Below are 41281 nucleotides of genomic sequence, written 5' to 3' on the forward strand. Positions count from 1 at the left end.
CGGGAAGACGCGGTGGGGGCGGCACTGGACATGGGAACGTGGCTCTGGGGCAGGGCGGGCGGCACAGGAGATGTGACGGTCGGCACGACGGAGGATTTCAGGGTTTCATATCCGTGGTTTCGGGGGTGTTTGTCCATGTTTTCATGCATGCCGATGTCCCCTGCCATGACATGACGGAGGGGCGCTGCATGCATGTCCGTCCATCGCCGTATCCGCTGCTTGGATTACCGGGACGAAGCCGCTATGTCAGGCACACTTGGATTTTTTGCACACTGAAAGAGAGCGCACATGACCGAGACCGTTCCCGATCGCCTGTCCGCCAATCCCTCCAGCCCGTTTTACAACGAGGCCCTGCTTGAACGCGGTATCGGCGTCCGCTTCAAGGGGATCGAGAAGAACAATGTCGAGGAATACTGCATCAGTGAAGGCTGGGTCCGCCTCGCCGTCGGCAAGAGCACGGATCGCCACGGCAACCCGATGACCATGCTGGTGCGCGGCCCGGTCGAGGTCTGGATCAAGGACTGAATTACCTCCCGCGAAGGCAGTCCTGCGCGGGCGATATCCGGGCGCTGCCCGGACCCGGCAGGGATCACGATCCCTGCACCCTGATTCGTTTAAAAGTAACGGTTTCCAAAGGTCCGCGACCTTTGGCGGGGTTTCAGGGGCAGCGCCCCTGAGCCTTATTCCTCGTCAATCGCCCGCTTGGGCAGCAGCGCCGGCACGAAGACCAGCGTCGCGACCAGCGTGCAGGCCAGCGACAGCAGCAGCAGGCGGCCCATGCTGGCCGTGCCCGGATGGTGCGATGCCGCCAGCGAACCGAACGCCGTGCCGGTCGTCAGGGCGGAGAACAGGACCGCGCGCGCCGTGGGACTCGACAGCGGCATCTTCACGCCCGCGCGCCAGTTCATGACGAAATAGATGTTGAACGACACGCCCACGCCCAGCAGCAGGGGAAGGGCGATGATGTTGGCGAAGTTCAACTGTTCCGGCACGAACACGATCAGGATGACCGTCATCAGCGCCGACAGCAGCAGCGGTGCCAGCACCAGCGCCGAATCCAGCAGGCGGCGCAGGGCGACCGACAGGATGATGCCGATCATCACGATCGCCGCACACGCGGCCATGACGAAGGCATGGACCATGGTCGCCGCACTTTCGACGATGTCGATGGCGCTACCCGCCGCCGTGGGCGCGACCTTCTTGATTTCGTCCACATAACGGTGCAGCGCGGTGTTGCCGGTCATCTGCTTGGTGGGATGCACCTCCACCAGTGCGCGGCCGTCAGGCAGCAGGTAATCGTTGGCAAGGATCGGCGGCACGTCGGAAATCGACACCGGCTTGGCCTGCAGCATGGTGCGCAGCATGTCCAACTGCATCGGCAGGAAATGGACCAGTGCCTCATTCGTGGCGAGGATCGTCTGGTCATCCGCATGCGACAGGCGCGCCAGCGTGGACTGGATCTGGCGCAGCGGGTCGTTGGCCGCCAGCTTGTCCAGCACGCCGCCAAGGTCGGCCGCCGTTTTCGCGGCGGCTTCACGCAGGGCGTTGGCGTCCGGTGCGGGCTTGGGGTTGGGGACGATCAGGGTCGGCAGCATGATGTTCGCCGCATCCTGGATCATCGGCAGCTTGGTATTCTGGTCGGACGGCACCAGCGATCCCAGCCACAGCGCATCATGCACCAGCGGCAGTTGCGACAGCTTGTCCGACATTGTGTGCGCCTGATCGAGGTTGGGCATCAGCACATCGACGGAGTAGGGCGAATATTGCGGCTCCGACATCAGCATGCCCAGCGTGACCATGCCCTCGGACTTGGGGTTCTTGGTATGCAGCGGGTCGGCATCGAACGTCAGCGTCGGGATCAGCCCGGCCCCCAGCAGGGCAAGGCAGGCGAACACGGCCAGGATCGGCTTGCGATGACGGCGGATGCTGATGTCGATCGGCTTGGCAAAGGCGAAGCCGACCGCGCCATGGCCCGCCGTGGGGCGGAAGATCCGCAGCAGTGCCGGCAGCAGCGTCAGCGTGCAGACAAAGGCGAAGATCATGCCAAAGCCCGCGATCAGGCCCAACTGCGCCACGCCGACAAAGGCGGTGGGCGTAAAGGCAAGGAACCCGGCGGAGGTCGCGGTTGCGGCAACCAGGATCTGGTGCCCGGTCTCATTGCCCGTGCGTTCCAGCGCATCATGCAGTGTGGGCACGACCCCGTTGGGCAGGGACTGCGCACGGAAACGCACGCAGAACTGGATGGCGAAATCCACCGCGATGCCGACGAACAGGATGGCGAACGCCACGGAAATCAGGTTCAGCTTCCCCACCGCCAGCGCTGCGAAGCCGGTGGTCAGCAGCAGGCCGGAGACCAGCGTGATGATGATCGGTGCGATCAGCCGCCACGTATGGACCGCAAGAACCAGCCACAGCGTCACCAGCACCAGCGAGCCGAGCAGGCCGGCCACCATGCCTTCGGCCACGGTCGCGAATTCCTCGTCCGCGATCTGGATGTCGCCGGTGATGTGGATGTGCGCCCGCCCGGATTTCACGAACGGCAGGTCGCGCGCGGCGTCGCGCATGGCGTCGGCGGCGGCCCCGCCGGGCTGGAACGAGTCGTAGTCAAGCTTGGGCTGCGTCACGACGAACTGGTACTTGCCGCCAAGGTCGGCAAGGTCACCGGCCAGCAGCCGTTCCCACGACATCGTCTCCGGATGGCCCTGCGCCGCATGGTCCAGCGTGGTGGCAAAGCCCGACAGCGCGGACTGGAACCCCTTGAGGTCGCCTTCGCCATGTTCGATGCCCAGCGCGATCATCGACAGCGCGCCAAACAGGCCGCGCCCCGACGGGTCGGCCGCAAGCTGCCCAAGGAAGGGCTGGGCTGTGATGGTGGTGTCCAGCACCCGCTCCAGTGCCTTGGGGTCAAGGAACATCAACCCGTTGCGCACGAGGTAGGGGTCGGTCTGTGGCGTGGTGACGTAATTGAAATGCGTGTGATCGCCCTTAAGCCGTGCGGCAAGGTCGATGGCCGTCTGCTGCGCCTCTTCCGGCAGGGCCGCGTCGATCACCGCGACCAGTTGGTCCTGTTTCTGCGGGAACAGGCGCCCCATCTCGTCCGAGCGCTGCTTCCACGGCAGGTCGGAGGAGAACATCGTCCCCGTATCCGTGGTGACGCCCAGCCGCGCATAGCTTGCATAAACTGCCCCCCCGACCAGAACGGCAAAGGCCAGGACCACCGCAATGGCCCGGTTGGAACAGAACGCGACAAGACGCCCAAGGGGTACCGACAGCATGACGAGTTATTCAGCCCTTCAGAAACCGTTGCCGATGCGTATTTCGTCCTGGCACCGGGTGGAAGAGCCTCGGTTTGGCCCATGAAGCACATGTGATGCAAGGCGGTTCTTTGTTACCATGGCCCCCATCCATGTCATCAACATGGCGCAGGCCAGCGCGCGACGGCGGCAGGGGGGCGTCATCGCGGCGTGGGAATGCGGGGCGCGGCGTTCATGACTGTTCCGGAATCTCCGTGCCGTGCGCGGGGTTTTTCGCGTCCTCCGGCACGATCCAGTGCAGTTCCATCCACTGCCATCCCACCAGCGACGGCAGGCCCCATGCGATCTCACGCAATCGTTTGATGAGCGACAGTGCGATGGCGACCTGTGGCGACACCCCGAACAGGCCGGCGATGATGATGTAGCCCCCCTCGGACACGCCAAGCGCTCCGGGCACGGCGAAGCCCGCGGATTTCGCCGCCTGCCCCACGCTTTCGATCACAAGGCACTGCCCCAGCGACAGCGGGTGGCCGACGCCATGCATGATGATGCTGACCTCGAACGTGCCAAGCGACCATCCCAGCAACTGCAGCGCGCCCGCGCGGAGCGAACTGGAGCGTGTCTTGTACAGCGTGATGATTTCATGGTGCAGGCCGCGGATGTCCTCCATCCCGCCCCAGCCAAGGTGGGCCGCGATGCGCATCAGCAGTCCCTCGATCAGGGACACCGCGCCGAGGTACTGGCTGCCGAAGAACACCGCGCCAAGCAGCAGGGCCGCGCCTGCGCTTTCCATCAGTTCGTCCGTCACGGCGGAGCGGTTGACGAGGCAGAACAGAACCCCGAGCCCGATGAGCGTGAACGTCACCTGGCTGAGCAGTTCGATCGTCAGGTCGCAGATGGTCGATGCCGCCGCCCGGCGCAGGCCCACCCCATGGCGGCGTGACAGCAGGCGCGCGGTAATGACCTCGCCGCCGACCTGCGCCACCGGAAGGAGGTTGTTGATCCCTTCGCGCGCGCAGCGCAGCGCAAGGAAATCGCCCAGCGGCAGGGGACGGCGGTGGCTTTCGGCCAGTATCTTCCACGCAAGGGCGGAGGCGCAGACCTGGGTTGCATGGAAGATGATGACGACCGCAATGCTCCATCCGCCCGTGGCGATCAGGGCAAGGATGTCATGCAGGCCGAAACGGGAGAGCATCCATACCGTCAGCCCGATCCCGAATGTTCCGGCGATGAAAGTGATCAGCCTCATCCGCCGTCCTCTTGTCGCGCGCCGTTGTCCATGTCGCGCGCGGGGCCACCGCGCGCGGGTGCGCTACAACCTTAACAGCCTCTTATTTTCTGTATCAATGCAAGACTTTCGACACAGGCGGCCACGGCCTCGCGTCCCTTGTTGTGGATGTCGTCGCGCGAACGCGCGATCGCCTGTTCATCGGTGTAGGTCGTTACCACCCCGAACGCGACCGGCACCTCGGTCGAAAGCGACGCCTGCATCAGGCCAATGGTGGCGCCAAGGCTGATGAACTCGAAATGCGCGGTCTCACCCTTGATGACGCAGCCAAGGCAGACCACCCCGTCGTAACGCCCGGTTTTCGCCAGCGTCTGCGCCAGCAGCGGCAGTTCATAGGCGCCGGGGGCATACATGACATCATCGTCGCGCATGGCGATGTCATGTTCACGCAGCCACGCCAGCGCGCCGTCACGCAGGCCATGGGTCACGTCTTCATTGAACCTGCTGACCACGATGGCCAGGCGCGGCGTCCGGGCGAAGGTCAGGTCCACGGTGGTGGAGGGGATGTTTGTACTCATCAACTGTTTCCTGAAGGGGGCCTCAGTCCGCGACCGGGGCGGTCGCGGGCAGGCAGAGCTTGTGGCCCATGCGGGTGCGCTTGGCATCCAGATAGGCGCGGTTGAACGGGTTGGGCGCGATGTCGAGGGCCATGCGCTTGCGCACGGTGAACCCGCGCTGCGTCAGGGCGCTGACCTTGTCGGGATTGTTGGTCATCAGGTCCAGCGCCCCGATTCCCAGCGCGCGCAGGATGTCGGCGGCGACGTTCCAGTCCCGCGCATCGGTGTCAAAGCCGAGGCGGTGATTGGCGTCCACGGTGTCGAGTCCCATGTCCTGCAGCGCATAGGCGCGGATCTTGTTCGCAAGCCCGATGCCGCGTCCCTCATGCCCCTGCAGGTAGACCAGCACGCCGGATTCCGCACGGTCGATCCGTTCCAGCGCCGCCTGAAGCTGCGCGCCGCAGTCGCAGCGCAGCGATCCCAGCGCATCGCCCGTGACACATTCGGAATGCAGCCGCACCAGCGGCACGGTCCCCTTTGCGTCGGGCTGGCCCTTGACCATCGCGACATGTTCCGTCCCGTCGGGCGCGCGGAAGGCGTGGATGATCATGTCCTCCCCGCCAAAGCGACTCGGCAGTCTCGCCTGCGCCACCTGCTCCACGCGCGGGAAGGGGGAGGCCGTCTCGCCCGGTGCGGCGCTCGCCTCGGCCCGGGCGCGCAGCCACGCCGCGAGTTCGGCGATGGAAAGGATCGGCAGTCCGTGCTTTGTGGCGAAGGGACGCAGGTCGTCCATGCGCGACATGGTGCCGTCGTCGTTCGTGATCTCGCAGATCACGGCGGCGGGGATCAGGCCTGCAAGGCGGGCGAGGTCGATCGAGGCCTCGGTATGGCCATCGCGTTCCAGCGTCCCGCCCGGCTTCGCGCGCAGCGGGAAGATATGCCCCGGCGAGACGAGGTCCGATGGCTGCGCATCCGGGGCCACGGCGGCAAGGATGGTGCGCGCGCGGTCGGCGGCCGAAATGCCGGTGGTCACGCCCTCGCGCGCCTCGATGGAGACGGTGAAGGCCGTGCCGCGCGGGCAGGTGTTGACCTGCGTCATCATCGGCAGGCCAAGCTGCGTCACGATGGCCGGGGCCAGCGGCATGCACACCAGGCCACGGGCATGGGTGATCATGAAATTGATCGCCTCCGGCGTGACAAGCTCGGCCGCCATCACCAGGTCGCCCTCGTTCTCGCGGTCCTCGTCATCGACAAGGATGACCATCCCGCCACGCCGGATCGTCGCGACCGCTTCTTCCAGCCGGGGGGGCATCAACGGTACTGGCATAATGACTCCACGTATTTTGCGATGACATCCACCTCCACGTTCACCTCCGCGCCGGGCGTCAGCGTGCCCAGCGTGGTGTGTTCCCACGTGTGGGGGATGATCATGAGTTCGATGCGGAATTCGTCAGGCCCGCCATCCTCGCCTGGGGCGCCGACGGCGTTGAGCGTCAGGCTGATGCCGTCAAGGGTGATCGACCCCTTGTCCACGAGGTAGCGGCGCAGGCGCGCGGGCACGGCAAAGGCGATGTGGCGGGCGTCCCCGTCCGGCGTGACCGACAGCAGGCGCGCGGTGGCGTCCACATGCCCCTGCACGATATGGCCCGACAGGCGTGTCGCAGGCGTGACCGCGCGTTCGAGGTTGACGCGCCGCCCCGGTGCGAGATGCCGCAGCGAGGTACAGTCCAGCGTTTCGGGACTGATGAAGAACGTGGCGTTGCCCGCCGGATCGAACGTCGTCACCGTCAGGCACACGCCATTGACCGCGATGCTTTCACCCAGCGACAGGTCCGCAATGCCGGTTGCCACCGCGACCTCCAGGTCGCGTTCGCCGCGCTGCGTCGTGGTGACGGTTCCCAGATGTTCTATGATCCCTGAAAACATGTCGCTCCTTTCGGGATATCCAGTTCGGGAAACAGGCATAGCGGCGTGTCATTGCCGTCGCGGATGGCGACGCCCATCGTCTCCGTCCCGTCAGGGTTCACCCCGATCGTCAGCCAGTCATCCCAGATGTCATGCATGCGCAGCGCCGACAGCAGGGTCGGCCCTGCCTCCACCAGCGCCCACATCGCCCCCGCCTGTCCCAGCAGGTCCGGCAGGTGCGTGATGTCGGTGCAGGTCCGCACGTCGAAGCCGCGTGCCTCGGCCTGCGCGATGTAGGCCGCATCCACCTGCCCGCGCGTGGTGCAGGCCACCAGCAGGCGCGCCCTGCGGCCCGGATGGTCGCTCACGCGCCGCACGTCGAGGCCGGGCCGGTCTGCCGCGATGGTGCCGGTGGCGGTCACCACGGCATCGGTCGCGCGGCGCAGGCGATGGGCGAGGTCGAGGGCCGCGGCGGAGGTAAAGGTCGTGCGGCCGACAGGGGGCACCATTGACCCATTGATGTCGAGCGCCTGCTTGACCGTGATCCATGCCCGTCCTGTGCGGGTCAGGCGGGCGAACGGGGCGATCAGGCCCCGGCACTGCCGCGCCAGTCCTGCGGCCTCCGGACCGCTCACATCGGACAGGAACCGCACGTCACATCCATGGTCACGCAGGTAATCCGCCCCACCGCCCGCGACATTGGGGTTCGGGTCCGCCGCCCCGATCCACACGGTGCGGATGGGGGTGCCCATGATGGCCTGCGAACACGGCCCGGTGCGGCCGGTGTGGTTGCAGGGTTCAAGGGTTACGACGATGGTATGGGCGCGTTCGATCAGGCCGAGTTCGCGGCACAGCGCGATGGCCCGGGCCTCCGCATGGGGGGTACCTGCACGATGGTGCGCGCCGGTGCACAGGATGGCGCCGGCAGCGTCCAGTATCGCACAGCCCACGGGCGGGTTGGGCGCCGTCGCGCCGACATGGCGTACGGCATCCGCCACCGCCGCGCGGAAGGCGTGTCCGATATGGGGGGGAAGTTCCTGCGCCCCAGTTCGTGTGCGTGCATGTCCGGCCGACATGTCCACGACGCTACTCTCCATCCACTATGCGGACGGACCCGGGGCGTACGACGCCTGCATGCCGCCCCCATGGCCGGGGACGGACATCCTGACATGCGTTCTCTATCATCCGGACTGTAACCGTCGGTCCCGGGGTCTCACCGGGTCTGCTGTCCCTGTCGGCCGATGCCGTCAGGCGCTCGCGGACTGATGGCGGGGCCGCAAGGCCCCGTCAAACACCGCCGGTGGGGAATTGCGCCCCGCCCCGAGAACGTCTGCGGACCGGTTCCCATGAACCGGCCCATCAACTGCGTTATAGTTTGGGAAGAATGACAGGCAATTGCAAGCCCCGTCCCCGATCACATTCGCCGAGAGGGGGGAAAGGTTCAGGGCTCTGCCCTGAAACCCGCCAAAGGGCATTGCCCTTTGGAAACCATAACCTGCTCAATGAATCTGGCTTCAGGGCCAAGGATTTTTTCGAATAAAAGTTTTTGGTGAAGCTTTTTTCAAAAAGCTTCAAGGAACGCCGCCTTTTCAAAGGCAGGACGACACCCGAAAACCCCTATTCCCCCGTCTCCGCCCGCTTGCGCGTCGGATGCCACAGGGAGGGCACCCGCCCGTGATGGCCGAAATTGACCAGGCGCGCTTCCTCCACCTCCAGATGGCCGAACAGGTGCGTGCGGATTGCCAGCACCGACAGCGACGCCCCCGCGAACGGGCCGATGGCATAGATCCAGAACGACGTCCACTGCCCCGAAAACACCGCCGGGGCAAAGCTGCGGGCAAGGTTGGAACTGTTGCCCGACAGCCATGCGGACACGGGGTTGAGCAGCAGGAAGAACAGGCCGCCCGCCCATGGCGTCAGTTCCTTGAAACGCGGATGGCCCGCCAGCCAGTAGAGCATGAGGATCAGCAGCGCCGTCAGCACCAGTTCCGTCACCAGCGGCCACAGGATGGGCACCTGCTGCGCGGGCACCGTCGCCGCGTATCCCGCCGCCGTCACCAGATGGCCCCAGAAGGGGAACAGTGTCGCGGCACAGGCCAGCAGCCATGTGCCAAGGCACGCGCCGATCACCTGCGCGATGATGTAGCCGCACAGGTCGATCCAGCCGAGTTTCCCCGCCAGCGCGAACGCCAGCGAGACCGACGGGTTCAGATGTGCGCCACTGACCTTGCCGAACGGGGTTATGGCCGCGACCGTGCCCGACAGGCCGAAGAACAGGCCGCACAGCGCGGTCTGGATGATGGGATGGGGGACAAGCCACGCCCCCACGATCCCCTGCGGCACCGTCAGCACCGCGACGGCGACAATGCCGCAGATCATCATGACCGCAGTCGCCACCATTTCGCAGCCATACAGTGTCCAGTGCAGGGGATGGTCGGGATGGGCGGCCCCGGACAGGGGGCGGTCCTCCTGCGTGGGGCGGTTCTTTCCGTGGGGAGCGGGGGATGATGAAGCAGGACTGATGTTCACGCCGCTTCCTTCCATGCAGTGACTGGCCCTTGCGCCGGAAAACTGGCGCGGACCCCTTGTCTACAGGAAGAAATGTTATGAAATATATATAATCATGCGAATATAAGATGCTGAATTCAATAATAATTAAATAACTGTTTTTCTTATTTTTATTGATGGACCAGCATCCCGCAAAGTGTATGCGACAAAAAACACGATCGTGACATGAAATACTTGTGTGCGCCCATATTGCCCGCGCCTTGCCTGTCGCTGTATCCGTCAGGGCTGTTGTCACACATGCGATGATGTTCTTTTAGCTGCTTTAGGGACTGCGTGCCGGACCGATGTGCTGTTGGCAGAAAATGCATGACCCTGTCCGCAACCGCGACGGGGAAGCCCCCCGCCGTGGGGCGGTGCGTGGCGCGGTCATGGCGCTGTCGGGGATTGTCGCGGCCTTTGCCGCCCTGCCGGCCCATGCCGACGACCTGAGCGAAATCCAGGCCATCCGTGAGGAGATGCGCAGGCTGGAGGCAAAGGTCGAACGGCTGGAGGCCCATCACGCCCATGCCCCGGGCAATGGCGGGCACGTGGTCGCAAGCCACGGCCTGCGGCAGAACAGCCTGTCGAGCAGTACGACGCCATCGCACCCCATCGACCCCCATGCCGTGCCCGACCTGCGGCACCTGTCGATCGGTGGTCCTGCCGTGTCCGCCGACAGCCAGACCGCGGCGGAGGAGGCGAACGAGGCGCTTCAGGACGCCAATGCGCAGCCGCAGCCACAACTGAACATGGATTCCTCCAGCCCGCTGTCGATCACCCAGACCGGCGTGGACAGCCTGCCGCCGGTCTTCCGCATTGGCGGCGTGTCGGTGCGTCTTGGCGGGTTCATCGACTTTTCCAACATCTATCGCAGCAAGAACCTGACCAGCGGCCCGGCCACAAGCTGGGGCAGCTTCCCCTACGCCAACAGTCCCAACGCCCATACCGGGGAATACCGTCCTTCGGCACAGTTGACGCGCCTCAGTGTGCTGCTGCAGGGGACGCCTACGGACCATCAGGTGCTTTCGGCCTATATCGAGACCGATTTCGGTGGCGCCGCCGGCACCGCCAACAGTTACCAGACCAACAGCTACACCCCGCGTATCCGCCAGGCCTACATGACCTACAGCGATACGAAATGGGGGTTCCATGTGCTGGCGGGGCAGGCGTGGAGCCTGACGACCGGATACACGCAGGGCCTCCTGTCGCGGCATGAGCAGTTGCCCCCCGTGGTGGACAACAACCAGATCCCCGGCATCGTCTTCACCCGCGTGCCCCAGATCCGCTTCATCAAGGATTTCGGCCGCAAATGGTGGGTCGGCCTGTCGTTCGAGGCCCCGCAGGTCGCCTTTGCGGAATCTGATGGCATGCTGGATGACGGCACGCTGCAGCCGGGCGTGGGCATGCGTGGCGGGACGGACATCCTGTACAACAATTCCGGCACCGGCATGCTCAACCCCGATGCCAAATACAGCATGGATGTCGCGCCCGACATCGTGCTGAAGGGTGCGCTCGATACCAAACTTGCCCATTACGAGGTCTATGGGCTGGCACGTTGGTTCAAGGCGCTGGAAAAGGCCTACAACACCAATTCGATCCGCGAGCGGATTTCCTTTGCCGGCGGTGTCGGCGGGGACATCACCGTCCATGCCATCCCCAAATACCTGCAGGTGACGGGCAACGTGCTGGCGGGCAGGGGGATCGGGCGCTATGGGCCGTCGATGATCTCCGACGCCACGTTCAAGGCCGACGGCACGCCCGCGCCCATTCCCGAACTGATCGGCAGCCTCGGGCTGATCGGGCATCCGACGAACAATGTGCTGCTCTATCTCTATGGCGGGATCGAGACGGCGGGCCGCAATACCTATCGTGGCCTCGACGGGCGGCAGTACGGCTATGGCGTGAGCGACCTCGACCTCGAATCGTGCGATATCGAGCAGATCACCTCCAGCACCTGCAACGCGCAGACCCGCACCATCGCCGACATGACGATCGGTGGATGGTGGCACATGCTGCAGGGCCGCTATGGCGCGGTGATGACCGGCGTGCAGTACACCTACGTCCACAAGATCGCATTCTCCGGCACGAACGGCGCGGGGCAGCGGATCGACCCGACCACCGGCGGCAACACGATCTACGTCACTTTCCGTTATCTGCCGTTTCAGTAAGCGGGGCATGCAGCGCGGTGAGGCAGTCCTCCACCTGATGGTTGAGGTGGATGTCATGCACCTTGCGCACGCCCGCGATCGCGCTGGCGCGCCAGCGCCGGGTCATGCCGGCATCGGCACAGATGCGCCCACCGCCCAGCACCGGCCCGTTGCCGGGGTCGAGGACCTGGAGCACCGCATGCGGATTATGCGCAAGCCCCCGTCGCAGCGCCGCCTGCAGGGCGCTGGCATGTGCGCTGTCGGTACTGGCGATCAGGTCGGGCACCAGTTCGATCCATCCGTCCCACCCGGCGGAGACGGCGCGGATCACATGCGGCCATGCCTGCTGCCGGTTCAGTTGCGCCACGCTTTCCCGTGCGCCGTTCTCGTGGATCTGCGTCGCAAGCCCCCGCGCGGTGAGCACGCGCGACGCCTCCACCGGGGCGCCGGGCGTCGCAGGGGTGCCGGCCGCAAGCGCGGTCAGCCCGATGGGCAGCGCAAGCAGCAGCCAGAACAGCACGAGGCGGGGGAGGGAGCGTATCCGCAAACTTTTTTCCCATGATGTTGTTGTTGAACCTGTAAGTGGCAAAAGACCGCGACTTCGTGGCAATCACGGGGCAGTGATGGGGAAAATCATGGGCACGGAGCGGTTGCGGGGGGCACGCCATATGCCTATAGCGTGCGGCAATATCCGCATTTCACCATTGTGCAGCGGGCACGGCCCGGCAGGCCGCGACATTTCCGGTTTTCCATCCGCCCTGCGTATGGGCATGTTCGTGATCCCGCCATATCCACCCACCAAGGAGAGACAAGACCGATGAGCGCCATTTCCACATCCGAGATCAGCCGCCTGCAGACCTGCCTGCGCCGCCTGCTCGGCTCCCCCGGCCTGACCGTCAACGCCCCGCCGCGTGCGGGCCTGTCGGTCGAACTTGCCGTCAATGGCGAGGTCGTGGGCACCATCCACCGTGACGAGGACGAGGGCGAAGTGTCCTACGCCGTGCACATGACGGTTCTGGAAGAAGACCTGCCGCCCGCGCGCTGAACCACGCCGCGCATTTCATGCGGGCCTGCGTGCCTGCGTTTTCCCCGGCCTGACCCGTAAGGATCAGTGCCGGGTGATGGCGGGGGGCTGGGCCTGCGTGGCGGAGGCTTCCATCAGTGGCTGCCGCGAGGTCGGCAGGTCGATGCGATGGATCTTCCACTGGAACGCATGGATGCGCATCTGCAGGCGCAGCGGCGTTTCGCGTTCATGGCCGGGCATGACGATGCTCGTCTCGAACAGGCCGGGCTTGACGAATCGCGCATGCACCCGCTGCACGAAGGCCAGCGGGGTGAAGGTCGCCGTCACCTGTCCCTGCGGGACAAGGTGGTCAACGATCTCGCCAAGGTTGTTTTCGGTCACGTTCGTGTCGATGGCGTTCGATACGGCGGTGGAGGCGAACGAGGCCCCGAATTCCGGCAGGTCGTCATCCGCCGGTTTTTCACCCAGCAGTTCACTGACCGCCTGTGTCTTGAGGCTGTCGCGCACGGAACCCCAGCGCAGCGTCTCCCCAAGGCCGTGCATGTCGTGGCTCTGGATGGCGGATGAAATCGACCACAGCGTGACGAAGGGCGAGGCGGCATACAGCGATGTCGCCGCGGCGAATGTCCCGGCACAGATCCAGCGCGCCTGCTGCCTGCGGAGTTCCGACAGCGCCGACGGGATTTTCATGCGGGAAAGAGAAGACATTGTTTTATATTCCCCCATGGTGGTTTCGCGGTCAGCCCGCACTATACTGGAAACATATCGGGCATGCATTGGTTTCATGAAATGACACCCATGACATCACGAAATTGTGATTTTATCAAGGGCTCCACGGGCCTTGAAACAACATCGGGCCGGGGGTGACGGATGGATTTTTCCGAAGACGAGATACAGCGCTACGCACGCCACATCCTCCTGCCGGAGGTCGGCGGCACGGGGCAGGAAACCCTGTTGAAATCCCGTGTCCTGATCATCGGGGCCGGGGGGCTTGGCTCCCCACTCGCGCTTTACCTTGCCGCCGCCGGCGTGGGGCGGATCGGTCTGGTGGATGACGATGTGGTGGACCTGTCGAACCTGCAGCGCCAGATCGCCCATGTCACGGCGCGGGTCGGCCATGCAAAAGTCGATTCGGCGGCGGAGGCGATGCGCGCGCTCAATCCCGGTGTCACGGTCGATTGTCATAACATCCGGCTGGGGCCGGACAATGTGCGCGAACTGGTGCGCGGATATGATATCGTGTGCGACGGGTGCGACAATTTCGCCACCCGCTACCTGCTGGCCGATGCGTGCGCGCTGGAACGCCGCACGCTGGTTTCCGCCGCGGTGCTGCGGTTCGAGGGGCAGCTTTCGACCTTCCGCCCGCATGACGGGGGGCCGTGCTATCGCTGCCTGTATCCGTCCGCCCCGCCCGTGGGGATGGTGCCGTCATGCGCGCAGGCCGGGGTGTTCGGTGCGGTGACCGGCGTGATGGGCACCCTGCAGGCGACGGAGGTGCTCAAGGAGCTCCTCGGCATCGGGGAGGGGCTGTCGGGACGCCTGCTGGTGTGGGATGCGCTGGCGATGCGGTTCCATACCATCCGCCTGTCGCGGGACCCGGACTGCCACCTGTGCGGGGACCATGCCACCATCCATGACCTTTCGGCCCATCACGGCGCGCCTGCCGGTGCGGCATGCGCGCATGACCCGGTGGCGGCATCGTGACGGCGGTGACACCCGGCGGCGGCGCGCCCGCGCCGGAGGATCTTGCGATCCTGCTGCTCGACGGGGGGTATGAACGGGCACATTATGCGCTGGTCCTTGCGGTGTCGGGGCTTGCGCTGGGGCGTTCGGTCGTGCTGTTCGCGGCGGGGGGCGGCGTGCAGGCGCTGGCGCGGGACTGGCGCGGATTGCGCGATGCGGGGCAGGATGCCCAGATGGCGGCACGCGGGGTCGCCACGTTCGAGACCCTGCGTGACGCGGTGGTGGAACTGGACTGCGACCTGCTGGCGTGCGAGGCGGGACTGAGGCTATGTGGTCTGCGGCACGAGGCGCTGCTGGCTTCGGTGCGTGTCGCGGGGGTGCCGACATTCCTGGATGCCGCCCGGGGGCGGCAGGTCATAACGTTATAAAAGGATCGAGGAACGCGATGGCGCAAGGCACGCGGCATGTTTGTGCACCGCATGTTTCCACCGCGCGGGCGGTGAACACTCTGGCGGCCTCCCGCTTCGGGATGCGGTCGCGTCACCTGTGGGGTGTCGCGCATGTCGCGGCCGTGCTGGTGCCCCTTCTGGGGGGCGGCATGACGTGGGGCGCGTATGCGGCGGCGACCGCGACAGCCTCCACCACGACGCAGGCGGACGCGCACCATGCCCATCATCATGGCGCGCACCATCACAAGGGAACGGCGGCGGAAAAGGAAAAGAAGGAGGCCCATGCCGGGCACAAGGCGGCCCACAGGCATGAGCATGCCGCCGCCGCGGCCACTGCCCCCCCTGCAGCGCCCGCACATCACCATCCCCACCCGGCGGCGGTCGCGGCCCCGGTTGCGGCGGGTGCTGCGGCAGCAGGTGCCGCCGCCGTCGCGTCCGGTGCCACCCCGCCCCCCGGCGCCGCCGGCATGGCCCCGGACAAGGGCAGCGTGACCGGCCTGCCACTGCCGCGCTTTGCCGCGTTCCGCGCGGACGAGGTCAACCTGCGCGCGGGACCGGGACAGCGTTATCCCATCGACTGGGTGTACCATCGTCGCGGCCTGCCGGTGAAGATCGAGCGTGAATTCGATGTCTGGCGTCTGGTGGAGGGCGCGGACGGGCAGAAAGGATGGGTGCATCAGGCAACCCTGGTGGGGACGCGCACGTTTGTCATACCGGGGCAGCCAGTCCAGGGTGATACGCAGCAGACCGGCCAGCCATCCGAAAAGGAAACGGATGTCATTGGCCGTGCCGACAGCCGCATCGTCGGGCACGTGGCTGACGCCGCGCAGGCGGCGGCCGTGCCCGGTGGCGTCATGCTGCGGGCGAAGGCCGATCCCACGTCCTCCATCGTCGCGGTGCTCAAGCCCGGAGTGGTGGGGACGCTGCGCCAGTGCCCGGCGGGTTCGGGCTGGTGCCAGGTCACGGTGAAGCAGTACTCCGGCTGGCTGGAACGCCAGGCGCTGTGGGGGCTGCTGCCGCAGGAAGTCATCGCGCCGTCCTGATTATGGTCGGGCGTGTGCGGTGACGGGGCATTCCCTGCTGCCTGCACGCCTGTCGGGCACGCATCGGGAATGTCGGTTCAGGCAAGGGCCGTGACGGGCGCATGTCGCGTCCGTCCGGCAAAGAGGATTCCCGATGGACCCTTTATTCGCGCATGACCAGCGACGCACCAAGATCGTGGCGACGCTGGGGCCGGCCACGTCCAGCTACGCTACCATACGTGCGCTGGCGGATGCCGGCGTCAATGTGTTCCGCCTCAATTTCTCCCATGGGCTGCACGCCGAACATGCGCAGCGCCATGCGACCATCCGCGCGGTGGAGGCTGAACTCCAGCGGCCGCTTGGCGTGCTGGCCGACCTGCAGGGGCCGAAGCTGCGGGTCGGCACCTTTGCCGAAGGCAGCGTCACCCTGCGGCCCGGCGCGATGTTCCGCCTCGACCTCGACGCCCGTCCCGGTGACGAGACGCGGGTCCACCTGCCGCATCCCGAAATCATCGAGGCCGCCGCGACCGGCAGCAGCCTGCTGCTTGATGACGGCAGGCTGCGGCTGGAGGTGTGCGAAAAGGGCGCGGATCACCTCCTGACGCAGGTGATGGTCGGCGGGCCGCTTTCGGACCGCAAGGGCGTCAACGTGCCCGATGTGGTCCTGCCGATTCCCGCCATTACCGAAAAGGACCGCGCGGACCTCGCCTTCGCCCTCGAACTGGGGGTGGAATATATCGGCCTGTCCTTTGTCCAACGCCCGGAGGACGTGCGCGAGGCGCGCGAACTGGTGGAGGGGCAGGCCTGGATCCTGACCAAGCTGGAAAAGCCGCAGGCCATGGAATGCGTGGATGAGGTCATAGCCCTGTCGGACGTGGTGATGGTGGCGCGCGGCGACCTTGGTGTCGAACTGCCGCCCGAACAGGTGCCGGTGGCGCAGAAGCAGATCATCCGCATCGCACGCCGCATGGGCCGTCCCGTCATCATCGCGACGCAGATGCTCGAAAGCATGGTCCACGCCCCGACCCCCACCCGGGCGGAGGCGTCGGATGTGGCGACGGCGGTGTTCGACGGGGCGGATGCGGTCATGCTGTCGGCGGAAACCGCCGTGGGCGATTACCCGCGTGAGGCGGTGGCGATGATGGACCGCATCGTACGCAGCGTGGAAGGGGATGCGGGATGGAACCTGACGATGCAGGCCGCCACCCCACCGCCGGTTGACAGTACGGTGGCCGATGCCATCGCCGCCGCGTCACGGCAGGTAGCGGTGTCGGTGGATGCGCCGGTCATCGTGGCCTTTACGCTGGCGGGGCGTACGGCGCTGCGCATTTCGCGCGAACGGCCCGACTGCGCCATCATTGGCCTGACGCCCACGGATGAAATCGCGCGCAGGCTGTGTGTCGCATGGGGCGTCGTCGCGCTGTCGGCGGGGCAGGAGGTGCCGGTCTATGGCATCGAGACCGTGGTGGACCAGGCGCTGGAGGCCGCAACACTGTCGCGCTGCGCCGGGCCGGGGGATGCGGTGGTCATTGCCGCGGGCCTGCCCTTTGGGGTTACCGGCAGCACCAATACCCTGCGTGTCGCACGGGTAAAATAAGGTAATAAAGCACTGATAAGTAATAAAAGTTTTTGGTGAAGCTTTTTTTAAAAAGCTTCAAGGACGTCGCCTTTTTCAAAAAAGGCAACACCCAGAAACTTTTATGAATTTCAGGCCTGATGGTTTTCGATCAGGGTGCGCCGGATGGCGCGCCCGCGTGTGATGCGATCGACGATGATCGTGTCATCCCCCCTGCGGATGGCGTCGGCCATGGCCTGCGCATCGGCCATGAACCGGTCGAGCATCTCCAGCAGCGCCTCACGGTTGTTGAGGAAGATGTCGCGCCACATCGTCGGGTCCGACGCCGCGATGCGGGTGAAGTCGCGAAAGCCCGACGCCGCGAAATCCAGCACTTCGGAGCGTGTTTCATCTGCAAGGTCGTCCGCCGTGCCGCAGATGGTGAAGGCCAGCAGGTGCGGCAGGTGGCTGACGATGGCGCAGACCCGGTCATGATGTTCGGGCGTCATGGTGCGCAGGCGCGCGCCCATCGCCTCCCACATGGCGGAAATACGCGCCACCGCATCCTTGGGCGTGTTCTCCAGCGGCAGCAGCAGGCACCAGCGGTTTTCAAACAGGCTGGGGAATCCCGCGTCCGGGCCGGAATATTCCGTGCCCGCCATCGGGTGCGCGGGCACGAAGGCGATATCGGGACGTGACGCCAGCGCAGGCAGCACGGCGTTGATGACCGAAACCTTGGTCGATCCCACCTCGCTCAGGATCGCGCCGTGCTTCATCGCGGGTGCGACCTGCGCCGCAACCGTGCCGATCACCCCCACCGGCACGCACAAAATCACGCAGTCCGCGTCGCGCACGGCCTCTTTCGCATCCTGCACCACCCGGTCGGCGATGCCGAGTTCACGCACCCGTTCGCAGACCTGCGGGTTGATGTCGCTGGCGACGAGTTCGCGCGCGATGCTGCGATCCAGCATGGCGCGGCGCAGGATGGACGAGCCGATCAGGCCCGGTCCGATGATGACCAGCCTGTCGAACAGGGGGGCGGAAGGTGTTGCGGTCATGGCGGCACCGGATGGGATCTGTGCGGGGCGGAAGGGCTACTTGCCCGGTGGGGTGGTGGACGGGGCGGCGACGGGGGAGGTTGCCTCCTTCGCTTCCTCGCGGTCCTGCTGCGGGGTGTGGCGCAGGCTGCGCATTTCCATGGCCTGCCATCCCAGCAGCATCGGGATGCCGATCACAAGTTCGCGCCCGCGCCGCAGCAGCGACAGGCCGAGCGAGATGGACGGCGCGATGCCAAAGGCCGAGCCCAGCGCGATATAGGCCGCTTCCTGCACGCCAAGCCCGGCAGGGACCAGGAAGGAGACGGACATGATGCCGCAGGCCACGCCCTCGATGGCGATGGCGCCGCTGAAGCTGAGCTTCGCGCCAAGGAAATAATACGCAACCCAGATCGTCGCGGCACTGCCCAGCCAGCCGATATAATGCAGGAATGCGGCCTCCGCGATGCGGCGGGGATGGGACCAGATCTCGTCAAAGCGTTCCTGCAGGCTGTCGGCGCTGCTCATCATCGCGTCCTGCCACTGCGTCGCCATGTTGTGGCCCAGCATGCGGCCCGCGCGCTTGAGCAGCGATCCCCCGTGCTGCTGCGTCCAGATGAACCCGCCGATTCCCATCGTCAGCAGCACAAGCCCGATGATCACCGGCTTGGCGAAGGGGCTGGACTGCTGGTGGGCGACAAGGCACAGCACGGCGGTCAGGATGAACAGGATCTGGCCCATCACCTCCGTCGTGATGTCCACGAGGTTCGCGCACGCCGCTTCCGGCCCGCTGATGGTGCGGCCGCGCCGCCCCGCGAACAGGTGGCTGGAGCATGTCGCGCGGATGCCGATCACCATCCCCCCGAGCTGGGAGAAGGGCAGGCATGACGCCGCCGCATCACGAATCATGCGCGAGACCAGCAGTTGGCGGACGGAAATGTCACGACAAGCCGCGTGCCATGCAAGACCCAGTATTGCATCGACTGCAAGCTGCGCCAGCACGGTCGCCATGAATCCGACGAAGCCGATCGACACGATCGCCTTCATGACGGAGCCCGCGCCAAGCCACGCCGTGCAACCGGTAAGTAGGGCCAGGCCAAGGAAGGCCAGCAGGATGGTAAGCTTTCTCAAGAAAGATCCGTAATGCGTCTGTTAAGCCGAAAAGCGGTCGCAATGTCCGCCCGAAGTGACAGTGCGGGCCTGACTTACACCACGACAGGGTCTGGCGCCACCGCGAGGTGTCGGGATAAATGGTAATTCCTGCTGGTTGCGAGTCCGTATCGCAATCTTGAATTCTGTCACGGAGTGCTCGTTCAGGTCATGACTGCCCCAACGCTCGTCACCGGTGCAACCGGTTTTGTCGGCTCTGCTGTCGCCCGCAACCTGCTGGAGCGTGGCCATTCGCTGCGCCTGATGGTGCGTAAGGGCAGTGATCTTACCAACCTGCGCGATATCCCGTGCGAACTGGTGGAGGGGGACCTGTCCACCCCGTCCACCTTCGACGCGGCGGTGCGCGGATGCCGCTACGTGTTCCACGTGGCCGCGGATTACCGGCTGTGGGTGCCCGATCCCGTGCCGATGATGATCGCCAACGTGGAGGGCACGCGCCAGCTCATGCTCGCGGCACAGCGCGCCGGCGTGGAGAAGATCGTCTACTGCTCCTCCGTCGCGGCGCTTGGCCTGATCGGCGACGGGACGGTGTGTGACGAGGAGACGCCGGTTCATGAACATGGCGTGATCGGGATCTACAAGCGCTCCAAATACCGTGCGGAGCAGGAAGTCCTGCGCCTGGTCCATGAACGTGCGCTGCCTGCCGTGATCGTGAACCCCTCCACCCCCGTCGGCCCGCGCGACATCAAGCCCACGCCCACGGGGCAGATGATCCTCGACTGCGCCGCGGGGCGGATGCCCGCCTATGTCGATACGGGCGTGAACATCGTCCATGTCGATGACGTGGCCGAAGGGCACGCGCTGGCGCTGGAGCGCGGGCGCCTGGGCGAGAAATACATCCTTGGCGGTCAGAACTACCTCCTGCGTGACCTGTTCGCCATGACGGCGGAAATCGCCGGTGTGGCGCCGCCGCGCATCCGCCTGCCGCAGGCGGTGATCTGGCCCATCGCCATCATCAGCGAATGGCTGTCGCGCATGTTCGGCATCGCCCCGCGTGTCACGCGCGAAATGCTGGCGATGTCGCACAAGAAGATGTTCTTCTCCTCCGACAAGGCGATCCGGGAACTGGGCTATTCCCCCCGTCCCGCGCGTGAAGCCGTCAAGGACGCCATCGACTGGTTCCGCCAGCATGGCATGCTCGATTGAGGTCCGCGACATGTTGCTCATCGCCGTTGCGGGGCTGGCGCTGGCCATCTGGGGGTGGCTGATCTTCTTCCACGGGCGTTTCTGGCAGGCCGGGCCGATCCTTGCCCCGGTGGCGGGCAGGGCGCTTGACCGCAGGCGGTGCCCCGATGTCTGCGTCGTGGTGCCCGCGCGCGATGAGGCACCGTCGATCAGGCAGTGTGTCTCCTCCCTGCTGGCGCAGGATTACCCGGGGGAGTTGCATGTCATCATCGTCGATGACGGCAGCACCGACGGGACGGGTAAGCTGGCGCGCAAGGTGGCCGACCCGAAAAAGCGCCTGACTGTGGTGACGGGCAAGTCCCGCCCGGCCGGATGGAGCGGCAAGCTGTGGGCCGTAAGCCAGGGCGTGGCCGAGGCCGCGCGCCTGTGCCCCGACAGCGATGGCTTCATCCTGCTGACGGATGCGGACATCACCCATGACCCGCGCCACATCTCCACCCTTGTGGCCAAGGCCGAAGGCTCCGGCCTTGATGAAGTGTCGGAGATGGTGGAGCTGAACTGCAAAAGCCCCGCCGAACGGATGCTGGTCCCGGCCTTCGTCTTCTTCTTCGCCCTGCTCTACCCCTTCGCCAGCGTGAACAACCCGCGCAGCAGGACGGCGGGTGCCGCGGGCGGGACGATCCTTGTGCGCCGCACGGCGCTGGCGCGCATCGGCGGGATCGACAGCCTGCGCGGTGCGCTGATCGACGACTGCACGCTGGCCGCGCGCATCAAGCATGGGGGCGGGAAGATCTTCCTGGGGCACAGTTGCCTTGCGCGCTCCATCCGGCCCTATCCCCATCCGCACGACATCTGGCGCATGGTGGCGCGCACGGCCTATGTGCAGTTGGGATATTCGCCGTGGATGCTGATGGGCACGGTGCTGGGCATGATCGTGGTGTGGATCGTGCCGATGGAACTCGCCCTGTTCACCCATGGCACGGCCTGCCTGCTTGGCGCGGCCGCATGGGTCATGTCGATGGCGTCGTACACCCCCACGCTGCGCCGGTTCAACCTGATGCCCGCATGGGCGCTGCTGCTGCCGGTCGTGGCCGCTTTCTATACGCTGGCGACCATCGGGTCGGCCATCAATCACCATCGGGGCCGGGGCGTGGTGTGGAAAAGTCGCGCCTATACCGATACCGATGGGGCAATCTCGACCTATATCCGTTCCGAAGGGAACGGTGCGGTCATGAACAGGACGATGACGGGGGATGACATAGGGTGAGTACAGCCGAACACGACGCATGGGGCAGCGAGGACGTATCGTCAGGCAAGGGCGCGGGGGACGAGAACTTTCCCGTAGGCTCCCTGCTGATCAGCCGCGACCAGCGTCCGAATGTCCACGCCTATTACGATTTCGCCCGCGTCATCGACGATATCGTGGACAGCACGAAGCTGGACCCGCAGGCGAAGATCGACCGCCTCAACGCCATGGAGGGCGTGGTGCGCGGCACGGTTGCCGCCCCCGCCCGCCCCGATGCGCAGACGGCGGTGAAGGTGCGCGAGATGTTCGCGCGCACCGGTGTCCCGGTGGAAACCGCGACCGACCTGATCGTCGCCTTCCGCCAGGACGCGGTCAAGAACCGGTATGAGACCTGGGACGAACTGCTGGAATACTGCCGCTATTCCGCCAATCCCGTGGGGCGCTTCCTGCTGGAACTGCATGGCGAGGGGCCGGAGACGGCAGGCCCGTCGGATGCGCTGTGCACGGCGCTGCAGGTCATCAACCACCTGCAGGACTGCGCCGATGACCTGCGTGCGCTCGACCGCTGCTACCTCCCGCGTGAATGGATGGAGCGCGAGGGCGCGAAGGTGGAGGACCTGTACGGACCCTTCGCCCTGCCCGCGCTGCGCCGGGTGTTCGACGCGATGCTGGACGGGGTGGATGTCCTCAATGACGAGGCCGCCCGCCTGCCCGCGCTGGTGCATGACCGGCGCATGCGCATGGAGTGCGCGGTGATCGTCGGCCTGTCGAAGCGCCTTGCCGCGCGCCTGCGCCGCGAGGACCCTCTGGCGGGGCGGGTCAAGCTGTCGCGTGGCGACGTGCTGGCGGCGATGGGCGGTGCGCTGCGCGTCATCCGCCGCTGAAGCCGGGCAGGCCGGGTTGGCGGATGGATTTTGCCGTTGGGGGAATTGCCGTTAAAGAACGTCCGGCAGACATTGTGAACCTTGGATTGAACGGAAAACGCGGGGATGGTTTTTTTGCGCGCGCGGCATGATGGCACGACGCCCCTGGGATGCGACCCCACGGACCTTGCGCAGGTCGAGGCGGTGGTGAAGGCGTCGGGCACGTCCTTTGGCAAGGGCATGCAGATCCTGCCGCCGGACCGGCGGTACGGGATGTATGCCGTCTATGCCTTCTGTCGCCTGGTCGATGACATAGCCGATGATGAGGGCGAGGCGCAGGACAAGAGCGACCGGCTCGACGCATGGCGCGCGCGGATCGCGCGGCTGTATGCGGGACAGGCGGACGACGCGCTTGATCGCGTGCTGCTGGCGACCATCCGCATGTTCGGCCTGCGGCAGGAGGATTTCAATGCCGTGATCGACGGCATGGAAATGGATGCGCGCGGCCCCATCGTCGCCCCGGACGAGGCGACGTTCGACCTGTATTGCGACCGCGTCGCCTCCGCCGTGGGGCGCCTGTCGGTGCGGGTGTTCGGCGATGCCTCGGCCGAAGCTGACAGGGTCGCCTATCACCTTGGGCGCGCATTGCAGATCACCAACATCCTGCGTGACGTGGCGGAGGATGCGCGGATCGGGCGTCTGTACCTGCCTGCCGAACTGCTGTCGCGGTTCGATGTGCCGCTGACGCCGGAAGGTGCGTGCCACGCGCCGGGACTGGATTCGGTGGGGCGCATCCTGGCCGGGCGGGCGCGTGACCATTTCCGCGCCGCCGATGCCGCGATGCGCCGGTGCAACCGCCGCGCCATGCGTCCCGCGCGTGTGATGGAGGCGACCTATGCCGCGATCCTCGCAGCACAGGAACGTCAGGGATGGCGCGACCTGTCGCATCGTGTGTCGCTCTCACGCCCGCGCAAGCTGCTGATTGCCGCCCGCGCACTGGTGGCCTGATCCATGAGCGGGCATATCCATATCGTCGGCGGTGGCCTTGCCGGCCTGTCGGCGGCGGTCGAACTGGCCGGGGTGGGGGAACATGTTTCGCTGTACGAGGCCGGGCCGGCCTGTGGCGGGCGGGCGCGTTCGTATGAGGACAGGCACCTTGGCTGCCGTATCGACAATGGCAATCACCTGCTGCTGTCGGGCAACCGGGCGGTCAACCGCTATCTTGGCCTGATTGGCGCGCAGGATACGCTGACGGGACCGTCGCGCCCGGTCTTTCCCTTCATGGACCTTGGGGACAGGGCACGCTGGACGCTGGACCTGTCGCGCGGGAAAATCCCGCTATGGGTGCTGTCGCGCCGTCGCCGCGTGCCGGGCATGCGACTGGGTGAACTGCGCAGCCTGATGCGCCTGATGGAGGCGGACCCCGACGTCGTGGTGTCGGAATGCCTGCAACCCGGCGCACTGTCATCGCGCCTGCTGGAACCGTTTGCGATTTCCGTCCTCAACACCATGCCCGATGTCGGCAGTGCGGCCCTGCTGGGTGCGGTGGTGCGTGAAAGCCTGGCGCAGGGGGGACGACACTGCCTGCCGCGCTTCCCGCGTGAAGGGCTGTCCGAAAGTTTCGTCGATCCCGCGCTGTCGCACCTCGCGCTCATGAAGGCGGAGGTCCATACCGGCGTGCGCATCAGCGCGGTGGAGGTGGAGGACGGGCATGTCACGATGCTGCGCGCCACGGGGCAGGAGATCCCGGTCGGGCCGGGCGATGCGGTCATCATGGCGACGCCCGCGCCGGTTGCGTCCTCCCTGCTTGACGGGCGCGTGCCCGGCTTCAGCGCCCCGGATGAGTTCGAGGCCATCGTGAACGCGCATTTCGCCCTGCCTTATGCCCCCGTGGCGACCGGCGCGCTGGCGCAGGCGCGCTTCATCGGCCTTGTGGGCGGCATCAGCGAATGGGTGTTCATCAAGGGGCATATCCTGTCGGTGACCGTCAGTGCCGCCAACCGTTACGCCGCATGCGATACCGATGCGCTGGCCCGCACCATCTGGGGTGAGGTGCGCGCGGCCCTTGATCCCGCGCTGACCGTTGCCCTGCCGGTGGAGATGCCCCCCATGCGCATCGTGCGGGAAAAGCGTGCGACCTTTGCCGCGACCCCTGCGCAGGACCGCCTGAGGCCGGGCACGCGCACGATGCTGCCGAACCTGATGCTGGCCGGGGACTGGACGGAAACCGGCCTGCCCGCCACAATCGAGGGGGCGCTGCGCTCCGGCGTTGCGGCCGCACGGGCCACCCGCCAGCGTCACGGCGGGTAAGGTCCCCTGATAAACTGATAAAAGTTTTTGGTGAAGCTTTTTGCAAAAAGCTTCAAAGAACGCCGCCTTTTTGAAAAAAGGCGGCACCCAAAAACTTTTTGAAATCTGGAACAGGCCCCTGTCGCAGGATGGGGGAGACATGGAACAATGGCGCAGAAACCCGAAACGACGACCCGCAAGGCCCCGGCCCGCAAGACCACCACGACGCGCAGGACGGCCGCGACACGTGCGGTAAAGCTGGATGCGCCCCTGCCTGCGGCGGACCTCGATGCTGCCGTCACCCGTGCTCAGGCCGCGCTGGGACAGCGGCAGGATGCGGACGGGCACTGGGTTTTCGATCTGGAGGCCGACGCCACCATCCCGGCCGAATATGTCCTGCTGGAACATTTCCTCGACCGGATCGACCCTGCGCTGGAAAAGCGGATCGGTGTCTACCTGCGCCGCATCCAGGGTGCGCATGGTGGCTGGCCCCTGTATGAAAATGGCGAATTCGACCTCTCCGCATCGGTGAAGGCGTATTTCGCGCTCAAGGCTGTTGGTGACGACCTCAACGCCCCGCACATGGTCCGCGCGCGTGAGGCGATCCTGAGCCATGGCGGCGCGGAACGCACCAACGTCTTCACCCGCCTGCAGCTTGCCCTGTTTGGCGAGGTGCCGTGGCATGCCGCGCCTGCCATGCCGGTCGAACTGATGCTGATGCCGCGCAGGGCGCTGTTTTCGATATGGAACATGTCGTACTGGTCGCGCACGGTCATTGCCCCCCTGCTGGTGCTGGGGGCGGTGCGGCCATGCGCGCTCAATCCGCGCGGCATCCATATCCCCGAACTGTTCGTCACCCCGCCGGACAGGGTGCGTGACTGGGTCCGGGGGCCGTACCGCTCCCGCTGGGGATATGTGTTCCAGTATCTGGACAGGGTGCTGCACCCGGCGGAGCGGTTTTTCCCGCGCAAAACCCGCCGTCGCGCCATCCGTGCCGCCGTGGACTTTATTGAAAAGCGCCTCAACGGCGTGGACGGACTGGGCGCGATCTATCCCGCCATGGCCAATACGGTCATGATGTTCCGCGCGCTTGGCGTGCCCGACAGCGACCCGCGCGCGGTGACGGCGTGGGAGGCGGTGCAGCGCCTGCTGGTCAACCAGGGCAAGGAAACCTATTGCCAGCCCTGCGTGTCGCCCATCTGGGATACCGGCCTTGCGGGGCACGCCATGATGGAATCCGCCGCCGGTCCCGATGGCATCGCGCCTGAGGAGACGAAGCGGAAACTGGCGAAGGCCACCGAATGGCTGCGTGGCCGCCAGATCCTTGATGTGAAGGGCGACTGGGCGATGAACAGCCCGGATGTGAAGCCCGGTGGCTGGGCGTTCCAGTACAACAACGACTACTACCCCGACGTGGACGATACGGCGGTGGTCGGCATGCTGCTGCACCGTGAGGGCGATCCCGCGAATGCCGAGGCGGTGGAGCGCGCGCGTCACTGGATCATCGGCATGCAGAGCAGCAATGGCGGATGGGGCGCGTTCGACATCGACAATGACCTCGACGTGCTCAACCACATTCCCTTTGCCGATCATGGCGCGTTGCTTGACCCGCCGACCGCCGATGTCACGGCGCGCTGCATTTCCTTCCTCGCACAGCTTGATAACTGGGAAGACCGCCCGTGCATCGAACGCGGCCTTGATTACCTGCGCAGGGAGCAGGAGGCGGACGGGTCGTGGTTCGGCCGGTGGGGCACCAACTACATCTATGGCACATGGTCGGTGCTGTGTGCGCTGAACGTGGCGAATGTGCCAAAGGACGACCCGATGGTCATCCGCGCCACCGACTGGCTGCGGCGCAAGCAGCGCGCCGATGGTGGCTGGGGCGAAGGCTGCGAGTCCTATGAAGGCGGCCCGCATGGCGAATATGGGCAGAGCCTGCCGTCGCAGACCGCATGGGCCGTGCTGGGCATGATGGCGGCCGGCCTGAAGGATGACAGGGCGGTCGCGCGCGGGGTGGCGTATCTGGCGCGCACGCAGGGCAAGGACGGCGAATGGGCGGAAGAGCCGTATAACGCCGTCGGTTTCCCCAAGGTGTTCTACCTGCGGTATCATGGATACCGGCAGTTCTTCCCGCTGATGGCGCTGTCGCGCTATCGCAACCTGCACAACAGCAACAGCGGCCATGTGGGGTACGGATTCTGATCATGGACAACAGCAGCCAGGCCACGGCGGTGGCGCCTTTCACCCGTCTCGGGATCGTGGTCGGGATGGAGGCCGAGGCCGCCCTGATCCGCCCGTTCTTCCCCGCCGCGCGATTTGGCATCAGTGGCGCGACGCTGGATGGTGCGCGGCGTGCGACCTCCATCCTGCTGACGTCCGGGGTGGATGCGGTGCTGTCGTTCGGGCTTGCCGCCGGACTGGACCCGGCGCTGTATCCGGGGATCGTTCTGCTGCCGCGCCATGTCGTGGTCGATGGCACGCGCATTCCGACCGATCCGGCCCTTTCCGACTGGCTCGGGCAGGGATTGCGGACCGTGCGGCGCGGGGACCTGCTACACAGTGATGTGATCGTCTCCGACCGGAAGGAGAAGGCCGAACTGTTCGCCCAGAGCGGGTGCGAAGGGCTGGATATGGAAAGCGGCGTGGTGGCGACGCTGTGTTCGGAGCGCAAGGTACCGTTCGCGGTCCTGCGTATCGTGTGCGACCCGGCGGACCGCACGCTGCCGCCCGCCGCCGTGGTGGCGTTGCAGCCGGGCGGGGGAATCGCGCTTGGGGCGATCCTGCGCAATGTGCTGGCCCATCCGGGGCAGATCCCGGCCCTGATCGCAGTGGGGCGGGACGCGGGCATGGCCCGCAAGGCCGCGCGCGCCATGTTGCGGCGGCGGTTTGACCCGGACTGATGGGGGGCGCCTTTGTCTGGGAAAGGCGGCGTTCTTTTTGAAGCTTTTTGAAAAAAGCTTCACCAAAAACTTTTATTATTTCAGGCAGTTATCTGGACTGCCTTTTGAGGTGTTTGCTGACGGGCCGGTTTCCAAAGGGCAATGCCCTTTGGCGGGTCAAGGGCAGCGCCCTTGAAGATGACGTGTCGTCACGCATAGGCGCTATGTGGCTTCCCATGCAGGTACCGGGCATCAGCCATATGTGGAATATCGCGCTGTTTTTGCGCTACGTTTCAAATAATGACAGCAATCCGGCGCGGGTACCGCACGTTCGCGATGCAGCACCGGCAATGCGGAATTGATTCGCGTCAATGTGTCGCGGGTTCGATAGTCGATAGGATGTCGCCGGTTATCGGGAAAGGAAAGACGGGCATGACAAAGGCTGTTCTGGCATTGAATGCAGGGTCATCCAGCCTGAAATTCGCCCTGTTCCGCATCGACCCGACCGATACCCCCGCAAGCCCCAGCCACCGCATCGCCTCGGGCGAGGTGGAGGGCATCGGCACCCATCCGCATTTCCGCGCCAAGGATGCCAGTGGCAAGGTCCTGATTGATGAAAGCTGGGACGCCCATGCGGGTGGCCCGGATGCCCACCATGGTCCCATGGCCACCCTGATGGAGTGGGTGGGGCAGCATCTTGGCGGGATCGAACTGATGGGGGTGGGGCACCGCGTCGTCCATGGCGGGCCGAATTTCATCCGCCCGGTGCGCATCACGCCCGATGTGCTGGCCGCCCTGTCGGCACTGACGCCGTTCGCCCCGCTGCACCAGCCCGGCAGCCTCGCGCCCGCCCGCGCCCTGATGGCGCAGCGGCCGGACCTGCCGCAGGTCGCGTGCTTCGATACCGCTTTCCACCACACCATGCCCGCTGTTGCGCAGGCGCAGGCCCTGCCGCGTTCCTATGCCGACAAGGGGGTGCGGCGGTACGGGTTCCATGGGCTGTCATACGAATATATCGCCAACTGCCTGCGCGAACGCGCGCCGCGCCTTGCGGCGGGGCGCTGCATCGTGGCGCATGTCGGCAGCGGGGCCAGCCTGTGCGCCCTGCATGAAGGGCACAGCATCGACACGACGATGGGCTTTTCGGTGCTCGACGGCCTGATGATGGGCACGCGCTGCGGCCATCTCGATCCCGGTGTGATCCTCTACATGCTCAAGGAAGAGGGGCTGGGCGCGGCCGAGGTCGAGACGGTGCTGTATCACCATTCCGGCCTGCTGGGCATGTCGGGCGTGTCGAACGACATGCGCGACCTGCATGCCCGCGCCGCCCACGATCCCGCCGTCAGCGCGGCGCTGGACCTGTTCGTCTACCGCTTCGTGCAGGAGGCGGGGATGATGGCCGCGTCGCTGCAGGGGCTGGACGGGCTGGTGTTCACGGCGGGCATTGGCGAAAATGACGCCATCGTGCGGGCCGCGATCTGTGCGCGGCTGCAATGGCTGGGGGTGCGGCTGGACGAGGCCGCGAATACCGCGAACAGCGAAATCATCAGCACATCCGACAGCACGGTCGAGGTGCGGGTCATTCCCACGGATGAGGAAACGACGATCCGCCGCCATGTGATGATGTGTCTGGCGTAACGGACACGGACAATTTGTTTCGAAAGGGACGCAGATGAGTGAGACAGCATCCGCCACGCCGTTATCGGCGCAGGAACTGGCGTTAATGAACAAGTGGTGGCACGCCGCCAACTACCTGTCGATTGCACAGATCTACCTGCTGGCCAACCCGCTCCTGCGTGAGCCGCTGAAGCTTGAGGACACCAAGCCGCGCCTGCTGGGGCACTGGGGCACGACGCCGGGACTGAACTTCCTGTATGTGCACCTCAACCGCATCATCCGTGAACAGGACCGCAGCATCCTGTTCGTCGCGGGACCGGGCCACGGGGCGCCGGGCGTCATCGCCAACACCTACCTTGAAGGCACCTATAGCGAGTATTTCCCCGAAGTGTCGCAGGACGCGGACGGGCTTGCGCGCCTGGTCAAGCAGTTCTCCTTCCCCGGCGGGATCCCGAGCCACGCTGCGCCGACGACGCCGGGTTCCATCAACGAAGGCGGCGAGCTTGGCTATTCCCTGTCACATGCCTATGGCGCGGTGTTCGACAATCCCGACCTGATCGCCGCCTGCGTCGTCGGCGATGGCGAGGCCGAGACCGGGCCACTGGCGACATCGTGGCACAGCAACAAGTTCCTTGACCCCAAGACCGATGGCGCGGTCCTGCCGATCCTGCACCTCAACGGCTACAAGATCGCGAACCCCACCGTGCTGGCGCGCATCTCGCCCGAGGAACTGCTCTCCCTGTTCAGGGGCTATGGCTACGACCCGATCGTGGTGGAAGGCGACGTGCCCGACGTGGTGCATCAGGCCATGGCAAGTGCGATGAACACCGCGTTCGCCCGCATCGACGCCATCCAGAAGGCCGCGCGCACCGAAGGCAAGACCGAACGGCCCGCATGGCCCATGATCATCATGCGCACGCCCAAGGGCTGGACCTGCCCCAAGACGGTGGACGGCCTGCGGGTCGAGGGCTACTGGCGCGCCCATCAGGTGCCCTTTACCGACATGGCCAACCCCGCGCACCTCAAGCTGCTTGACGAATGGCTGCACAGCTACAAGCCCGAAGAGCTGTTCGACGAAAACGGCACGCTGGTGCCCGAGGTCGCGGCACTGGCGCCCAAGGGCAACCGCCGCATGAGCGCCAATCCCCACGCCAATGGCGGCCTGCTGCGCCGGGACCTGCGCCTGCCGGATGTGGCCCCCTATGCCGTGACGGTGGAATCGCCGGGCCATGCGCTGGGTGAGGGTACGCGCGTGCTGGGCACGTGGCTGCGTGACGTGATGAAGGAAAACCTGCCGTCGCGTAATTTCCGCGTGCTGGCGCCGGATGAAAACAATTCCAACCGCCTTAACGCCGTGCTCGACGTCACGAACCGCGCATGGAACGCCGAGACGTTCGATTACGATGACCATCTGTCCGTTGATGGCCATGTGATGGAAATCCTGAGCGAGCATACCTGCCAGGGCTGGCTGGAAGGCTACCTGCTGACGGGCCGCCATGGCTTCATGTCGTGCTACGAGGCGTTCATCCACATCGTCGATTCGATGGTCAACCAGCATGCCAAGTGGATCAAGCAGGCGGATGAAGTGGCATGGCGCGCGCCGATCGCCTCTCTCAACTACCTGCTGACATCGCATGTCTGGCGTCAGGACCATAACGGGTTCAGCCATCAGGACCCCGGCTTCATCGACCATGTCCTGAACAAGAAGGCCAAGACCGTCCGCGTGTACCTGCCGCCCGATGCGAATACGCTGCTGTGCACGGCGAAGACCTGCCTGGAAAGCCGCGACCGCGTCAACGTCATCGTGGCGGGCAAGCAGCCTGAGCCGCAGTGGCTGGACATGAACTCCGCCATCGAGCATTGCGCGCAGGGAATCGGCATCTGGGAATGGGCCAGCAACGACAAGGGCGGTGAACCCGACGTCGTCATCGCCTGTGCCGGTGACGTGCCGACCATCGAGGCGCTGGCCGCGACACAGCTTCTGAACGAGCATCTGCCGGACCTGAAGGTGCGCGTCATCAACGTCGTGAACCTGCTGACGCTGCAGACCCCGCAGGAACATCCCGACGGTCTGGACGATGCATCGTTCGACAGCCTGTTCACGGTGGACAAGCCGGTGATCTTCGCCTTCCACGGCTATCCCGCGCTGATCCACAAGCTGATCTACAAGCGGACCAACTGCCGCAACTTCCACGTCCATGGCTATCGCGAGGAAGGTTCGACCACGACGCCGTTCGACATGACGGTGCGCAACAATCTGGACCGGTTCCATCTGGTGCAGAACGTGATCCGCCGTGTGCCGGCCCTTGCGGTCAAGGCGGCCTATGCCAACCAGTTGATCAATGACAAGCTGAACGAGCACAAGCGTTACGTCGCGCAGTACGGGCAGGACCTGCCGGAAGTGCGCAACTGGCGCTGGTCGTAAGGCACCAGCGATCTGGCCCGGATCATCCGATCCGGGTCCGGTGACTGGAGACCGGCAATGGGCATGGCCTGTTGCCGGTTTTTTTGTGGGTGGCGTTCTGGTTCTTCTTTGGGAAAAGGAGCGGAAGATTTCTGTATATGAAAAGACTGCTTATGAAATGTTGAGACAGTCATCCTGAAGTTTCCGGGTGCCGCCTTTTGATCGAAAAGGCGGCTGTTCTTCTGAAGCTTTTTGAAAAAAGCTTCACCAAAAACTTCTGAAAATCTTCCTGTCATTCCAGACAGGGCAAAAAATACCCGTCCCCGGTTATTTTTCGCATAACCGGGAACGGGTACTTCGGCCCGTTCGTTACGTATGGGCCGTCGTGTGGATTACTGCTGGAACAGATGCGCGAGGAAGTTCTGCTTCTCCAGCGAGATCGGCAGCGTGGTGTTGGTCAGCGCCACACCCTGCCAGCCCGCGCCGATGGCGGTATACAGGTCGATCGCATCCTGCAGCCGCTCCAGCCGCGCCATGGCCTCGGCGTTCTGCGCGTTCAGGGTGGTGCGCTCCGTGGTCAGGACTTCAAGGAACCCGACCAGACCGGCGCTGTAGAGCTTGCGGGCGCGCTCGCTCGCCAGGCTGCTGTCCTCGGCGGCCTTGGCCAGCAGTTCGGTATGTTCCTCGTCATCATGCCAAGCGGCCATTGCGTCCTCGACTTCCTTGAAGCCCTTGAGGACGGTCTGGCGGTAGTTCAGGCGGCTGGCTTCGGCGGCGGCCTGCGTCGCGCGCACCTGCGAGGTCATCTTGCCGCCATGCATCAGCGGCAGCGACGCCATCATCAGGAACTGCCAGCTCATGGTGGCGGCTTCCGTCATCTGCGACATGACCGATGCATTCGGGTTGAAGCTGATGGGGATGCTGAAATTGGGGTAAAGCTGCGACACCGCCATGCCGATCCGCGCCGTGGCCTCGGCATACTGGCGTTCGGCCGTGCGGATGTCAGGACGGTTGGCAAGGACGATGGAGGGCAGGGTGGCGGGGAATTCCGGCACCTTGGGCAGGGGCTTGGGCACCTTCAGTTCAATTTCGGACGTGCCGGGCATCTGCCCCATCAGCACGTCGATCGCATGCGTGATCTGGGAGATATGGGTCTTGAGCGGTTCGCGCGCGGCGGTCTGGGAATCCAGTTCCGCCTTGGCCTGCGCGATCTGCATGGTGTTGCCCACACCTTCGAGATACAGGCGGTTGGTCAGGTCATACGCATCCTGCGCCACATGGATGTTGTTGTTCGCGATTTCCAGCCGCAACTGCTGGTCACGCAGCATCATGTAATCGCTGGCCACTTCCGACAGGATCATGACCATCAGGGCGCGGCGTTCCTCGATCGTGGCCTGGACGGCGTATTTCTGCGCCTCCACGCTGCGGCGGATGCGGCCGAAGACGTCAAGCTGCCAGCTTCCGGCCATGCCATAGGTCAGGTAGTTCGCATCCGGGTGGTTGGCCGGGTTGCCGGGGCGGAGCGGCCAGTTTTCGATGTTGATCGAATACCGGACGTTACCGCCGCCCGCATCGGCGTCAAGCTGCGGATACCACTGCGATGCCTGCACGTCGCGGATCGCGCGTTCCGCAAGGATGTGCTGCCCCGCCGCCTGCAGGTCGTAATTGCCTGCGATCGCCTTGTCGATCAGCTTGTCGAGTTCAGGATCCTTGAACAGGTGCCACCACTGTTTCAGTTCCTTGTCGGTATCCTCGATCTCTTCCTTGGTCGCGGGATGGTCGTCCTCGGTGAAGCGGGCGGGCAGCTTCATGCGGTCGGGCTGGTAACGCGGCCCGACCGTGCAACCGGCCAGCAGCAGGGCAGCACTCAGGAACAGGCCGGTCTTGCGGGTGATCGTGGTGATATTCATCTTTGTGCCTGGCGCCTTACAGGTGGTCTTGCAACCACGTCGTCAGATGGCCGCGTTGCGTGCGGGACTGTGGGCCGACGCTGATGGTCGCCGTCATGCCCGCGGCAAGGGTGATGCTGTCGGGAACATGATCCAGATGGATGCGCACCGGAATACGCTGCGCCAGACGCACCCAGGTGAAGATCGGGCTGACGTCCTGCAGGCCAAGGCCGTCGGGCCTGCCGTTCTGGTCATTGATACCGCGTGCGATACTGACGACATGGCCGGGCAGGATGTCCTTGTATCCCATCAGCTTGACGCGTGCCTCGTCGCCGACATGCACGCCCCACATCTTCGTTTCCTCGAAATACCCGTTGACCCAGTAGGAGTCGGCGTCGATCACCGCAAGGCGCGCATGCCCCGCCGTCACGTAATCGCCCACCCGCAGGTTCAGGTTGGTGATGTTGCCGTTGACCGGCGAATACAGGATGGAGCGCTGCAGGTTCAGCTTCGCCAGGTCGAGTGCCGCGCGCGCCGCGTCAACGGCCGCGATCTGTGTCGCCACGTTGGAGTTGAAGACCTCCTGCTCTTCCGCCGAAACGATACCGCCCAGTCCCATGCGGCGGCGGGCATCGTTCTGCTTGAGCTTCAGGTCCTCGAGCGCACCGTCAAGGCGGGCCTGCGCCTCGCGGATGGCAAGGTGGAAGCGGACCGGGTCAAGCACGAACAGGGGGTCGCCCTTGTGGACGTACTGGTTGTCCACCACCGGCAGCTGGACCACCGTGCCGGACACTTCGGGGGCGACATCGACCACATAGACGCGCACACGTCCGTCACGTGTCCACGGGGCAATCATGTAGGTGTCCCATAAGGTGACGCCCATGACGATGGCCATCGCCACGACCGCCAGGGTCAGTACCACACGGATCAGGGTGCGCAAGAGAGGCATGGTGGATTCTCGAACCTTTTCGGCGACAGTCAGATGTACAGGATCATCAGGCAGAGGACGCAAGTGTAGAGCGCGACCTCGAACAGGGCGAGATGCCAGAACCATTTCATGATACCGCTCCACCATAACAGGGAGCGCAGCAGCATGGTTACAGGCAGTGCCGCGATGGCATAGACGACAATCGGTGCCATGAAGACACCGAAGAGGTTGAATTCGGTCAGCATCAGGCGGTTCTCATTCCGAACGGGCCAGTCGTGGACGATACGGGCAGGGTCAGGCGGTTGTCGGCGCCGGGCATGTCCGCCGCCATCTGTAGCGGACCATGGCGATGGAAGAAACCGGGGATTGCCCCGATCAGCAGCGATGCCTGTTCCAGGCACGCGGCAATGCGGCGTGTGGGCGTATGGGCGGGCAGTCCGCGGCGGTCAAGGTGCGACAGCAGCGTAAGCGCGGTCGCCCGCAGTGTCTGGACCGTCTGGGCCGGGTCGGAACGCAGGTAACGGAACGCGCCAAGCGCCTCCATCACGCGCACGCGGTCGTCCTCGTGAATGGCGGGCGAGGTGACAAGCGTGCGCAGCCGCACCAGCACCCGCCCCAGCGAGACCGCCATGAAGGCCGCATCCGTCAGTTCATAGACCCGCCCCGGCGGGGAAACGAGGGAGAAGCGCTGGATAATGCGCAGTATTTTCTGCATCTGCAGGTTCTCCCACACCGGCCATTCGATATGCTGGCCCAGTGGCCTGCGCGCCAGGTTTTCGGTCGCGCGCGCGATCGACGCCACCAGCCGCCCCGAGTCGAGGCGGTGATCGGCCGGCAGGATGACGCGGAACACCAGCGCGATGGACACCACGCCCAGCGCGAAGGCCAGCCATGTATTCATCAGCGAAAGGTCGCTGTAGGTAATGGGATTGCGGATCTGCACCATGGCGTTGAAGAACACGGCATAGCCGAATCCGCGCATTGCGTGGCGCGGATGGAACTGGATCCATATCCCCGGCAGCAGGCACACCGACAGCGACAGCCACAGCAGCGGATAGCCGTCGATGCGCGGCAGCAGGAAAGTCTGGCAGATGAAGGCGGCGGGAATGGCCGCCAGCGTACCGCTTGCGAACATCACGCTGGCGCGCGACGCCAGCGGGCTTGTCGCCAGCAGGCACGATGCCGGGATCAGGTAGGTCAGCATGTTCGCCCCGTGCGTCCAGCGGCAGACATACCAGAACAGGCAGCCCAGCAGCGTCACGCACGCGCCGCGCGTGCCGTTGCGCAGGGCGGCGGGCCAGTCGAAATACAGCTTCAGCCCGATGGGACGGACATGTTCCTGCGGCCCCATGAAATCATCCAGCGCCGCGCATAGCTGCGCCAGCACGTCGCGTTCATTGTCGATGAAGGCGATGGTCGGCAGGTCCTGCGTCTGTTCGCCCAGTTCGTCGAGTTCGGCCATCGCCGCGCGGATGCGCCGGCGGATGGGGCGCATGTTGTCGCGCGCCTCCAGGTGCAGGTCCTCGGGCGGGAGGGTCGCGAAATAACGCATGATCTCCTGGCGGATGTGACGCGCCGCGCGCGCCTGCGGCGTCAGCGGCGGCTCATCCTGCCAGATGGGGTGATGCGCGCTCAGCAGTCCCAGCAGGCGCGCAACGCCGCCACGCAGGCCACGCGCGCGCAGGCTGACGCTGTAATTGTCGGCGGCGGCGTATTCGATTGCCTCCACCAGGGCATTGGCCTGCGACAGCAGGCGCGCGCGCTGGTCATATGACGTGATGGACATGGCGCGGAACGACAGTGGCTGCCCTGCGTCATCGGGCATGGAGGTCGCATCGTTCCATGACGCATCGGTCGGCTGCGCAAAGTGCGAGGTGATGTTGCGCAGCACCTGGTCGATCTGGCGTATGACCTTTTCGGGGTGGCTGATGTTCGTCAGCAGGAAGACGAACGCCGTGCTCAGGATTCCCACCGTCACCGCCGACAGGCGCGACATCGCGGCCATGAAGATATGGTCCGGCTCGCTGAAGGCGGAGACGGAGATCAGGATGATGGTATAGCCCGTCAACACCGCCGCATATGCCTTGTAGAACCGCAGCAGGGTGGACACGCAGCACGCCAGCCCGATGATGAGCGACAGCCCCATGAAATACAGGACCGGCGATTGCGGGAACAGGGCCATCAGCGTGATGGCGGACGTCGCGCCGATGATCGTGCCGAAAATACGCCACACGCTTTTCGACACCATCGCGCCCACGACCGGGTTGGCGACGATCAGCACCGTCGTGACCGAGGACATCGGCGTCTGGAGTTGCAGGTCGAAGGCAAGGAACAGCGCAAGCCCCACCGCCAGCAGCGTGCGGATGCTGTAGGCAATCGTCGGGCGCACCGTCTTCCAGTCGGGGAAAACGAAGGTTCCCAGCCGGAGCAGGGGCTGTGACAGCGCGCCGTGGGGTGGGATCAGCCTCATGAACGGACGGAGGCCTCCGTCGCCATGCGGCCCGTGCACAGGTTGGCTTCGATCCGGTCGAACACGGAATAGCACGCCGTCAGTTCGGAATCCGAAATGCCCGACAGCAGGCGGTGCGACACGGCATCCACCGCATCGCGCACCTGGCGTTCGATGCGTTCGCCCTCCATCGTCAGGCGCACCAGCTTGGAGCGGCGGTCCTCCTGATCGCGGGAGCGGAACACGAGGCCACGGCGTTCCAGCACGTCAAGCAGGCGTGCGACGGACGGGGCCTCGATCTCAAGGGCGCGGGCAAGGTCGGTCTGGCGCACCGGCGGCAGCAGCAGGCCCAGATACAGGACGGGCCGCCAGGTGGCTTCGGTCAGGCCGTAATCGCGCAGGTCATGGTCCACCTGCCGCCGCCATGCCATGCCAAGGCGCGCCAGCCTGCGTCGGAAGGACCGTTCTCGTTCAAGGCGCTCGGTATCGGCCATTGCATCCTGCCAGCCGGGTTGGAAAAAATCATGAGCATGCAAACTATTTGCCTGCTTACGATTGCGTGCAGTCGCACGTTTCCAGAAAAACAGTCCGGGAGCCAATGCAATTTCGTCATGGATACCATCTGACAATGATGTGCATCAATGACGATGGCAGGGATGCGGCAGTCACGATGGCGGGGGCGGCGGCCCCCGATGTCGCGTCAGGCGCTGGGGCGACGTCCCGTCATGGTCCGGAACAGGTTCCAGATCGCACGGCCGGTATGGCGTGTCACCGGGCCGGCGACGGTGCCGACCACGGCGGACAGGGCCACCGTCTGGCGCAGTTCGTTAAGGGCGTGTTCGCGGGCGAAGCGGACACGGATTTCTTCGGGCGTCATGTAGGACCGCCGTCCCATGAAGGCGAACATGCATGCGGCGAGGATATCCACCGCAAAGACCGCACCCGACGCGCCGAGCACGCTGAAGCCGAAGGTCTGGTAGAAGAAGGCCCACAGCAGGGCGTGGCCGGTGATGGTCGCGAAACCGCCGAAAACGGCCGCGACAACCAGAAAGGCAGCCTGGCGGCCAAGGCGGATGGCCATCAATTTGCGTAGGGTGAGTTCCCCATCGATGATGGTCTTGCCGATTTCGCCTATTCTCATTGCTGTCGCGTGTCCTCTGGTTTCGTCAGGCTACCAAGCCTTATTTCGTGGCGCGGCCAAGAAAGTAGCCGATTACCGAGAAAATGGCGATAGCCAGAAAGGAACGTCCGCGCGAGCGCGACTTGGCCGGGGCCTCGGCGATTTCACGTGCGTTGGTGGCCAGGTGCTCGGCCTTTTCGACGGCGGTGTGCAGGGCGTGCTTGCCGTGCGTCTGCAGCAGGTTCTCGACGTGGGACTTCAGCGCCTGGAGGTCTTCGTGCGTAACGTGCTTGATGTCTGTCTTGGTCATTTTCTTGTCCTTGCAAAGGGGCGGGCCCGATGATCCTCTGGTAAGGAGGAAGGAAACACTTATAACCTTTTCCCTGGATAGTCAGGTTTCTGTTATCGCATGCCACCTTTCTCCTCACGACTGGTTGTTCGCAATCTCGCCACAATGGCCGGTACCGTGCCCTTCTCCTTTGGCGTTGGCGCCGGGGAGTGTCATGCCCTGCTGGGAACGCGGGGCGAATACCTGTCGATCGTGGCCGATGCGCTGGCCGGTCTCCGGCGTGCGCTCGACGGCAACGTGGTGGTGGGGGGGATCGACGTCACCAATCGTCCGCCCCTCACGCGGATGTGCGGATCATGGAGCGCGCGCGACCCGCTGTTCGCCCACCTGACGGTGTTCGCGAACCTGCTGTTCCCCCTGCGCGTGCGGGGCATCGCCCGTGCGGAGGCGTCCGACCGCGCGCGCCAGGCCGTCGCCCTGCTGGGTCTGGAGGGTCTGGAGGATCTGCGGCCCGACATGCTGGACGAGGAACAGACCCTGCGCGCGGGCCTTGCGCGCGTGCTGGTGACGGCGCCGCCGGTCATCGTGCTGGATGATCCCCTTGCCGCGCTGCCCCCAGACCGCCGCAGCAGCATGCGCAGCTTCCTTGGCCGACTGGTGCGCGCGCGTGACCTGTGCGTGGTGATGACCACCTGCGACCGTGACGATGCGCTGGTGATGGGGGATCGGATCGGATTCGTCCATGGTCCCGACCTGCTGCAGACGGGCACGGCGGCGGACTTGTTCGACCGGCCCGCATGTGATCGCGTCGCCACGGGCTTTGCCGATGCCAACGCCCTGACCGGGCGCGTGGACCGGATCGAGGACGATGTCGCGGTCATCCACCTTCCGGGGGGACTGACGGTGCAGGCCATGGCGGCCCCCGGCCTGGTGGAGGACAGCCTGTGTACCGTATGCGTGCGTCCCGACCGGATCGCGACCCTGTTCCCCGCGCGGCCGGGGGCGATGGGCAGCATTGCCGGCGAGGATGGCGAACCCGCGATGCTGCCGGCGGTGCTGGTGGACATGCGGCACATGGGCACCTACATCCGCATGCGCCTGAGGCTGTCGAACGGTGATGAAATGCTGGTGCGCCGTCCCCCGCTGCAGATCGTGTGCGGGGTGGAACCGGGGCGCCCGGCGCTGCTGGCGTGGCAGGCGGGGCAGGCTATTGCCTTTCCGTTCCGCCATGAAATGCGCTAGCGTCCGACGTGCCGTATTCCTGTGACCGTACCGGTGGTCATGCCGTCTTGCGAAGGTTCTTTCCGCTGTCTTCCCTGCTGTCTTTTCCGATGACCCGTGCGTGTCTTCCCACCCGTCTGTCGCTGCGTCGTGTGGCGTGCCTGTTCACCATGATGGCGCTGGCGGGGGGTGTGCTGGGGGCATCGGACGTGCATGCCCGCGTGGCGTCGCCCATCCATCGCAGGCACCTTGCCGTCCTGACCGTCGCGACACAGGACGACGCCCTGGGCAAGGTGCAGGACCGCGCCTATTTCCAGCCATTCGCCAGGAAGGCGGGAATCCGCGTTGTGCGCCGCACATGGGACGGGCAGGCGGCGACGCTGGCCGCGCATGCCGCGACGGAATCGACACCCGCCACATGGGCGGTGGTGTTTGGCGAGGACAGCGCGATTCGCACCTCGTGCATGCAGGGCAGCCTGGTGCGCCTGGCGGGCAGCGTGGACAATCCCGACGGGTGTGGCGTGGCCGCGCTGCATCCGGCCATCGTGCTGGCGTGGGATCGTGGCTGGCGGCCTTCGTCGCCGCGCTGGGCGGATTTCTGGAACATCGTGCGCTATCCCGGCAAGCGGGGGCTGCGGCGCGATCCGCGCTCCACGCTGGAAATCGCGCTGATGGCCGATGGCGTGGCGCCGCATGACGTGTATGACATGCTCTCCACCGGGCCGGGGATCGACCGGGCGTTCCGCAAGCTGACGCAGTTGCGCCCCTATATCACATGGTGGTCCACGCCCGAGGAGTCCGCCCGTCTGGTGGAAAATGGCAGCGTGCTGATGGGAAGTGTCTTCAGCAATGAAATCGCCAGCCTGCCCGCGCGTCGCCACGATATCGGCGTGCAGTGGGAGCAGAGCCTGGGCGAATGCCTGTCATGGGCCATGGTGCAGGGTGTGGCCCCGGCCATGGCGGGGCAGGCGCGTGACCTGCTGCATTATATAGTACAGCCCGAACAGAAGGATCGCTTTGCCGCCCTGTATCCCATGGGCCAGACGGCGGCCGGGTCGCCGGTGGGGGAACCCACGGCCGACCTGCCCATGAACCCGGACTTCTGGGGCGCGCACCTGCCGGACCTGTCGCAGCGTTTCGCCGACTGGCTGCATGGGCCTGCATGATGCCACCCCCACCCGTTCCCGATGGCCGCGGCATGCTGTTCCTCATGGCGGGGGAATGCGCGCTGACGGCGTTCATCATGGCGGCGCTGATTGTCGTGATGTGCATGCTGGCACGCCGGCGCATGCCGTGGGGGCCTGCGGCGGTGCAGGTCATGCTGCTGCTGGTGCTGCTGCCGGGGGTGGGCGGTGCGCTGTGCCTGCCGCGCCTGCTCGGGGCGGGG

General features: G+C 65.4%; 38 protein-coding genes and 1 riboswitch. Of the genes, 20 read left to right on the forward strand and 18 right to left on the reverse strand.

The window, feature by feature from the left end; genetic code table 11:
• Positions 1 to 288: 288 nt before the first annotated feature.
• On the forward strand, positions 289 to 525 hold the full coding sequence (locus HNH97_RS05960) for a DUF3297 family protein (RefSeq protein WP_003616637.1): 237 nt from the start codon (positions 289 to 291) through the stop codon (positions 523 to 525).
• 155 nt (positions 526 to 680) lie between these two features.
• Here HNH97_RS05960 and HNH97_RS05965 read toward each other — a convergent pair whose 3' ends face one another.
• From HNH97_RS05965 to HNH97_RS05995, 7 genes are all read right to left on the reverse strand, one after another.
• A complete protein-coding gene (locus HNH97_RS05965) occupies positions 681 to 3275 on the reverse strand; it encodes an MMPL family transporter (protein ID WP_171790233.1) in 2595 nt (864 codons plus the stop codon).
• Positions 3276 to 3486: 211 nt separating this feature from the next.
• On the reverse strand, positions 3487 to 4503 hold the full coding sequence (locus HNH97_RS05970) for a lysylphosphatidylglycerol synthase domain-containing protein (RefSeq protein ID WP_171790234.1): 1017 nt from the start codon (positions 4501 to 4503) through the stop codon (positions 3487 to 3489).
• A gap of 71 nt (positions 4504 to 4574) precedes the next feature.
• Positions 4575 to 5060, reverse strand: coding sequence for a 6,7-dimethyl-8-ribityllumazine synthase (gene ribH, locus HNH97_RS05975; protein WP_171790235.1), 486 nt, complete (start codon positions 5058 to 5060; stop codon positions 4575 to 4577).
• Between the two features lie 22 nt (positions 5061 to 5082).
• Positions 5083 to 6351, reverse strand: coding sequence for a 3,4-dihydroxy-2-butanone-4-phosphate synthase (gene ribB / locus HNH97_RS05980; protein WP_171790261.1), 1269 nt, complete (start codon positions 6349 to 6351; stop codon positions 5083 to 5085).
• Positions 6351 to 6965, reverse strand: a complete 615-nt coding sequence (locus HNH97_RS05985; RefSeq protein ID WP_110913620.1) for a riboflavin synthase — start codon at positions 6963 to 6965, stop codon at positions 6351 to 6353. The genes ribB and HNH97_RS05985 overlap by 1 nt, the downstream gene beginning before the upstream one ends.
• Positions 6947 to 8020: a bifunctional diaminohydroxyphosphoribosylaminopyrimidine deaminase/5-amino-6-(5-phosphoribosylamino)uracil reductase RibD gene (gene ribD / locus HNH97_RS05990; protein WP_171790263.1), complete on the reverse strand. Its 1074-nt coding sequence runs from the start codon at positions 8018 to 8020 to the stop codon at positions 6947 to 6949. The genes HNH97_RS05985 and ribD overlap by 19 nt, the downstream gene beginning before the upstream one ends.
• Positions 8021 to 8113: 93 nt before the next feature.
• Positions 8114 to 8276: riboswitch (FMN riboswitch) on the reverse strand.
• A 285-nt stretch (positions 8277 to 8561) separates the two neighbouring features.
• Positions 8562 to 9488 carry an MIP/aquaporin family protein gene (locus tag HNH97_RS05995; RefSeq protein WP_171790236.1) on the reverse strand — a complete coding sequence of 309 codons (927 nt, stop codon included), beginning with the start codon at positions 9486 to 9488 and terminating at the stop codon, positions 8562 to 8564.
• 326 nt (positions 9489 to 9814) lie between these two features.
• Between HNH97_RS05995 and HNH97_RS06000 the strand changes: the two genes are divergently transcribed.
• Positions 9815 to 11659 carry a hypothetical protein gene (locus HNH97_RS06000; protein WP_407716832.1) on the forward strand — a complete coding sequence of 615 codons (1845 nt, stop codon included), beginning with the start codon at positions 9815 to 9817 and terminating at the stop codon, positions 11657 to 11659.
• On the opposite strand, the gene HNH97_RS06005 is transcribed toward HNH97_RS06000, so the two are convergent.
• Positions 11631 to 12185 (reverse strand): hypothetical protein, encoded by a 555-nt coding sequence (locus HNH97_RS06005; protein WP_216657554.1) that lies wholly within the window; start codon positions 12183 to 12185, stop codon positions 11631 to 11633. The two genes, HNH97_RS06000 and HNH97_RS06005, sit on opposite strands and share 29 nt — an antisense overlap.
• Positions 12186 to 12455: 270 nt before the next feature.
• On the opposite strand from HNH97_RS06005, the gene HNH97_RS06010 reads away from it, so the two are divergent.
• Entirely contained in the window at positions 12456 to 12683 is a 228-nt protein-coding gene (locus HNH97_RS06010; protein ID WP_003616619.1) for a DUF3126 family protein, read from the forward strand.
• A gap of 63 nt (positions 12684 to 12746) precedes the next feature.
• On the opposite strand, the gene HNH97_RS06015 is transcribed toward HNH97_RS06010, so the two are convergent.
• Complete coding sequence (locus HNH97_RS06015) at positions 12747 to 13370, reverse strand: DUF2939 domain-containing protein (protein WP_171790237.1); 624 nt, start codon at positions 13368 to 13370, stop codon at positions 12747 to 12749.
• A gap of 162 nt (positions 13371 to 13532) precedes the next feature.
• Between HNH97_RS06015 and HNH97_RS06020 the strand changes: the two genes are divergently transcribed.
• The 4 genes from HNH97_RS06020 (at position 13533) to pyk (ending at position 17413) form a co-directional block, all read left to right on the forward strand.
• Complete coding sequence (locus HNH97_RS06020) at positions 13533 to 14366, forward strand: HesA/MoeB/ThiF family protein (RefSeq protein WP_171790238.1); 834 nt, start codon at positions 13533 to 13535, stop codon at positions 14364 to 14366.
• On the forward strand, positions 14363 to 14773 hold the full coding sequence (locus HNH97_RS06025; RefSeq protein WP_265176041.1) for a hypothetical protein: 411 nt from the start codon (positions 14363 to 14365) through the stop codon (positions 14771 to 14773). The genes HNH97_RS06020 and HNH97_RS06025 overlap by 4 nt, the downstream gene beginning before the upstream one ends.
• Positions 14774 to 14790: 17 nt before the next feature.
• Positions 14791 to 15837 (forward strand): SH3 domain-containing protein, encoded by a 1047-nt coding sequence (locus HNH97_RS06030; RefSeq protein ID WP_171790239.1) that lies wholly within the window; start codon positions 14791 to 14793, stop codon positions 15835 to 15837.
• 133 nt (positions 15838 to 15970) lie between these two features.
• The gene (gene pyk, locus HNH97_RS06035; RefSeq protein ID WP_171790240.1) at positions 15971 to 17413 is read left to right on the forward strand and encodes a pyruvate kinase; all 1443 of its coding nucleotides are present in this window, start codon (positions 15971 to 15973) and stop codon (positions 17411 to 17413) included.
• Positions 17414 to 17523: 110 nt separating this feature from the next.
• On the opposite strand, the gene HNH97_RS06040 is transcribed toward pyk, so the two are convergent.
• Together HNH97_RS06040 and HNH97_RS06045 are read right to left on the reverse strand one after the other, a co-directional pair.
• The gene (locus tag HNH97_RS06040) at positions 17524 to 18429 is read right to left on the reverse strand and encodes a prephenate/arogenate dehydrogenase family protein (RefSeq protein WP_171790241.1); all 906 of its coding nucleotides are present in this window, start codon (positions 18427 to 18429) and stop codon (positions 17524 to 17526) included.
• Positions 18430 to 18465: 36 nt separating this feature from the next.
• A complete protein-coding gene (locus tag HNH97_RS06045; protein WP_110913614.1) occupies positions 18466 to 19536 on the reverse strand; it encodes a lysylphosphatidylglycerol synthase domain-containing protein in 1071 nt (356 codons plus the stop codon).
• Positions 19537 to 19725: 189 nt separating this feature from the next.
• On the opposite strand from HNH97_RS06045, the gene hpnA reads away from it, so the two are divergent.
• The 10 genes from hpnA (at position 19726) to HNH97_RS06095 (ending at position 32019) form a co-directional block, all read left to right on the forward strand.
• Entirely contained in the window at positions 19726 to 20721 is a 996-nt protein-coding gene (gene hpnA / locus HNH97_RS06050; protein WP_171790242.1) for a hopanoid-associated sugar epimerase, read from the forward strand.
• Positions 20705 to 21967 carry a glycosyltransferase gene (locus HNH97_RS06055; RefSeq protein WP_244949335.1) on the forward strand — a complete coding sequence of 421 codons (1263 nt, stop codon included), beginning with the start codon at positions 20705 to 20707 and terminating at the stop codon, positions 21965 to 21967. Before hpnA ends, HNH97_RS06055 begins: the two co-directional genes overlap by 17 nt.
• Positions 21964 to 22830: a squalene synthase HpnC gene (gene hpnC / locus HNH97_RS06060; RefSeq protein ID WP_171790243.1), complete on the forward strand. Its 867-nt coding sequence runs from the start codon at positions 21964 to 21966 to the stop codon at positions 22828 to 22830. Before HNH97_RS06055 ends, hpnC begins: the two co-directional genes overlap by 4 nt.
• Positions 22831 to 22935: 105 nt before the next feature.
• A complete protein-coding gene (gene hpnD / locus HNH97_RS06065; RefSeq protein ID WP_110913611.1) occupies positions 22936 to 23817 on the forward strand; it encodes a presqualene diphosphate synthase HpnD in 882 nt (293 codons plus the stop codon).
• A 3-nt stretch (positions 23818 to 23820) separates the two neighbouring features.
• Positions 23821 to 25119 (forward strand): hydroxysqualene dehydroxylase HpnE, encoded by a 1299-nt coding sequence (hpnE, locus tag HNH97_RS06070; protein WP_171790244.1) that lies wholly within the window; start codon positions 23821 to 23823, stop codon positions 25117 to 25119.
• 147 nt (positions 25120 to 25266) lie between these two features.
• On the forward strand, positions 25267 to 27300 hold the full coding sequence (shc, locus tag HNH97_RS06075; RefSeq protein WP_244949336.1) for a squalene--hopene cyclase: 2034 nt from the start codon (positions 25267 to 25269) through the stop codon (positions 27298 to 27300).
• A 2-nt stretch (positions 27301 to 27302) separates the two neighbouring features.
• The gene (locus HNH97_RS06080) at positions 27303 to 27998 is read left to right on the forward strand and encodes a phosphorylase family protein (RefSeq protein WP_171790245.1); all 696 of its coding nucleotides are present in this window, start codon (positions 27303 to 27305) and stop codon (positions 27996 to 27998) included.
• Positions 27999 to 28045: 47 nt separating this feature from the next.
• Complete coding sequence (locus tag HNH97_RS06085; RefSeq protein WP_171790247.1) at positions 28046 to 28339, forward strand: hypothetical protein; 294 nt, start codon at positions 28046 to 28048, stop codon at positions 28337 to 28339.
• A gap of 70 nt (positions 28340 to 28409) precedes the next feature.
• On the forward strand, positions 28410 to 29615 hold the full coding sequence (locus tag HNH97_RS06090) for an acetate/propionate family kinase (RefSeq protein ID WP_171790249.1): 1206 nt from the start codon (positions 28410 to 28412) through the stop codon (positions 29613 to 29615).
• Positions 29616 to 29649: 34 nt separating this feature from the next.
• Positions 29650 to 32019: a phosphoketolase family protein gene (locus HNH97_RS06095; protein ID WP_171790251.1), complete on the forward strand. Its 2370-nt coding sequence runs from the start codon at positions 29650 to 29652 to the stop codon at positions 32017 to 32019.
• A 371-nt stretch (positions 32020 to 32390) separates the two neighbouring features.
• Here HNH97_RS06095 and HNH97_RS06100 read toward each other — a convergent pair whose 3' ends face one another.
• From HNH97_RS06100 to HNH97_RS06130, 7 genes are all read right to left on the reverse strand, one after another.
• Positions 32391 to 33908, reverse strand: coding sequence for an efflux transporter outer membrane subunit (locus HNH97_RS06100; protein ID WP_171790253.1), 1518 nt, complete (start codon positions 33906 to 33908; stop codon positions 32391 to 32393).
• Positions 33909 to 33924: 16 nt separating this feature from the next.
• On the reverse strand, positions 33925 to 34836 hold the full coding sequence (locus HNH97_RS06105; protein ID WP_171790254.1) for a biotin/lipoyl-binding protein: 912 nt from the start codon (positions 34834 to 34836) through the stop codon (positions 33925 to 33927).
• Between the two features lie 29 nt (positions 34837 to 34865).
• Positions 34866 to 35060: a DUF1656 domain-containing protein gene (locus HNH97_RS06110; RefSeq protein ID WP_003616576.1), complete on the reverse strand. Its 195-nt coding sequence runs from the start codon at positions 35058 to 35060 to the stop codon at positions 34866 to 34868.
• Complete coding sequence (locus tag HNH97_RS06115) at positions 35060 to 37285, reverse strand: FUSC family protein (RefSeq protein ID WP_171790256.1); 2226 nt, start codon at positions 37283 to 37285, stop codon at positions 35060 to 35062. Before HNH97_RS06115 ends, HNH97_RS06110 begins: the two co-directional genes overlap by 1 nt.
• Positions 37282 to 37758: a MarR family winged helix-turn-helix transcriptional regulator gene (locus tag HNH97_RS06120; RefSeq protein WP_110913604.1), complete on the reverse strand. Its 477-nt coding sequence runs from the start codon at positions 37756 to 37758 to the stop codon at positions 37282 to 37284. Before HNH97_RS06120 ends, HNH97_RS06115 begins: the two co-directional genes overlap by 4 nt.
• A 206-nt stretch (positions 37759 to 37964) precedes the next feature.
• Complete coding sequence (locus HNH97_RS06125; protein WP_110913603.1) at positions 37965 to 38405, reverse strand: hypothetical protein; 441 nt, start codon at positions 38403 to 38405, stop codon at positions 37965 to 37967.
• Between the two features lie 40 nt (positions 38406 to 38445).
• Positions 38446 to 38694 carry a hypothetical protein gene (locus tag HNH97_RS06130; protein ID WP_110913602.1) on the reverse strand — a complete coding sequence of 83 codons (249 nt, stop codon included), beginning with the start codon at positions 38692 to 38694 and terminating at the stop codon, positions 38446 to 38448.
• A gap of 99 nt (positions 38695 to 38793) precedes the next feature.
• On the opposite strand from HNH97_RS06130, the gene HNH97_RS06135 reads away from it, so the two are divergent.
• From HNH97_RS06135 to HNH97_RS06145, 3 genes are all read left to right on the forward strand, one after another.
• Positions 38794 to 39915, forward strand: coding sequence for an ABC transporter ATP-binding protein (locus tag HNH97_RS06135; protein WP_171790257.1), 1122 nt, complete (start codon positions 38794 to 38796; stop codon positions 39913 to 39915).
• 89 nt (positions 39916 to 40004) lie between these two features.
• Positions 40005 to 41060: an extracellular solute-binding protein gene (locus tag HNH97_RS06140; RefSeq protein ID WP_110913600.1), complete on the forward strand. Its 1056-nt coding sequence runs from the start codon at positions 40005 to 40007 to the stop codon at positions 41058 to 41060.
• On the forward strand, positions 41057 to 41281 hold a 225-nt coding region (locus HNH97_RS06145), incomplete at its 3' end, for a hypothetical protein (RefSeq protein ID WP_171790259.1). The genes HNH97_RS06140 and HNH97_RS06145, both read left to right, overlap by 4 nt.

Source organism: Gluconacetobacter entanii, from assembly GCF_013155425.1.
GTDB classification, from domain to species: Bacteria; Pseudomonadota; Alphaproteobacteria; order Acetobacterales; family Acetobacteraceae; genus Novacetimonas; species Novacetimonas entanii.

Excerpts from the sequence above, each read along its gene's own strand:
- HNH97_RS05960 (WP_003616637.1), top strand. The coding sequence starts at position 289 with ATGACCGAGACCGTTCCCGATCGCCTGTCCGCCAATCCCTCCAGCCCG.
- HNH97_RS05965 (WP_171790233.1), bottom strand. The coding sequence starts at position 3,275 with ATGCTGTCGGTACCCCTTGGGCGTCTTGTCGCGTTCTGTTCCAACCGG.
- HNH97_RS05970 (WP_171790234.1), bottom strand. The coding sequence starts at position 4,503 with ATGAGGCTGATCACTTTCATCGCCGGAACATTCGGGATCGGGCTGACG.
- ribH (WP_171790235.1), bottom strand. The coding sequence starts at position 5,060 with ATGAGTACAAACATCCCCTCCACCACCGTGGACCTGACCTTCGCCCGG.
- ribB (WP_171790261.1), bottom strand. The coding sequence starts at position 6,351 with ATGCCCCCCCGGCTGGAAGAAGCGGTCGCGACGATCCGGCGTGGCGGG.
- HNH97_RS05985 (WP_110913620.1), bottom strand. The coding sequence starts at position 6,965 with ATGTTTTCAGGGATCATAGAACATCTGGGAACCGTCACCACGACGCAG.
- ribD (WP_171790263.1), bottom strand. The coding sequence starts at position 8,020 with ATGTCGGCCGGACATGCACGCACACGAACTGGGGCGCAGGAACTTCCC.
- HNH97_RS05995 (WP_171790236.1), bottom strand. The coding sequence starts at position 9,488 with ATGGAAGGAAGCGGCGTGAACATCAGTCCTGCTTCATCATCCCCCGCT.
- HNH97_RS06000 (WP_407716832.1), top strand. The coding sequence starts at position 9,815 with ATGCATGACCCTGTCCGCAACCGCGACGGGGAAGCCCCCCGCCGTGGG.
- HNH97_RS06010 (WP_003616619.1), top strand. The coding sequence starts at position 12,456 with ATGAGCGCCATTTCCACATCCGAGATCAGCCGCCTGCAGACCTGCCTG.
- HNH97_RS06015 (WP_171790237.1), bottom strand. The coding sequence starts at position 13,370 with ATGTCTTCTCTTTCCCGCATGAAAATCCCGTCGGCGCTGTCGGAACTC.
- HNH97_RS06020 (WP_171790238.1), top strand. The coding sequence starts at position 13,533 with ATGGATTTTTCCGAAGACGAGATACAGCGCTACGCACGCCACATCCTC.
- HNH97_RS06030 (WP_171790239.1), top strand. The coding sequence starts at position 14,791 with ATGGCGCAAGGCACGCGGCATGTTTGTGCACCGCATGTTTCCACCGCG.
- pyk (WP_171790240.1), top strand. The coding sequence starts at position 15,971 with ATGGACCCTTTATTCGCGCATGACCAGCGACGCACCAAGATCGTGGCG.
- HNH97_RS06040 (WP_171790241.1), bottom strand. The coding sequence starts at position 18,429 with ATGACCGCAACACCTTCCGCCCCCCTGTTCGACAGGCTGGTCATCATC.
- hpnA (WP_171790242.1), top strand. The coding sequence starts at position 19,726 with ATGACTGCCCCAACGCTCGTCACCGGTGCAACCGGTTTTGTCGGCTCT.
- HNH97_RS06055 (WP_244949335.1), top strand. The coding sequence starts at position 20,705 with ATGGCATGCTCGATTGAGGTCCGCGACATGTTGCTCATCGCCGTTGCG.
- hpnD (WP_110913611.1), top strand. The coding sequence starts at position 22,936 with ATGGTTTTTTTGCGCGCGCGGCATGATGGCACGACGCCCCTGGGATGC.
- hpnE (WP_171790244.1), top strand. The coding sequence starts at position 23,821 with ATGAGCGGGCATATCCATATCGTCGGCGGTGGCCTTGCCGGCCTGTCG.
- shc (WP_244949336.1), top strand. The coding sequence starts at position 25,267 with ATGGCGCAGAAACCCGAAACGACGACCCGCAAGGCCCCGGCCCGCAAG.
- HNH97_RS06080 (WP_171790245.1), top strand. The coding sequence starts at position 27,303 with ATGGACAACAGCAGCCAGGCCACGGCGGTGGCGCCTTTCACCCGTCTC.
- HNH97_RS06090 (WP_171790249.1), top strand. The coding sequence starts at position 28,410 with ATGACAAAGGCTGTTCTGGCATTGAATGCAGGGTCATCCAGCCTGAAA.
- HNH97_RS06095 (WP_171790251.1), top strand. The coding sequence starts at position 29,650 with ATGAGTGAGACAGCATCCGCCACGCCGTTATCGGCGCAGGAACTGGCG.
- HNH97_RS06100 (WP_171790253.1), bottom strand. The coding sequence starts at position 33,908 with ATGAATATCACCACGATCACCCGCAAGACCGGCCTGTTCCTGAGTGCT.
- HNH97_RS06105 (WP_171790254.1), bottom strand. The coding sequence starts at position 34,836 with ATGCCTCTCTTGCGCACCCTGATCCGTGTGGTACTGACCCTGGCGGTC.
- HNH97_RS06110 (WP_003616576.1), bottom strand. The coding sequence starts at position 35,060 with ATGCTGACCGAATTCAACCTCTTCGGTGTCTTCATGGCACCGATTGTC.
- HNH97_RS06115 (WP_171790256.1), bottom strand. The coding sequence starts at position 37,285 with ATGAGGCTGATCCCACCCCACGGCGCGCTGTCACAGCCCCTGCTCCGG.
- HNH97_RS06120 (WP_110913604.1), bottom strand. The coding sequence starts at position 37,758 with ATGGCCGATACCGAGCGCCTTGAACGAGAACGGTCCTTCCGACGCAGG.
- HNH97_RS06125 (WP_110913603.1), bottom strand. The coding sequence starts at position 38,405 with ATGAGAATAGGCGAAATCGGCAAGACCATCATCGATGGGGAACTCACC.
- HNH97_RS06130 (WP_110913602.1), bottom strand. The coding sequence starts at position 38,694 with ATGACCAAGACAGACATCAAGCACGTTACGCACGAAGACCTCCAGGCG.
- HNH97_RS06135 (WP_171790257.1), top strand. The coding sequence starts at position 38,794 with ATGCCACCTTTCTCCTCACGACTGGTTGTTCGCAATCTCGCCACAATG.
- HNH97_RS06140 (WP_110913600.1), top strand. The coding sequence starts at position 40,005 with ATGACCCGTGCGTGTCTTCCCACCCGTCTGTCGCTGCGTCGTGTGGCG.